Annotated in this window: 52 protein-coding genes (1 of these 52 only partly in view); 18 read left to right on the forward strand and 34 right to left on the reverse strand. The window is 45.6% G+C overall.

The window, feature by feature from the left end; genetic code table 11:
* Positions 1–305: 305 nt before the first annotated feature.
* The 4 genes from B3S93_RS08965 to B3S93_RS08980 all read left to right on the forward strand — a co-directional run bounded on the left by B3S93_RS08965 (position 306) and on the right by B3S93_RS08980 (position 8,024).
* Complete coding sequence (locus B3S93_RS08965; RefSeq protein ID WP_292402698.1) at positions 306–1,763, forward strand: acetamidase/formamidase family protein; 1,458 nt, start codon at positions 306–308, stop codon at positions 1,761–1,763.
* A gap of 90 nt (positions 1,764–1,853) precedes the next feature.
* Entirely contained in the window at positions 1,854–4,298 is a 2,445-nt protein-coding gene (locus tag B3S93_RS08970) for an acetamidase/formamidase family protein (protein WP_292402695.1), read from the forward strand.
* Positions 4,299–4,666: 368 nt separating this feature from the next.
* The gene (locus B3S93_RS08975; RefSeq protein WP_292402692.1) at positions 4,667–6,739 is read left to right on the forward strand and encodes a catalase; all 2,073 of its coding nucleotides are present in this window, start codon (positions 4,667–4,669) and stop codon (positions 6,737–6,739) included.
* Positions 6,740–6,851: 112 nt separating this feature from the next.
* Positions 6,852–8,024 carry a DUF748 domain-containing protein gene (locus B3S93_RS08980; protein WP_292402690.1) on the forward strand — a complete coding sequence of 391 codons (1,173 nt, stop codon included), beginning with the start codon at positions 6,852–6,854 and terminating at the stop codon, positions 8,022–8,024.
* Positions 8,025–8,055: 31 nt separating this feature from the next.
* Here the strand turns inward: B3S93_RS08980 and B3S93_RS08985 are convergent, their stop codons facing one another.
* From B3S93_RS08985 to B3S93_RS09000, 4 genes are all read right to left on the reverse strand, one after another.
* Positions 8,056–8,352, reverse strand: coding sequence for a Rho termination factor N-terminal domain-containing protein (locus B3S93_RS08985; protein WP_292402687.1), 297 nt, complete (start codon positions 8,350–8,352; stop codon positions 8,056–8,058).
* Between the two features lie 309 nt (positions 8,353–8,661).
* Positions 8,662–8,958 carry a DUF4880 domain-containing protein gene (locus B3S93_RS08990; RefSeq protein WP_292402685.1) on the reverse strand — a complete coding sequence of 99 codons (297 nt, stop codon included), beginning with the start codon at positions 8,956–8,958 and terminating at the stop codon, positions 8,662–8,664.
* Positions 8,955–9,494, reverse strand: a complete 540-nt coding sequence (locus B3S93_RS08995; RefSeq protein WP_292402682.1) for a sigma-70 family RNA polymerase sigma factor — start codon at positions 9,492–9,494, stop codon at positions 8,955–8,957. Before B3S93_RS08995 ends, B3S93_RS08990 begins: the two co-directional genes overlap by 4 nt.
* 129 nt (positions 9,495–9,623) lie before the next feature.
* Positions 9,624–10,298 carry a Fe2+-dependent dioxygenase gene (locus B3S93_RS09000; RefSeq protein WP_292402680.1) on the reverse strand — a complete coding sequence of 225 codons (675 nt, stop codon included), beginning with the start codon at positions 10,296–10,298 and terminating at the stop codon, positions 9,624–9,626.
* A gap of 49 nt (positions 10,299–10,347) precedes the next feature.
* Here B3S93_RS09000 and B3S93_RS09005 point away from each other — a divergent pair, with 49 nt between their 5' ends.
* The gene (locus tag B3S93_RS09005) at positions 10,348–11,145 is read left to right on the forward strand and encodes a hypothetical protein (protein ID WP_292402677.1); all 798 of its coding nucleotides are present in this window, start codon (positions 10,348–10,350) and stop codon (positions 11,143–11,145) included.
* A 156-nt stretch (positions 11,146–11,301) separates the two neighbouring features.
* On the opposite strand, the gene B3S93_RS09010 is transcribed toward B3S93_RS09005, so the two are convergent.
* Entirely contained in the window at positions 11,302–11,622 is a 321-nt protein-coding gene (locus B3S93_RS09010; protein ID WP_292402675.1) for a TonB-dependent receptor, read from the reverse strand.
* A gap of 47 nt (positions 11,623–11,669) precedes the next feature.
* Between B3S93_RS09010 and B3S93_RS09015 the strand changes: the two genes are divergently transcribed.
* Positions 11,670–13,892 (forward strand): TonB-dependent siderophore receptor, encoded by a 2,223-nt coding sequence (locus B3S93_RS09015; RefSeq protein WP_292402672.1) that lies wholly within the window; start codon positions 11,670–11,672, stop codon positions 13,890–13,892.
* A gap of 170 nt (positions 13,893–14,062) precedes the next feature.
* On the opposite strand, the gene B3S93_RS09020 is transcribed toward B3S93_RS09015, so the two are convergent.
* The 3 genes from B3S93_RS09020 to B3S93_RS09030 are packed head-to-tail and all read right to left on the reverse strand — an operon-like array spanning position 14,063 to position 16,755.
* Positions 14,063–14,518: a TerB family tellurite resistance protein gene (locus B3S93_RS09020; protein ID WP_292402669.1), complete on the reverse strand. Its 456-nt coding sequence runs from the start codon at positions 14,516–14,518 to the stop codon at positions 14,063–14,065.
* A gap of 52 nt (positions 14,519–14,570) precedes the next feature.
* Positions 14,571–15,701: a GNAT family N-acetyltransferase/peptidase C39 family protein gene (locus B3S93_RS09025; RefSeq protein WP_292402666.1), complete on the reverse strand. Its 1,131-nt coding sequence runs from the start codon at positions 15,699–15,701 to the stop codon at positions 14,571–14,573.
* Positions 15,685–16,755 (reverse strand): DUF2817 domain-containing protein, encoded by a 1,071-nt coding sequence (locus tag B3S93_RS09030; protein WP_292402663.1) that lies wholly within the window; start codon positions 16,753–16,755, stop codon positions 15,685–15,687. The genes B3S93_RS09025 and B3S93_RS09030 overlap by 17 nt, the downstream gene beginning before the upstream one ends.
* 167 nt (positions 16,756–16,922) lie before the next feature.
* On the opposite strand from B3S93_RS09030, the gene B3S93_RS09035 reads away from it, so the two are divergent.
* Positions 16,923–18,410, forward strand: a complete 1,488-nt coding sequence (locus tag B3S93_RS09035; RefSeq protein WP_292358445.1) for a RimK family protein — start codon at positions 16,923–16,925, stop codon at positions 18,408–18,410.
* A 77-nt stretch (positions 18,411–18,487) separates the two neighbouring features.
* Here the strand turns inward: B3S93_RS09035 and B3S93_RS09040 are convergent, their stop codons facing one another.
* Positions 18,488–20,527: a TonB-dependent receptor gene (locus B3S93_RS09040; RefSeq protein ID WP_292402660.1), complete on the reverse strand. Its 2,040-nt coding sequence runs from the start codon at positions 20,525–20,527 to the stop codon at positions 18,488–18,490.
* Positions 20,528–20,679: 152 nt separating this feature from the next.
* On the opposite strand from B3S93_RS09040, the gene B3S93_RS09045 reads away from it, so the two are divergent.
* Positions 20,680–21,573 carry a DnaJ C-terminal domain-containing protein gene (locus tag B3S93_RS09045; protein WP_292358446.1) on the forward strand — a complete coding sequence of 298 codons (894 nt, stop codon included), beginning with the start codon at positions 20,680–20,682 and terminating at the stop codon, positions 21,571–21,573.
* 21 nt (positions 21,574–21,594) lie between these two features.
* The gene (locus tag B3S93_RS09050) at positions 21,595–22,980 is read left to right on the forward strand and encodes a DegQ family serine endoprotease (protein ID WP_292748680.1); all 1,386 of its coding nucleotides are present in this window, start codon (positions 21,595–21,597) and stop codon (positions 22,978–22,980) included.
* A gap of 92 nt (positions 22,981–23,072) precedes the next feature.
* Here the strand turns inward: B3S93_RS09050 and B3S93_RS09055 are convergent, their stop codons facing one another.
* The 3 genes from B3S93_RS09055 to B3S93_RS09065 form a co-directional block, all read right to left on the reverse strand.
* Complete coding sequence (locus tag B3S93_RS09055) at positions 23,073–23,390, reverse strand: diguanylate cyclase domain-containing protein (protein ID WP_292402651.1); 318 nt, start codon at positions 23,388–23,390, stop codon at positions 23,073–23,075.
* 219 nt (positions 23,391–23,609) lie between these two features.
* The gene (locus B3S93_RS09060) at positions 23,610–24,527 is read right to left on the reverse strand and encodes a DUF808 domain-containing protein (protein WP_292402648.1); all 918 of its coding nucleotides are present in this window, start codon (positions 24,525–24,527) and stop codon (positions 23,610–23,612) included.
* A 76-nt stretch (positions 24,528–24,603) separates the two neighbouring features.
* Positions 24,604–25,080: a nuclear transport factor 2 family protein gene (locus B3S93_RS09065; RefSeq protein WP_292402646.1), complete on the reverse strand. Its 477-nt coding sequence runs from the start codon at positions 25,078–25,080 to the stop codon at positions 24,604–24,606.
* Between the two features lie 101 nt (positions 25,081–25,181).
* Between B3S93_RS09065 and B3S93_RS09070 the strand changes: the two genes are divergently transcribed.
* Together B3S93_RS09070 and B3S93_RS09075 are read left to right on the forward strand one after the other, a co-directional pair.
* A complete protein-coding gene (locus B3S93_RS09070; RefSeq protein ID WP_292402644.1) occupies positions 25,182–25,757 on the forward strand; it encodes a TetR/AcrR family transcriptional regulator in 576 nt (191 codons plus the stop codon).
* Between the two features lie 152 nt (positions 25,758–25,909).
* Positions 25,910–26,296: a hypothetical protein gene (locus B3S93_RS09075; RefSeq protein WP_292402642.1), complete on the forward strand. Its 387-nt coding sequence runs from the start codon at positions 25,910–25,912 to the stop codon at positions 26,294–26,296.
* An 85-nt stretch (positions 26,297–26,381) separates the two neighbouring features.
* Here B3S93_RS09075 and B3S93_RS09080 read toward each other — a convergent pair whose 3' ends face one another.
* Positions 26,382–28,436 (reverse strand): TonB-dependent siderophore receptor, encoded by a 2,055-nt coding sequence (locus tag B3S93_RS09080; RefSeq protein WP_292402639.1) that lies wholly within the window; start codon positions 28,434–28,436, stop codon positions 26,382–26,384.
* A gap of 310 nt (positions 28,437–28,746) precedes the next feature.
* Between B3S93_RS09080 and B3S93_RS09085 the strand changes: the two genes are divergently transcribed.
* From B3S93_RS09085 to B3S93_RS09095, 3 genes are all read left to right on the forward strand, one after another.
* A complete protein-coding gene (locus B3S93_RS09085) occupies positions 28,747–29,175 on the forward strand; it encodes a hypothetical protein (RefSeq protein ID WP_292402636.1) in 429 nt (142 codons plus the stop codon).
* 149 nt (positions 29,176–29,324) lie between these two features.
* A complete protein-coding gene (gene bfr, locus B3S93_RS09090; protein ID WP_292402633.1) occupies positions 29,325–29,804 on the forward strand; it encodes a bacterioferritin in 480 nt (159 codons plus the stop codon).
* Between the two features lie 128 nt (positions 29,805–29,932).
* Positions 29,933–30,229: a glycine zipper domain-containing protein gene (locus B3S93_RS09095; RefSeq protein ID WP_292402629.1), complete on the forward strand. Its 297-nt coding sequence runs from the start codon at positions 29,933–29,935 to the stop codon at positions 30,227–30,229.
* Positions 30,230–30,341: 112 nt separating this feature from the next.
* Here the strand turns inward: B3S93_RS09095 and B3S93_RS09100 are convergent, their stop codons facing one another.
* The 17 genes from B3S93_RS09100 to mnmG form a co-directional block, all read right to left on the reverse strand.
* Positions 30,342–30,818, reverse strand: a complete 477-nt coding sequence (locus tag B3S93_RS09100; protein ID WP_292402627.1) for a cupin domain-containing protein — start codon at positions 30,816–30,818, stop codon at positions 30,342–30,344.
* Positions 30,819–31,608: 790 nt separating this feature from the next.
* Positions 31,609–32,268: a hypothetical protein gene (locus B3S93_RS09105; RefSeq protein ID WP_292402624.1), complete on the reverse strand. Its 660-nt coding sequence runs from the start codon at positions 32,266–32,268 to the stop codon at positions 31,609–31,611.
* A gap of 60 nt (positions 32,269–32,328) precedes the next feature.
* A complete protein-coding gene (gene glmU / locus B3S93_RS09110) occupies positions 32,329–33,693 on the reverse strand; it encodes a bifunctional UDP-N-acetylglucosamine diphosphorylase/glucosamine-1-phosphate N-acetyltransferase GlmU (RefSeq protein WP_292402622.1) in 1,365 nt (454 codons plus the stop codon).
* Between the two features lie 97 nt (positions 33,694–33,790).
* Positions 33,791–34,213: a F0F1 ATP synthase subunit epsilon gene (locus B3S93_RS09115; RefSeq protein WP_292358477.1), complete on the reverse strand. Its 423-nt coding sequence runs from the start codon at positions 34,211–34,213 to the stop codon at positions 33,791–33,793.
* An 18-nt stretch (positions 34,214–34,231) separates the two neighbouring features.
* Entirely contained in the window at positions 34,232–35,608 is a 1,377-nt protein-coding gene (gene atpD / locus B3S93_RS09120) for a F0F1 ATP synthase subunit beta (RefSeq protein WP_014705456.1), read from the reverse strand.
* 50 nt (positions 35,609–35,658) lie between these two features.
* Complete coding sequence (atpG, locus tag B3S93_RS09125) at positions 35,659–36,525, reverse strand: F0F1 ATP synthase subunit gamma (RefSeq protein WP_292358481.1); 867 nt, start codon at positions 36,523–36,525, stop codon at positions 35,659–35,661.
* A 14-nt stretch (positions 36,526–36,539) separates the two neighbouring features.
* The gene (atpA, locus tag B3S93_RS09130; RefSeq protein ID WP_292402617.1) at positions 36,540–38,081 is read right to left on the reverse strand and encodes a F0F1 ATP synthase subunit alpha; all 1,542 of its coding nucleotides are present in this window, start codon (positions 38,079–38,081) and stop codon (positions 36,540–36,542) included.
* A gap of 24 nt (positions 38,082–38,105) precedes the next feature.
* Entirely contained in the window at positions 38,106–38,636 is a 531-nt protein-coding gene (locus B3S93_RS09135) for a F0F1 ATP synthase subunit delta (RefSeq protein ID WP_286845423.1), read from the reverse strand.
* Positions 38,637–38,648: 12 nt separating this feature from the next.
* Positions 38,649–39,119: a F0F1 ATP synthase subunit B gene (locus B3S93_RS09140; protein WP_014705460.1), complete on the reverse strand. Its 471-nt coding sequence runs from the start codon at positions 39,117–39,119 to the stop codon at positions 38,649–38,651.
* Positions 39,120–39,164: 45 nt separating this feature from the next.
* Positions 39,165–39,398: a F0F1 ATP synthase subunit C gene (gene atpE, locus B3S93_RS09145; RefSeq protein ID WP_007144166.1), complete on the reverse strand. Its 234-nt coding sequence runs from the start codon at positions 39,396–39,398 to the stop codon at positions 39,165–39,167.
* 57 nt (positions 39,399–39,455) lie between these two features.
* Complete coding sequence (gene atpB / locus B3S93_RS09150; RefSeq protein WP_292402614.1) at positions 39,456–40,355, reverse strand: F0F1 ATP synthase subunit A; 900 nt, start codon at positions 40,353–40,355, stop codon at positions 39,456–39,458.
* Between the two features lie 7 nt (positions 40,356–40,362).
* Positions 40,363–40,737, reverse strand: a complete 375-nt coding sequence (locus tag B3S93_RS09155) for an ATP synthase subunit I (protein ID WP_292358496.1) — start codon at positions 40,735–40,737, stop codon at positions 40,363–40,365.
* Between the two features lie 288 nt (positions 40,738–41,025).
* Positions 41,026–42,855 carry a methyl-accepting chemotaxis protein gene (locus B3S93_RS09160; RefSeq protein WP_292402611.1) on the reverse strand — a complete coding sequence of 610 codons (1,830 nt, stop codon included), beginning with the start codon at positions 42,853–42,855 and terminating at the stop codon, positions 41,026–41,028.
* Positions 42,856–43,094: 239 nt separating this feature from the next.
* Positions 43,095–43,958 (reverse strand): ParB/RepB/Spo0J family partition protein, encoded by an 864-nt coding sequence (locus B3S93_RS09165; RefSeq protein WP_292402608.1) that lies wholly within the window; start codon positions 43,956–43,958, stop codon positions 43,095–43,097.
* An 18-nt stretch (positions 43,959–43,976) separates the two neighbouring features.
* Positions 43,977–44,759, reverse strand: a complete 783-nt coding sequence (locus tag B3S93_RS09170) for a ParA family protein (protein WP_014705464.1) — start codon at positions 44,757–44,759, stop codon at positions 43,977–43,979.
* 5 nt (positions 44,760–44,764) lie between these two features.
* The gene (gene rsmG / locus B3S93_RS09175) at positions 44,765–45,391 is read right to left on the reverse strand and encodes a 16S rRNA (guanine(527)-N(7))-methyltransferase RsmG (protein WP_292402605.1); all 627 of its coding nucleotides are present in this window, start codon (positions 45,389–45,391) and stop codon (positions 44,765–44,767) included.
* Positions 45,391–47,274 carry a tRNA uridine-5-carboxymethylaminomethyl(34) synthesis enzyme MnmG gene (gene mnmG, locus B3S93_RS09180; protein WP_292402602.1) on the reverse strand — a complete coding sequence of 628 codons (1,884 nt, stop codon included), beginning with the start codon at positions 47,272–47,274 and terminating at the stop codon, positions 45,391–45,393. The genes rsmG and mnmG overlap by 1 nt, the downstream gene beginning before the upstream one ends.
* A 152-nt stretch (positions 47,275–47,426) precedes the next feature.
* Here mnmG and B3S93_RS09185 point away from each other — a divergent pair, with 152 nt between their 5' ends.
* A complete protein-coding gene (locus B3S93_RS09185) occupies positions 47,427–47,786 on the forward strand; it encodes a diacylglycerol kinase (protein WP_292358505.1) in 360 nt (119 codons plus the stop codon).
* On the opposite strand, the gene lgt is transcribed toward B3S93_RS09185, so the two are convergent.
* Positions 47,783–48,556, reverse strand: coding sequence for a prolipoprotein diacylglyceryl transferase (gene lgt, locus B3S93_RS09190; protein ID WP_292402599.1), 774 nt, complete (start codon positions 48,554–48,556; stop codon positions 47,783–47,785). The genes B3S93_RS09185 and lgt overlap by 4 nt on opposite strands.
* Positions 48,557–48,843: 287 nt before the next feature.
* On the opposite strand from lgt, the gene B3S93_RS09195 reads away from it, so the two are divergent.
* The 3 genes from B3S93_RS09195 to B3S93_RS09205 are packed head-to-tail and all read left to right on the forward strand — an operon-like array spanning position 48,844 to position 51,264.
* Positions 48,844–49,572: a TorF family putative porin gene (locus tag B3S93_RS09195; protein ID WP_292402596.1), complete on the forward strand. Its 729-nt coding sequence runs from the start codon at positions 48,844–48,846 to the stop codon at positions 49,570–49,572.
* Positions 49,573–49,632: 60 nt separating this feature from the next.
* On the forward strand, positions 49,633–49,971 hold the full coding sequence (locus tag B3S93_RS09200) for a P-II family nitrogen regulator (RefSeq protein WP_226075668.1): 339 nt from the start codon (positions 49,633–49,635) through the stop codon (positions 49,969–49,971).
* Positions 49,972–49,989: 18 nt separating this feature from the next.
* Positions 49,990–51,264 carry an ammonium transporter gene (locus B3S93_RS09205; protein ID WP_292402593.1) on the forward strand — a complete coding sequence of 425 codons (1,275 nt, stop codon included), beginning with the start codon at positions 49,990–49,992 and terminating at the stop codon, positions 51,262–51,264.
* Positions 51,265–51,334: 70 nt separating this feature from the next.
* Here the strand turns inward: B3S93_RS09205 and hemE are convergent, their stop codons facing one another.
* The 3 genes from hemE to gltB form a co-directional block, all read right to left on the reverse strand.
* Positions 51,335–52,399 (reverse strand): uroporphyrinogen decarboxylase, encoded by a 1,065-nt coding sequence (gene hemE / locus B3S93_RS09210; RefSeq protein WP_292402589.1) that lies wholly within the window; start codon positions 52,397–52,399, stop codon positions 51,335–51,337.
* A gap of 134 nt (positions 52,400–52,533) precedes the next feature.
* Positions 52,534–53,940: an FAD-dependent oxidoreductase gene (locus B3S93_RS09215; protein WP_292402586.1), complete on the reverse strand. Its 1,407-nt coding sequence runs from the start codon at positions 53,938–53,940 to the stop codon at positions 52,534–52,536.
* Between the two features lie 23 nt (positions 53,941–53,963).
* Positions 53,964–57,671, reverse strand: the 3' portion of a protein-coding gene (gltB, locus tag B3S93_RS09220; RefSeq protein WP_292748688.1) for a glutamate synthase large subunit. It continues 783 nt past the right edge of the window; only the last 3,708 of its 4,491 coding nucleotides appear in the window; the start codon falls outside the window, past its right edge; the stop codon is at positions 53,964–53,966.

The raw sequence follows: 57,671 nt of genomic DNA on the forward strand, positions 1-57,671 counted from the left end.
CCCGAAGGGCTGGGACTATTTTTACGACCGCCTGAGTTGTCAATCACTTATGTAGGAAGGCTACACGGCGTGCTTTCCGCCTTGTCGGACACAAAAATAGCCGCCAGCAGTGGGGGATATGAAAGATAAACAAGCCCTAGCAATGACATTGAGTAAAACCTCAACGACAACGTAATTAATGCTGCTCGACAAGAATTAGTGCGCCAGCTGACAAGAAGAAACCTCACCCTCAGGAACATAATATCTGCACGTGCCGCACTGCCGGGGCACCTCCGACATCAAGCAGTTATCCGAGGGGATTCATCATGACAGAACATATTTGTACTCCATGTTGCACACACGGCATCACCGAAGAAAATAAAAAAGACGTGGTAGAAGAATTTGATACTGCGCGACGTTCATTTATCCGTAACGCTTTTGTTGGCGGTGGTGCCGCCTCTCTCGGCGCTATGGGCGTGACCATGTCGCCCATGAGCTTTGCCGCTGGCGCTAATACTCCCATCGATGCTGACGCACCCGGCCAGATGCACTATTACATTCCGGCCACACCGGAAACGGTTCTCTGGGGTTATTTCAGCAAGAATGCCAAGCCTACCGTTGAAATAGAGTCCGGTGATTTTGTCACCATGGAAACACTCACCCATCATGCCAACGATGATGCAGAACGGATGGTAAAAGGTGACCCCGGTGCTGAAAGTATTTTTCATTGGGATGCTCAAGGCAAAGGTGTCGACCGACGTGGTGCTGGCCCGATGGATGCCAAGATTGGTGCCGGCGGTGGAGCCGGCGTGCATATTTGTACCGGACCAGTACGAATAAAAGGCGCTCAGCCGGGTGATATTCTTGAAGTTCGGATTGTCGATGTTGCTCCCAGACCCAGTGGAAACCCTGATTACAAAGGCAAGACTTTTGGCAGTAATGCTGCTGCCTGGTGGGGTTTTCATTACGGCGATATGCTTACCGAACCGAAAAAACGGGAAGTCGTTACCATCTACGAAGTCGATGCAACGGGTGAGCGTAACTGGGCCAAAGCCGTCTACAACTATCGTTGGACACCACAAACTGACCCCTTCGGCGTGGTTCATCCGACTATCGATTATCCGGGGGTGCCAGTCGATCACAGCACCATCACCAAGAAGGAAAATATTCTGCGTGATATCCGTATTCCGATCCGTCCTCACTTTGGCACCATTGGCCTCGCTCCTGCAGAAGCCGATATGGTGAACTCGATTCCGCCCAACTACACCGGCGGCAATATCGACAACTGGCGGATTGGCAAAGGTGCGAAGATTTATTTTCCGGTCGCAGTGGATGGCGGCATGTTCTCAGTGGGTGATCCACATGCATCACAGGGTGACTCTGAGTTGTGCGGTACCGCCATTGAGTGCTCTTTAACAGGGACTTTCCAGTTTATCTTGCACAAAAAAGCTGACTTGCCCGGCACCTCGTTGGCTGAACTCAATTACCCCTTGCTGGAAACCCAGGATGACTGGGTGTTACATGGCTTTAGCTATGCCAATTATCTGGCTGAACTGGGTCCCAATGCTCAGGATGATATTTACAGCAAATCTTCGGTTGATAAAGCTTTACGCGATGCCTATCGCAAGATGCGACACTTTTTAATGACCACTCAGCATCTGGATGAAGATGAAGCGATATCACTGATGACGGTGGCGGTCGACTTTGGTATCACTCAAGTGGTGGATGGCAACTGGGGCGTGCATGCGATCCTGAAAAAATCCATGTTCCCTGCGCGTAGCTAGAGTCGGTTTATCTTCTAAATACCCTCGTTAATAGTTATGGCATAACACTTGCGAAAGGATGCTTCAGTATTCAAGGAATAAGACACGACCGTGACTGACCTGAAACGCTTTTCTGCCAGTGCTATACCCGCAGAGCTACGCCAGCCGGCCTGGAATGAAATACTTTCCAGGCTCGGGCTGGCGAGTGATGCTGCAAGCTCCATTCGTAATGACGACAGTGGCCATATGGCACTGTCCGTCTCGGCACGCGACTCAGTATTTGTTCAACTCACAGCAACCCCACAGATTCTTTCACCCATAACTGCCAAAGCAACTCAACCGTTACAAGGCACTGTATTGGTGCTCGCCTTGCTTGATGGCACCGCGCAGGTGCTGGATGCCGAGCAGACGGTCAAATTACGTTCAGGCGACATCATGTTGCTGGATCCAAGCCAACCCTGGCGACTGGCTTTACAAACTCGGTTTCGCATCATGCTAATCAAACTGGAATCATCCAGCTTTCTGCTCCGGTTGGTTCGTAGTGGACGACAGGAAGCGAATCGCATCAGCACCCAACAAGGCATCGGCGCGTTATGTCTGAACATGCTGCAATCGCTGACCGAACAGTTACCACATGTGGATAACAATGAACTTCCCGCCTTGGAAGTTACGCTGGCCGAGTTACTGGTGGCTTGTCTTTCCCATAAACAATCTGCTACCAATGAAGAAGCTACTGATGTGCAATTGGCCCATTTACGTAGAGTGTGCAGAACAGTGGATTCACGGCTGGACGATCCGGATCTGAATATTGAGCAAATCGCTGCACAGGAAGGTTTATCCGCCAGATACTTACAAAAACTGTTCAAAAACAGTGGCACAACATTCAGTGAATATCTGAAGAGCCGCCGAATACAGCATTGCTGTATTGATCTGGCTAACCCTGCCCTTGCCCAGTTCAGTATTGCCCAGCTGTGCTACCGCTGGGGGTTTAATGACGCCGCAAACTTCAGCCGTACCTTTTCACAGTTTATGGGCATGTCACCGAAAAGCTATCGTTCTGCACCGCCACAGGATCTGCATGAACAGCTTCGCCGTGGCTGTCCGCAAACAAAACCGTCAGCTCGTTCAATTACCGCCGATCCGCAATCCTTTTTGCAGGATGATGACATTCAAAAACGACGCAGACCATTTCAGGAAGTATTGGATGATCATGCTAAATATGCGTTGTCGTTGCGACTCGCCCCGAAACGGGTTTCCGACCAAGATAACACTACGTCTTCACAAACCGACACTCACTCTTCTCGACAATATTACCTGCCAGTGTCCGATAAAACCGTTCACTGGGGCTATTTCAGTAATGCGATCAAACCGGTATTAACCGTTCGCTCCGGTGATATTGTAACGATTGAAACCTTATCCCAGCATGCGTCTGATGACTGCGAACGCATGATTGACGGAGATGCCGGAGCACAAAGCGTTTTTCACTGGACTAGTACAACAAAGAACGTTGACCGGCGGGGTGCCGGGCCGATGGATGCCACGATATTCGGCCGCGGTGCCGGAGAGGGCTTTGGGGTACATATTTGTACCGGGCCGGTGTATGTCACCGATGCTGAACCCGGTGATGTGCTGGAAATACGCATTTTGGATATTCAACCACGACTCAGTTGCAGCCCGAAGCATCAAGGTAAACACTTTGGTAGCAATGCCGCCACCTGGTGGGGCTTTCAATATGACGATCTGCTCACCGAACCGAAAAAGCGTGAAGTAGTGACCGTATACGAAGTACACCAACACACCCATCCACCGCATGCCAAGGCGATTTATAACTTTCGCTGGACCCCACAAACCGATCCTTACGGCATTGTGCACCCAACCATTGATTACCCTGGCATACCGGTTGATCACTCTAGTATCGACAAGCAGTTCGGTATTCTCGACAAAGCCGTTATTCCGGTCAGACCGCATTTTGGCGTCATGGCCGTCGCCCCGCGTGAAAGCGGTATGATTGATTCTATTCCACCCAGCTATTTTGGTGGCAATATGGATAACTGGCGGGCGGGCAAAGGCACCAAATTATTTCTGCCCGTCGCCACAACTGGGGCTCTATTTTCGGTCGGTGATCCACATGCTTCACAAGGTGATTCGGAATTATGTGGCACCGCTATCGAGTGTTCTTTAACCGGTGTGTTTCAATTGGTGTTACACAAACAACGTGATTTAAAAGGCAGCTTTATGGATGGCCTAAGTCATCCATTTCTGGAAACACCGGATGAATGGGTATTACAGGGCATGAGTTTCTCCGACTATCAGGCCGAGCTCGGCCCGAATGCCCAAACGCAAGTGTATAAAAACTCCTCTATGGAAGCCGCCATGCGTGACGCTTTCAGAAAAGCCCGTCACTACCTAATGAAAGAACATGAGCTTAGTGAAGATGAAGCAATTTCACTGATTTCGGTAGCGGTGGATTTTGGTATTACCCAGGTTGTGGATGGCAATCTGGGTGTGCATGCGATTATCCGCAAGGCTATTTTTCCAGACTATAACGCTGATTAAAAATACTTATTAATTGCCTTTTCTCAGACAATTCGAACGCGCTCTCCTCATTCACCTTCCCCATTAAAATTCTTTGTAACCTGTAAACACTGTCTGATGCTAATTCTGAATTTTGTGACGCAGTTCACTTTACTTAGGTTAATGCGATTAGTTAGGTCCGGCGCAGAATGGTCAGGGCCTAATGATCTTTCATAGCCGCCTCTGTTGTGACTGAAAATGCACCACACAGGCGCGAGGAATGAAGTTTAGTCATTCTAAATAAATGACGAGCAACGTGAAGTGGTGGCAATGAAAGATCAATAGGCCCTTGCCAATCGCGAAATTTCTCGCGACACACCCCTCTACACCAAAAAAATCAAGGAGAAGTCATGGACAAAACCGATCCGAAAACAAACCGAGGTAATGGTGGCGAACCCCATCAGCAAGCTACCGGAAATACCTCAACACTCACAACACAGCAAGGCGGCCCGATTGCCGACGATCAGAATTCATTAAGAGCTGGCGCTCGTGGTCCAGGTTTAATCGAAGACCACATCATGCGCGAAAAGATTTTCCATTTCGATCATGAACGTATTCCAGAACGAGTGGTGCATGCCCGTGGTTTTGGTGCTCACGGCTATTTCGAAACCACCGAATCGCTCGAAGATGTCACCTCTGCTGATATTTTCCAGCGTAAAGGTGAAAGAACCCCGGCCTTTGTGCGTTTCTCAACCGTTGCCGGCAGTAAGGGTTCAGCCGATCTGGCCCGCGATGTGCGTGGCTTTGCCGTCAAGCTCTATACCAAAGAAGGTAACTGGGACATCGTGGGTAACAATATCCCGGTGTTTTTTATTCAGGATGCAATGAAATTTCCTGATTTGGTTCACGCCGTCAAAGAAGAACCTGATCGCGGATTTCCACAGGCCCAATCGGCCCACGATAATTTCTGGGATTTTGCGACTTTGATGCCGGAAAGCATGCATATGCTGATGTGGCAAATGTCCGATCGTACGATTCCACGCTCATTCCGTTTTATGGAAGGCTTTGGCGTACACAGCTTTAGACTGGTAGATAAAAACGGCAAGTCCCAGTTTGTTAAATTTCACTGGAAGCCAAAGCAAGGCTTGCAGTCTGTTTTATGGGATGAAGCGTTAAAAATCAATGGTGCCGATCCGGATTTCCATCGTCGTGATTTATGGAATGCCATTACTCAGGGAGATTACCCTGAGTGGGAACTGGGACTGCAGATTTTCGATGAGGAATTTGCTGAGAAATTTGAGTTTGATGTGTTGGATGCCACCAAGCTTATCCCCGAAGAACAGGTGCCGATTCGCATTGTCGGTCGACTAGTGCTGGATCGGGTTGTCAGTAACTTTTTTGCTGAAACCGAACAGGTGGCATTCTGCACCCAGAATATCGTCAAAGGTATTGATCATTCAAATGATCCTTTGCTGCAGGGCAGAAACTTTTCCTATCTCGATACGCAGTTAAAGCGTCTGGGTGGACCCAATTTCACCCACATTCCAATCAACGCGCCGAAATGTCCGATGCATCATTTCCAGCAGGATGGTCATATGGCAATGAGCAATCCTACCGGACGGGCCAACTATGAACCGAATAGCTGGGGCGAAGAAGAAGGCGGTCCACGTGAATGTCCGGTAAAAGGTTTTGAAAGTTATCCAGAAGATGTATCTGGTCCAAAAGTCCGTGAACGTTCTGAAACCTTTGCTGATCACTACAGCCAGGCCAGGCAGTTTTATATAAGCCAGACTGAAACGGAACAGCAGCATATTATCAATGCATTTTCATTTGAGCTCAGTAAAGTCAAAACACCGGCAATCCGTAAACGCATGGTTAGTCATCTGCTGAATATTGATCAACAACTAGCCGAAAAAGTTGCTGAAAAATTGGGCATCAATCCGTTGCCGGAACCGGCTGATGCAGCGATGCCAACAAGGGATGATTTGCCAGCTTCTGACAAGTTAAGCATTCTCAAAAATGGCCCGAATAGCTTTAAAGGCCGTAAAGTTGGTGTCTTGATGACCGATGGATTTGATGCTGATATTTTCAAATCGCTGGAGAAATCACTTAAAGCAGAAGGGGCAATGTTTGAAGTTGTTGCGCCACATACCGGTGAAATAACCAGCAGTGCTGGTGACAGCATCAAGGTTGATGAAAAGGTTGATGGCGGACCTTCCGTGTTATTTGATGCCATTGTGATTTTGCCTGGTAGCGACGGTGTGAAAATGCTGGCAGAAATGCCACCAGCATTAACCTTTGTCAGTGATGCCTTTAATCACATGAAATTTATTGGCTACGGTGAAGATGCCATGCCGCTTTTGAAAAAGGCCGGTATCAGTGAGATGTTGGATGAAGGCTGCCTGCAATTGACCAATACTAAAACGACGGACGAATTTACCCAAAACTGTCGTGATATTCGGTTTTGGCAACGTGCTGGTTAGTTGGTTTTTATGATGAAATAACAAGTTGAATCAGGTCACCCGTTTGAATGTTCAGACGGGTGATTTTGCGTTAGCTTGTAGATTATCTAAACCGTCTCAGAAGGAGATCATTATGATCGCCAGACGCTATTCTTATACGCTGATAATCATCATTTTACTGCTTGTCGCGTTAATCATTCTGCGCATGCAATTGCCGTCAATGGTGAAAGACTATTTGAATGGTAAATTGGCCGATATGGGTGATTATCAAGGACAGATAGCCGATGTAGATATTCATTTATGGCGCGGCGCCTACTCTGTCGACCAACTGGAAATCACTCAAAAAGACCAGCCTTCGGTACCATTTTTTAAAGCCGAAATAATAGATACCTCTGTAAGCTGGGCATCTTTATTAAAAGGCAGAGTGGTTGCAGACGTTGATTTGATAGATGCCGAAATTCATCTGGTCGATGACGAAGCAGAAGACCAGCCTGAAGAAGAATCCACCTGGCGTCAGACTGTTCAGGAAATTATTCCATTACAAATTGATCGATTAAATATTGATAATGGTGAAATTCATTTTCATAACTTCAACTCTGATCCCCCCGTACATCTGGTTTTTTACCAATTAGACGGTGAAATAACCAACCTAAGCAATGCTGATCGAAGTGATGGGCTGCAATTCGCTAATTTTGATATTGAGGGGCAAGTGTTAGATAGCGCTTCGGCTAGACTGGATGGACGCCTGGATCCTTTAGGTGATTTTCATAATTTTGAACTCAAGTTAAAAATCACCGGTATCAACCTGACAAAACTCAATGACGTCTCTGAAGCCTATGGTAATTTTAATTTCAAATCAGGCAACGGCGATTTTGTGATGGAATTGCAGGCTGAGGAGGCTCAATTAACCGGCTATGCAAAACCCGTTCTGGATAATGTTGAAATCTTTGATTTGGAAAAAGATCTGCAAGATGGCGTTTTCAGTGCAGCCTGGCAAGCCATAGTCGGTGCATTTGGCCAGATATTCCGCAACGATCCCAAAAACCGTATCGCTACCCAAGTTGAGATACGTGGCAATCTGGATGACCCAGATGTCAGTGCCTGGCAGGCCTTTCTCGCCATTCTGGAAAATGCTTTTGTAGACGCATTCGAAAGTGATTTTGGTCGGGAGACTGGTTCCGAATCATCGCCATCCCAAGACACAATATCTGAACCTGACTCTCGTTCTGAGTCCGAATCCAAATCAGAAGCTGAAACCGATACGGTGAATTGCCAGCTTCGGCCTATGTGGGATAAATGCGACTAAGTGACCAAATGACAGTGACGTTGTTTGAAAATCAGTTGTTACGAATAGCAGCCACTAATTCCGACTTGGTCATCTTGCTACGCCCCTTAATATTAAGCTGACTGGCCCGGTTATACAGCTCCTGTTTTGTCCGTGACTCCAAAGGGCTATTAGGATTGCCAGTCCCCTGACTAGTTTTCCTAGGTGTACGGCCTTCCTCACGACGTTGTTTATTCACAGTGCGAGCCGCAATTTCTTCAGCTTTATCGGTCTTTTTACCGCTTTTTTTCTGCTGATCCTTAATATGCTCATATTGACGTTCATCTTTATCTGTCCACTCGGCAACCATAAATAGTCCTCCTGTTTACAGTATTAAAAAGGTCACGTCCCACATTAGCAATGCTATAGCTACCCTGCCAATATCCTAGGTTAAAGTAACCGACTCCGTGGCAGCGCCAAACCTAATAAGCAAGATGGTGAATCAGTAAATTACAGATAACCCTGCTCGCAGATGTCTTCAAAGGTGTACAAGACTGAGGGGAAATAGTGCTGATAGACATACAAAATATATTCACATTACGTTGGTAACATCATATTTTAAATAACAAAAAGGCCCTGTCTGGCATCTGCCAAGGCCTTTAACATCAACCTTTATGGCTCAGTCAACTCCAGAAAAACTTCTTTGCCGAAGGTGATGGGCATTTGATACCTGCTCGTCGTTAGCTGCTGTGAGTGATTCAAAAGCCAACTCACCTGACAGTTGGTTAAAACGTTGTTGTAATAACTCCAGTTGATGCCAGGCCCATTGATTTTCCGGCTGTTTCAATAACCAGCTTTGCCAGTCCTGCCGGGTGTGATCGGTATTAAATTCAGCAGTGAGTTCTGCATACCACTGAGCAGCTTCTGCCAGTGCTTGCTGTTGTTGAGGCGTCAAACCTACTGAAGAAGTGTTCATACGTCTAACTGTTCATATGACGAAAATAACAGGCAATGCTGCGTGGCTTTGGCCATATATTTTTTGACCGAGCTTTCTGATAGCCCCATTTCTTCAGCAATTTCACGATAAGTCATACCTTTAAGCTGGGACATTAGAAAAGCAGTTTTCACCTTTACACCTAAACCATCCAGCATGGCATCAATGCGATATAGCGTTTCCAGCACAATCATGCTCTGCTCTGCCGAGATGACCTCCTGCTCTGGTTGCTGCATTAATGCTTGCAGATAGGATTGTTCTATCGTGCGTCGACGGAAATGGTCGATCATCACCCTTTTGGCAACTGTCACCAGATAACTTCGTGGCTCACGAATTGCCTCAACCTTGTCATTAGAGCCTGGGGCGGTCAATAATCTAACAAACGTATCCTGTGCTAGATCAGCCGCCTGATGAGAACAATTTAATCGCTCACGTAACCAGCTCTGTAACCAGCTGAAATTGTTTTGATAGAGTTTTTCCAGGCTCTCTGTATGAGGTAGTGACAATGGCGCATTCATAATTATTACTTACAACCGTTAATGATAATGATTATCAGTTGCATTCTAAGATAATTAATTATTAAGAGCAATTCATAGAAACTATCTTATTTTTATTTGCGTGAAATAATAATTAAATATATCTCGGCCTTAACGATCCAGCCATTGTCGTAACAAATTATTACGTACTCGCGAGAGTCGATCATATTGTTCTGTTTTACCGTTTTGATTAAATTCCTCTCGGAGCGACTGCTCCATATCAAACAGAATCTCCCGTCGATTAGGATCACGTATCCGACTAGTCACCCAACCGACGATAACTAGTCGTTCGCCTTCTGTGACCTCATTGACGCGATGCAGGTAAGTAGAGGGATAGATGAGTAAATCACCCGCATCCAGTTTCCAGCTACGTTCACCGCTACTGTCTTCTAACACTAGTTCGCCGCCCTGAAACTGGGTTTGATCAGATAAGAATAAGGTGAATGAAATATCCGTGCGCTGGTTGTTGATCAATGCTTCATCGACATGGGTGCCATATCGCATACCTGACTGATAACGGCTTATTAACAGACGAACGAATTGTTGTGGATAGGTGCTCTGCACGAATAAGTCATTAGCTAAAAGACGTTGTTCCACCAGCTTTAAAATACCGGAAATTTCCGCCATATCTGCCTGCAGATTTTGCTTTACCTGGATGGCGGCCCGGCCCGCTGTGCTCAGTCCGTCATGGAACGAGACATCCTTAAGCGTTGCCTTTATCGCTTCAAGATCAACTTCTGATAAACATTGTGAGAGATGCAGGATCATATTGAGAATGAGACTCATTTATGGCAAAGTAGATAACTTATCATAACGCCACTCAGAGAGACAGACTATGCAAGAAAATCGTAAAAAATGGGTAAGCCTTGGGGTTGCACTGGCCAGTGGAATCAGTTTGAACGCCACCGCAGCAGATATCTCGCATGATATGCACTTTACCAATGAGAACATTACGCTGGCAGCCGCTGGTGAAGGCGAAGGTGGCGGCGTCACTGAGAGCGATCTGAAAACTAATGACGTCGCTTTTTTAACCCGTTTGGGACTGATCCGTGGTCACTTGCTGGTGGGTTATGAATTATATAAACAAGGCCAGGTCGATATGGCTATCACGCATATGAAACATCCACGCGATGAGCTATATGCGGGCTTGGTGCCATCAATCGAATACCGTGGTGGAAAGCGCTTTGATGATGCATTAAGCAATCTGGCCGACAAAGTGACCAGCAAAGCACCTCAAGCTGAAGTGGATGAAGCCTACCAACAACTTGAAGCAGGCATTAAAGCCGCTGAAGCAGTAGCAAAACCGGATTTAAAAAATACCCTGCAAAGTATTAAAGACTTAATTCGTACTGCAGGTGAAGAATATGCATTGGGCGTAGAAAACGGCAAATTGATTAATCTACATGAATATCAAGATGCTTATGGCTTTACCCAAATCGCCAAACGCCGGCTTGAACAACTCCCGAAAGAAACACGCAATGAGTCAGCCGATACGGTTAAACAGGTTGAAGGCTATTTAGATGAACTTGCCGATCTCTGGCCAAGTATCGCACCTAAAGGTGATGTAGATGGTGATGCATCAAAACTGTATGGCGCTGCAGCTCGGATTGAGATTGCAGTCTTGGGAGTTTAAATAAATGGTATCTGAATAAAGTTCAGATAAATGGAGAGGTATCTACACTTTTACTAACCGTGTAGATACCTTTTCAGACTTTTGTTAATCCTGCTGCGCCGTTTTTTTTGCCCACACTATAAATCTAAGTGGGTATTCACCTGCCGAAAATTATGCTTAGAACCTGGAATCTAATGTTAAGGTGATCGTACGTGGATCACCCCAGATATTGCCATCCTGCATTGTATTGATGCACTGGTAGTATTTCTTATCTGTCAGGTTGATCAATAAAAGATTGGCAGAAAACTGGCGTGTGATCTGATAGCAAGCGCCAATATCAAACATAGTGAAACCTCCTTGCTGCAACCTCGCGTCGTTTTGGCAAGCAACCTCTAATGCAAATACGAATGATAACTCTTTGCAATAAATAACACCCTTCTGTATTATCCTCAGCTTTGTATTCAAGGTAGCTTTTTCGTGAACAGGCTCCCACGCCATGGAATTTCACCAAAGGAAAACCTGTGCATATCAAGCATGAGAAGAATATGACACGTCAGCTTCACTTATTCACTAGCGCCGCTACGGAAACATCTGTATCAACCACTACATCAGCCATGCAACATATCAGAACACCGTTGAAAACCGTATTGGCCTCCGCACTGTGGCTGGGGTTGACCGGCAATGCCTTCGCCGCAAGTGATACGGCTGGCGATGATGTCTCACTGCCAACCCTGCAGGTGCAGGGAGCGAGCATCTCGGATCAGTATTACCAACCTGATTCCAGTGCAGCGACGCGCACTGATACTCCGTTACGCGAAGTACCACAAGCAGTCAGGGTATTACCACGGCAGACATTAGACGATATCGGCGCTTTGCGTCTCGACAACAGCCTCGACTTTGTCAGCGGTGTGTCGCGTCAGAACAACTTCGGCGGCACCTGGGACAATATCGCCATTCGAGGTTTCGCCGGCCATGAAAATACCGGCATGAGCCTGTTACGAAACGGCTTTTCCAGTAACCGCGGCTTCAATGCGCCGCGCGATATCGCCAATATCGAAAGCATCGAGTTTCTCAAGGGACCGTCAGCAGCGTTGTACGGTAACAGTGAACCTGGCGGCACCCTTAATATCGTCACCAAAAAGCCACAATTCCGATCTGCACATACGCTGGATGTCAGCGCCGGTAGCTATGACTTTTATCGCACCGCAGTTGATACCACAGGCCCGCTCAACGATAATTTTGCTTATCGCCTGAACATTGCCGCCGAGGACAGTGGGAGCTTCCGTGATCACGTTGACAGTGCTCGTCAATTGGTCGCACCGGCATTTACCTGGGTAATCTCGGACCGCAGCGAGCTATCGTACGACGGCGAATATCTGCGCCATGAGGGCGCATTTGACCGGGGCATTGTCGCGGTCAATGGCGATGTCAATGCGGTACCCCACGAAAATTTCTTCAGCGATCCCGACGACGGCGATACCACGCAGATAAACCACAACCACCAACTTACGTTAACCCATGCGTTATCAGACACCTGGCGTAGCCGCCTGGGCTTTGCCTACAAAAACAGTACCTTGGCAGGCGCGGGTTCCGAGGTGCTACCCTTTGCAATCATCAGTGGAGATAGCGTCACCCTGCGCGACCGTTACCGCGACTTCGCGTCCGAGGACTTTACCGTGCAAGCTGAGTTGCAGGGGAACTTTGATTTGGGCGGCATGGATCACACCGTCCTGATCGGCACCGAAGCTTATCATTTTGAACAAGACTTCCGCATTCTCCAGCTCAGAAATTCAATGCGAATCGATAATATTTTTGGCGACCCGATCTACACGACACTGGCAACAGATACCAGAACATTGATCGCTGATCGGCATGAGAAGCAAGATAATTCCGCCCTGTTCGCCCAGGACGAGATTGGCCTTACCGAACGCTTTAAGCTGCTCGTCGGCCTGCGCTACGACCGCTTTGATGAAAAAATAGAAAACAAGCTCAATGATAATAACGTCGAGCAAACGGAATCAGCAGTTTCACCGCGCATGGGACTTACCTACCTTTTTGATCAGCAATGGTCCTGGTACGCCTCCACCGGCAAATCCTTTCGCCCCAATGGCGGCACCGACGCCGATGGCAATGGCTTCGATCCTGAAGAAGGTCGCGCCCTGGAGAGCGGTCTGAAGTTTGAGTCCGCTGATCAACGTATTGGAGCCACACTGTCTGTGTTCCAGATCGACAAGGAGAACGTGTTGACGGGATCCGATCCCAATGGTGTGTTCTCTATTGCTGCCGGTGAAGTGCGCAGCCGCGGCGTTGAATTCGATCTTGCAGGCAAACTGACCCAACACCTCCGCCTCAGCGCCAGCTATGCCTATCTGGACACCGAAGTCACCAAAGACCAGGGCGGCGCCGTCGACTGGGCGACAGGCGAAGTGGTGAATCTCAAAGGCAAACCGCTTTCCAACATCCCCAAACAAAGTGCCAGCCTGCTTGCCATGTGGGAGGCACCGCTGACCAATGGTGGAAACTGGGGCATCGGTGGCGGCATCAACTATACGGGAAAACGTGCCGGCAACTATATCGACAGCTTCAGTCTACCGTCCTATACTACAGTGCAGCTTAATTCATACTGGCGTATCGATCGGAACCTGCGCCTGAACGCCAATGTGCATAACCTGTTCAATCGCGAATACATTGCCAGCTCCTATGACCGCGCGTGGTTGGTGCCGGGTGCACCGCGCGCTTTGACAGTCAGCGCCCAATACACGTTTTAAAGGAGTTTATCGAATCTACTGCGGTTATTTGTTGCATGCCACGCCCATGCAGACGTCAACATATTACAGTTAAAGTGAAAGAGATCCATTAGCGTCTTAGTGACGAACTGACAAGAGCGATCATTTCTTAAAATTTCTGTTCGGCATGGCGAATCCGAACCTTGTATAAATTAGTTATGGCCAGTGGCTGCCAGTTTGGCGGCAATATAATCACTGTGTTCGACGTGCAACAAGTTACTGATACGGCGAATTACATGTTGCTCTATCTGGTGGATTTCCTGATCAGCGTTGGCCAGTTGCCAGAGGATATGAATTAATTCAACTTTCTTTTTCTGACTATAGCGATGATTGATTTCCGAGGTAAAGGCAAAATAATCTGTAGCAGATTTGTGTGCCTGTTCGGCTTCAGCAAGCAGACTTTCGGCCGCATCTTTATCGAGTGAAAAACGTTTCTGTAAAATAGATAGCAGCATGTCCCGCTCTTCATCTTTAAAATGATAATCAGCAGCAATGACTTCTATCATTAACGCAGCGGCTGCAAGTTTCACCGATAAATGTGCAGCATCACCGGTATCGTGATCGTCGAGCAATTCTCGCTGTAACAATTGTTTAAGTTTATCGAGCATAGATTTCTCCTGTACTGAAGTGACAGATTAATCACGCAGCAGTTCTTAAGGATTATTTTGTCGAGTGTAAAATCACAGCCGCCTGATAGCGGGGTTTACCGTAACCTAGCATGCTATTAAATTCTTTATGGGTCACGGGGACATAAAAACTGTCTGTGAGAGTTTTGTCATCATCCCAATCAATATCCGGATCATGAAAATAGACAAAGGTATCTGAAATCGATACCAACACCACCCAGTGGGGTGATTTGTTCTGATTTAGTCGGTAAGAGCTAATCAACACTACTGCCAGTGCACCCTGGTTCAAATACTCACGCAGTAAATTCACATCAATTTGCCGCATCTGCTGCTCGACTTCCGAGGTTTCCAGCTGTCGCATAAAGTCCTGATGCACACATTCCATCACAGCTTTTTTATCTTCACTACGTACACCGTTCACAAATGGCACATCATCACTATTGGTGATTAAGGTAGTGTTGAAATAACGTCGCCATGCCGCCAGCGCCAGTCCCTGTGCACTACAGCCGCCATGGCCGGAAGTCATAAATATGGTGGTAGCTTCACGCCATAACTGTAATTCCAGCCCCCGATCCAGATGCATGACCGGCTGAAGGGTTTTCATCGCCATCATCAAACTGGCCGGACCACAGGTAAAATCGGTGCTTTGCGAATAGTGAAATACCTGCTGATGCAGTTCTTCAGGTTGTGGCTGCAAAACCTTCATCATGCGCAAAGCATTGGCATGATCTTCGTAGTAGTCAGTGACGATTTCAAACTGGTGATAGCCGAGGCTTTCATAAAGTTTAATTGCACCAGCATTATCGGGCCGCACTTCCAGACGAATAAAACTGCGGCCAGCTGTCAATGCAGCCTGCTCCGCTTCACGCATCAAAGCCCGGGCAATTTTCTGATTCCGGTATTCAGGTAATACCGCCAGCGAATAGATGCGCCCCAGCGAAGTGCCCCGGGCATATAACAACAGCACATAGCCCATCAATTTTTGTTGCTGCTGGGCGACCAATAATAAGGCATTAGCCTTGTTGATCATCCATTTAAAACTACGACGCGAGAGTTGATCGCTATCAAAACAGATATTTTCGATATCCAGCAGTGCATCTACATCAGCTAAAGTGGCCGCACGAAAGATTATCGAATCCGTCTGTTGATTAACTGCCATTTGCATTAGTAGTCAAACCCTCCAGGGCCATTTCGATGACCTGGCGCCCGCGAAACAATACCAGCTCTTGCCATTGAGTCTCATCAGGACAGAAAAAATCCTGCATTGCGTGTTTAATATCCAGCGTTTTCTGGTCAGACCAATCGATTTTACCGGACTGTTGTAATTGTTGATCAGCAAACAGTACTTTAAGCATTTGTTGATTGCTAAAAGTACCAAATTCAAGTGTCAGAAAACACACGTTATCCCCTTGCTGATGCCAGAAATAATCATGCAAACCGTACTTTACACCAGAAGTTGAGGTGCCGAGAGCCGGTTCGGTCACTGTCGGGCCAAATAATTCCCGCGCTTTTTTCTGACCGGCAGTTTCTGGGGGATGGTCACAGATTAATTCGCCATATCCATAAGGCCCTAGTCCACTATGAATATCTATGACAATAACGTTATCGCGTTTTTCCGGTTTAAGTTGTGCGACCAGCTCTTCAATGGTTTGACGTGACCAACTGGCTTTTTCGCCACCGAAATAAAGCGCATCGGCTTTGCTGTATTGGCCTTGGCTGAGCTTATCAAACTGCTCACGTTGCTCCCCAACTAAATCGACTGCGTCCTTTTGCTTACTGAGCTTTTCCCATATCGCTATCACATCAGCAGAGTCTGGAAGTTTGGCATTAAAATCAACAAAGTTACGGTTGATATCGATACCTTCGTGGTCATTTCGGCTGGCACAGGCAAATCCCCAGGGATTTAATGCATGCACCATAACAACACACACATCGGCGGGTAACCGTCGGTGACGTCCCACAAAATCAGATTGAATTGCTGAGCCTACTCCACCCTCAACACCATGAACACCAGAAACCAGTACCAGAATATTTTTTGCTTTAGGACTGCCAGCCCAGGCAATATCACAAAACAAACGTTCGTTTTTTGGCCCGCGAACCGGGTGAATAATATTATTGACCCGTTCGACAATGGAGCTTGTTTCCACTGCTGATATGAACTTGTCACGTGCACCGGCATAGCGCTGAGAAAACACACTCAGAACGGCATCTGCATACATGGCAACAACTCTCCTGTAGATGAAAATTCGGCGAAGAATAGGCGACTTTCATGATTTTGACCAGATAATCAGCATAGTGGCAAAAATATTTATCACAACCATGACACAATCACTTTATGATGCACAAATCGTCTGACTAACTTAATTAGGAGCAACGCTAAAGTCATATGACTAACCATTTGATAATTCTTGAAAATATCGAAGACTGGGCACCTTACTTCCCAAGCGCGCAGGTCATCGCAGTGGATGATTATCTGCAAACCCCCTCCCCAAGTGCGAGTGAGCGTGCGCAAATTATTAACCTCTGTCACGGCCTTGAATATTTGAGTCCCGGTTATTACTGCTCAATGGTCGCTGAAGCACGAGGCCATCGGGTGATGCCGAGTTTGCGCACCATTAATGACTTATCCCGTAAAAGTCTTTATGCCTACGATTTATCAGATTTTGGTACGCATCTGGATAAAGTCATTGCGGCCAGTGATAAACAATCTGAAACCAGTTTTAAGCTGAAAGTATTCTTTGGCCAATGTGAATTTAAAGGCCTGCAGAAGCTGGCAAGACAGATTTTTGAACAGTATCCCTGTCCTATCATCGAAATCGAGTTCAGCCACAAAGGGCACTGGTTAATTTCTGCCATCAAGGCTGCTCCGCTTAATCAGCTCACTGACAGTGAGCAGGATAACTTCGCCAATGCTTTGGATGCATTCAGTCATAAGTTATGGCGCAAACCTTCAAAGCGTCGCCAATACCGATATGACATGGCTATTCTGCACAACCCCGATGAAAAAATGCCGCCCAGTGATGCCACGGCATTAAAACGCTTTATCGCCAGTGGTAAACGCATCGGTATTGATGTCGAGCTGATCACGCCGCGTGACTATATCCGTATTGCTGAATATGACGCTTTATTTATTCGTGAAACCACGGCGATTCATAATCACACCTATAAATTTGCCCGCCGTGCTGAAAGTGAAGGGTTGGTCGTTATTGATGATCCAACCTCCATCATTCGCTGCACCAACAAGATCTATCTGAAAGAACTGCTGGAAAAGCATAACTTGCCGATGCCGGAATCACATTTGCTCTATCGAAACGATAAAACCGGTCTGGAAAAAATTTGTGCTGAAGCGACTTTTCCTTTGGTAATGAAGATTCCTGATGGCGCTTTTTCCAAAGGTGTTATCAAGGTGAATAATGCCGATGAACTGCGAAGCAATGCCGCAGAGTTTTTCCAACAATCGGCAATAATCCTGTTGCAGGAATTTATGTTTACCGATTACGACTGGCGTATTGGAGTGTTTAATAACAAACCGATTTATGCCTGCCAGTATTTTATGAGTAAAGGCCATTGGCAGATTTATAACCACAATACCAAAAAAGGCACGGATTCCGGTAAATCAGCCGCGGTGCCTATTTCTGAAGTTCCGGAAAAAGTACTGAAAATCGCGGCAAAATCGGCGAAATTGGTGGGAGATGGTCTTTACGGTATCGATATCAAACAAAGCGGAAGTCGAGTCGTATTAATTGAAATTAACGACAACCCCAGTATCGATAGCGGCGTAGAAGATGCCTATCTGGGACCGGCTTTATATGACGATATCATGCGGGAATTTTTACGTCGGCTCGAAGCTCGTAAAGCGCATCGCCAGTCTTAAGCATTCCTTAGATATAAAAAAGCGGTGGCTGAAAATAATATTCAACCACCGCTTTTTTAATTTTGCTTATTGTTATCTTAGAAAGAGTAACTCGCTCCAACATGTAAATAACGTTTCTCACCTACGAAGTAGCGATATTCATCTGAAAAACCATTATAGTCAGCACGCTCTGCGTATTCTGTATTAAACAGGTTGTGTACTTTTCCATATAACGTCAGATTATCTGTCACATCATGTGAAGCACGTAGATTGACTACATCATGCCCCTCGTACTTTTTGTCGTTTCCATCTGTGATGTAATATTCACTCATATGAATCCATTCTAATTCTGCACGAGTAACAGGTGTTACATTCCAACCTAAACGAATATTACCCATACGTTTTGGCGCCGTTACCAGATAATCACCTTTTTCAATATTGCTGCTTTCCCGATTAAAGTCGTATTCGTGTTTTGCAAAAGTAACATTTGCCGCAATATCAAATTGTTCGTTAAATGGGTAGAAAGCCCCTAATTCCAAACCAGTATGCTGGGTTTTACCATCTGGAACATTAATCTGATTGCTGTCTGTAAAGAAATAATCCTTTTTCTTCATGTGATAGGCAGCAATTTCATATTGCAAGCCGTCGCCTATTTTCCGCATACCGATTTCAATACTATCAATAGTCTCAGAGTCTGCAGCACCACCGGTCGCTCCTCGTTGTTGGATTCGATATAAATCGGTGGTTTGTGGTGCTCGATTGCCTCGTGCATAGTTGATGAAAGCAGCTGTGTCTTCAGTTAACTCCTGAACTAATCCTAATTTAGGACTAAGATTACTAAAGTTTTCTTTATCACTGTCCGGCCTTAAATAACGAGTTCCTAAAGTCAGAGAGTCCGTATTATTAGTGTAGTCATATTTTGTATATTCATATCTTACACCGGCAGTTAAACGTGTTTTTTCTAATAGCTGCCACTCACTGTGAACATAGGGTGCTACCACTGAAGCATCGACTTCATAGTCATAATGTACCCCTTGAACGAATGGTCCAACTGAAGGGCTGTTCTGAACTTCTGATAATTCACCTTCTGTATATTCAAAGTCGGTGCCAAAAATAATCTTATGGCCGCCACTTAAATCTTTTGTATAGGCAGCTAAAAGCCCTACGCTACTATGTTTATTTTTCTCTACTGGCTGTCCATTTAGGAAATGCATCAGAAATTCCATTTCGGTATGGCGCAAATAAGGGGTTAACCTTAATGTCGAGTTGTCGGTCAACTGACGTTCCCACTCAGTAGACAACCTTGTGGATTTAGCATCGCGGTAAGCCTCTGGATCCGGATTAGTGCGAGAAAGACTTTCATCTTCATATGCTTTAAAACCTTCAATGTAGCTTGCTGTTTCCTGATTGAGATTGGTATGGCTGAATAAGGTTTTAAAACTGTCAATTTCGCCATAATAATCATGACGGAAGCTGACTTTTTGCTGATCGTACCCGGAGTCACTGACATAGCCGCCGTCAGTTGTACCATTAACGCTTAAGCGGTAACCATGCTGCCCAATGGTATCGCTCACTGTACCTTTCATTTGATATAAATCATGCGGCCCAACGGAAATATCAATTTCGCGTTGTAAATCCAGTGAAGGAGCTCGGCTTAATACGTTGATCAAGCCATGGACCGCATTGGAACCGTACAAAGCACTACCAGGACCACGCACCACTTCTATCCCACCAGCCTGTTCATAATTAACTTCAAACAGACCATTTACATTAGCAAAGCCCGCTGCGCGTAATGGAATACCATCTTCCAGAAACAGAAATGACCCGGCACCGGCACCACCGGTTAACACTGGTGAACGAATTGAAGTCAGATGCTCCTGGCCATTACCTCGTTGGATATTAACGCCACTGACACGGTTGACGATCTCGGTAATGTGATCCGGGCGAACAAAATCGATTTCTTCTTCTGAAATTCTGCCGGTATTCCCCGCTAAATCGAGGATTGGCGTTCCCGAGCGGGTGCCGGTAACAACCAACTCGTCCAGAGATAAATCCTCTTCTTCCTGAGCATAAGCAGGTAAGGCGATATTCATGCTGGCCAGGGCCATCAGTATGGGTAATTTGCGTAAGGTTGGCATGAGCTATGGTTCCTAGATTATATGTTGTAAAAAGTTAACGAATTTTCTCATGTTGTCTTTTTACAACACATCAGAAAAATCCTTAATTGACGTTGAAAAACGTCCTATCATCCCCATCTAATGACCCAGATCAATTTTTTTCGAATGAGCCCATGGAATACAAAGACTATTACAAAATCCTTGGCGTAAGCCGGACAGCAACACCAGAGGAGATAAAAAAAGCCTATCGCACACTGGCCAGAAAATATCACCCTGATGTCAGCAAAGAGGTGAATGCCGAAGAAAAGTTCAAAGAAGTCGGTGAGGCTTATGAGGTGCTGCGCGATAAAGAAAAGCGTGCACAATATGACCAGTTTGGTGGACAGTTCCGTCACGGTCAATCGTTTTCTCCACCTCCAGGCTGGGAGGAAAATGTCGGTGGCTTCGGTCAGGGTAATTTCAGCAGCTTTTTTGAAAACATGTTTGGCGGCATGGGCGGAATGGGCGGTGGTCAACAGGATAACTTTTTTGCCCGTGGCGAGGATGTAAGCGCCAAAATTACTATTTCACTGGAAGATGCATTTAACGGCGCGAATAAATCGATTCGCCGTCCTGCCGGTGCCACGCAAACTGGTACCGTTAACGTCAAGATCCCTGCCGGCATCGAACCGGGTAAAAAAATTCGTTTAAGCGGACAAGGTAAAGCTGGAATGAGTGGTAAAGCGGGTGATTTATATCTGGAAATCCAGATTGCCCCACATTCGCTTTATCGGTTGGAAGGCAAGGATGTCTACCTGGATTTGCCAATTACGCCATGGGAAGCAGCATTAGGTGCCAAAATTACCGCCCCAACTTTAGCTGGAAAAATTAGTCTGAATATCCCGGCGGGCACTCGAAGTGGGCAAAAAATGCGTTTGAAAGGCCGCGGGCTTCCCGCTAAAACGCCCGGTGATCAATTTGTGGTTTTACAGATAATGACTCCTCCGGCGACGACTGCCGAAGCGAAAAAGTTTTATCAGCAAATGGCTGAAAAACTTCCTTTTAATCCAAGAGAGAACATTGAATAAGCATTTTGAGGTAGAGACAAAATGATGAATAAACTGAAATCTGCTGTTATCTGGTTGGCCGGTGTAACTCTGTTGACGCAGGTTGCCGTGGCTGCCCTACCTTTGCCATGGCTGGATGATGATAATCAAATGCCCACGCTGGCCCCGATGCTGGATCAGTCCAAACCTGCCGTGGTGAATATTGCCACACGTAGTGAAGTCAGAATTCAGGATAATCCATTATTAAATGATCCGTTTTTCCGACGTTTTTTTAATTTACCTCAACAACAGCAACCCCGTACTCGTCAGGCCCAAAGCCTGGGGAGTGGCGTTATTGTTAATGCTAAAGAAGGTCTGGTATTAACCAATAATCATGTGATTCAGCGTGCCGATGAAATTACCGTTTCCCTGCACGATGGCCGTACCTTTCAGGCTGAAGTGGTAGGCAGCGATCCAGCAACTGACGTGGCCGTGATTCGCATTCCACCCGAAAAACTTACCGCTCTGCCACTGGCGGATTCCGACAGACTGCGGGTTGGCGATTTTGTGGTCGCTATTGGTAATCCGTTCGGTCTTGGCCAAACAGTGACATCCGGTATTGTCAGTGCTTTAGGACGGAGCGGTCTGGGACTTGAAGGTTACGAAAACTTTATTCAAACCGATGCTTCCATCAATCCCGGTAATTCGGGCGGTGCATTAGTTAATCTGCGAGGAGAATTAGTGGGTATTAACACCGCTATTTTTTCACCGAATCAATCCGGTAATGTAGGGATTGGCTTTGCTATTCCGAGTAATCTTGTCAAACAGATTACTGATCAGTTACTGGAATATGGAGAAGTTCGTCGTGCTTATCTGGGTGTACAGATGCAAGACATTACCCCAGAACTCGCTCAGGCATTTGGTATTGAAGACAACCGTGGCGGCGCCGTAGTAACCAATGTAATTAAAGATTCTGCTGCTGAAAAAGCGGGTTTAAAAGTGGGTGATGTGGTGACCGCTGTCGATGGCGTTTCGCTGTTAAACGCTGATAACCTGCGTAATACCATCGGTTTATTGATGGTGGGCCAGACTATCAAGCTGGACATCATTCGTGATGGTAAGGAAAAGACACTGAAGGCAAAAGTTACTGAAGTCCAATCCAGTAAAACCCAAACTGGCGATGTGCATCCGAAACTGCGAGGCGCCACCTTTGGTGATATCGAACAGAGCTCACCTGCTTACGGCAGAATTCAAGGCATTATGCTGTACTCGGTTGAACGTGGCAGCCCGGCCTGGGTCGCGGGTTTACGTAGTTATGACATTGTCACCTCGGTCAATCGTCAACCGGTTGCCAATCTTGAACAGTTCAAACAACTGGTCTCTAATCAACCGGAGTTATTACTGAATATTGTCCGGGATAATCAGGCTATGTTCTTGCTATTACGATAAGGACTCTGGCGCGGAGCCCAGCTCCGCGCCATCAATAAGACTCTCGAACAGTTTCGAGAGAAAGCCTTGTTTTTTACCGTAACTTATAGATCCTATTGGGATTCTACAGTTCGATTCCTACCGGCAGCTTTTGTCTGATAAAGTGCCTCATCAGCCTGTTTAATTAAATCTGCGGCCGATTTCTCACCGGTAGGTACCATGCTGGCCACCCTACAACTTATTGTTACGTAATCTGCCACACTGCTGGTTTTATGCTCTAACGCTATGTCATAAATGTTTTGACGCATCCGTTCAGAAATATCTATTGCGTCTTTAGGCCTGGTATTCGGCAACAAAACGCTGAAATCCTTACCTCCAAAACGGATGGCAACATCAGTTGCATTAGGTAAACTCTGGTGATTAAATGCCATTGATTTTAAGCATCAAGCACAAAGGTTACTGTGTCTAAATCCCCATCAGATTCACAGCAAACAGCTGTTGCTGAAGTCCATCCAAGATCGTCCCTCCAGAATATAAGTTATTTCATCAATACCGATGTATTTTTCCTATACAAGCTTGGAGGATATTGCTGCAAAATAAATTGCAAAGGTGTACCCGCTTCAAATACTTTCTGTTGGGATTAAAACTCTTTATCTTGCAACCCGTTTAATGCCTTGAATCATTAGTAGCACTATAGCGCCTGCAACTACACCCACTCCTGCGTTAAAAAGTTGTGGAACGATAAAAGCACCTACCGCATTTCCTACATTCAGGCTTTCCAGCCAATGATGCAGAAAAGCTAAACCATGCACTAAAATTCCGCCGCCAACCAGAAACATAGCCAACATTCCAACGACTGATAAAAATTTCATAAATTTGGGGGCAAGCCATAAAATGCTCTGTCCCACTGCACGTTTAATTTTTGCAAACCAGTCTTTTCCTGCGCTGGTAATAAGTGCCAATCCGGCATCATCAAACTTCACAATTCCGGCGACTAAGCCGTAAACACCAATGGTCATTACTAAGGCAATTAATGAAACCACGATAGTTTGTGTCATTATCGGAGCCCCTTGAGCAACTCCTAATGAAATAACAATTATTTCTGCAGATAAAATAAAGTCTGTGCGTATCGCCCCTTTAATTTTGCTCCTTTCGAATTCAGCAATATCAATTTCAGGTGTCGTCACCGCATGGACTAATTCATTATGATGCGCGTCGTCTTCTGCCTCATCATGAATGTACTTGTGCGCCAACTTCTCAACGCCTTCAAAACAAAGATATAAGCCTCCCATCATCATTAACGGAGTGACTAGCCATGGCAAAAAAGCACTAATTGCCAAGGCAGCCGGAACCAGAATCAATTTATTTATTAAAGATCCCTTAGCGACAGCCCAGACAACGGGTAATTCTCTGCTGGCATCTATGCCGCTTACCTGCTGAGCATTTAGGGCAAGATCATCGCCCAACACACCGGCTGTTTTTTTAGCAGCGACTTTTGTCATCAGCGTTACATCGTCAAGTAACGTGGCAATATCATCAATTAATGCAAGTAAACCAACGCTGGCCATAACTTTCTCTCTAGGTATTGAATTACGTGTGGATTATAGAGATGTTTGCTAATTAATTAGCAGATAATATTATTATTTATAGTCCCATCTCACTGAGGCCAGGATAATCATCCGGACGTCGGCCCTGTGGCCAAACCAGTTTACGTTCAGCTTCATTTATAGGCAGATCGTTAATGCTGGCATAGCGGGTTTTCATCAACCCATTTTCATCAAATTCCCAATTTTCATTACCATACGAGCGATACCACTGCCCTTGTTCATCATGCCACTCATAGGCAAAGCGAACCGCAATCCGATTTTCGGTAAAAGCCCAAAGCTCTTTTACCAATCGATACTCCATTTCGCGTTGCCATTTTTTCTGTAAAAAAGCTTTGATCTGTTCACGTCCAACAGGAAATTCCGCACGATTTCGCCACTGACTGTCAACGGTGTAAGCTAAAGCAACTTTTTCCGGATCACGACTATTCCAACCATCTTCAGCCATTCGAACTTTTTGTTTCGCTGTCTCGATTGTAAATGGTGGAAATGGGGGCTTCTGTTCATTTTGCTGCATTGTTTGTCTCCCAATTTAAGGTATACCGATTTGTCTACATCAAGAATAGACAGATCGGTATACCTCTGTCAAACTTGGTGAAGTTTTTATAGGTGTTCACTATGGATAAACGTCAGCAATTAATTCACACCGCATTTAATCTGTTCTATCAAAATGGTATTCATGCAGTAGGGATTAATCAGATTCTGCAAACAGCCGGGATTGCGAAAAAAACCCTTTATCATCACTTTGCCAGTAAAGAAGAATTGGTACAGGCAGTAGTCGAATATCGTGATGATAAATTTTACAACTGGCTAGCGTCGCGGCTTGAACAGGTAAAACCAGGCTATGATGGACTGAATGAATTATTTGATGCAGTTGATGACTGGATGCATAATCGTGTTGATGTGCTAACAGATTTCCATGGCTGTTTTTTTATAAACACTTGTGCGGAATATAACGATCCAAATCACCCCGTATATCTTCAATGCCAGCAGCATAAAACCAGAATTAACAGCTTAATTGAAAGACAGATTCGTGCCCTGGGAATCAGCGAGTCAACCATTCAATATATCACCGAGTCCATTAGCCTGTTAAAAGAAGGGGCTATTGTTATGGCCCATGTCCAGGATGATTTAACGGCAGCACAAAAAGCTAAAGCGATGACCTGGATTGTGTTGGCCGCCTACCTGAGCTGAATAGTGGCGCTTGATAGAAAAAAGCCTTTAATCACCATAATCTCTGCATTTATCTTAATATTTACCTACATTTACATAGCTTGAACCAAACTTACAAACAAAAGACCTAAGCTGCTTATTAGTTACAAGGCTCTTAAAGTGAGGTAAGCATAATGTCTAATTCAAAAATTACCAAAACATCCATATTGCTGATGTTTTCATTATTTATCATCGGTTTTTCAGTAAATCAGGCCAGAGCCGATGTCAGAATAAATATCGGGCTTGGGTATCCAACCGGCTATGTGGATCACCGCCATCATGGTTATGTCGTACAACACCATGCTCCTCGTTACAGCTATAACAAGCATCATTACCATCAACCAAAAAAGTATTATTCAAAACATAAACACCATTACCACCAGCCAAAAAAATATTATTCAAAGCATAAACAACATCCTAAATCCTATCGTGACTATGGTAATAACCGTGACCAGTATCGCTACGAATCCAGAGGAAATCATCGGAATTACGAACATCGGGATCATCGCTATTACCGATAATTCACTGTTCACAGATAACCGGCATAAGTTTTAGTTATAAAAGAAAAGCCCCTTTCGGGGCTTATCTTGTGTGGTTTAATTTTAATTAGAAGCTGTAACGCACATTAGCCGCTACGCTACGACGTTCGCCGTAACCACAATCGAAACCTTCTCCACGACACCATGAAATAAACTCTTCATCAGTCAGGTTTTTCGCATCAACAGTGAAGTCCCAATCACCTACGGCATAACCAATCATGGCGTCATATAGCGTTTCAGAAGGAATCTCCGGAGCACCACCGCCTCCTACAACATCACCAATATAGCGAATGCCTGCACCAACACGCCAATTATTTCCCAGGTAGAGTTTATTCCACCATGAACCAGTTTTTTCAGCCAAGGCAGACAGTCGGTCTCCGGTATTATCATTTTTTGCGTTTAAGTCCGTATAAGCAAATTGAGTTTCGAAGTTCTGCCAGCGTTTGTTAATTTGCAGTTCCCAACCATCAATGACTGAACCAACCTGCTCAACACCACCAGGAGTCTGTCCCTGAACGATACGATTGGTTTCCGTAATATCGAAATAAGCCATTGTGACAGCCAATGTTTTATCTGGAGAGAGATATTTAATACCAATTTCTTCTTGCTCACCGGTGGTGGGTTTTAAGGTATTGGCTGCAGAAGTGCCATCAGTACCGAGGTTCATGCTAAATGCTTCGGAGTAACTGATGTATGGCGATAAACCATTATCAAACCTGTACATTAATCCAATTCTTCCAGTTGTTTCCTGCTCATCACTCGTGACATTGGGTCCGTTTACAGCAAGTTTCCGGTTTTTGGCGAAATCACGCCGTAAACCAGCCGATAAAACCACTTTCCCAATTTCGATATGATCAGCCAGGTAGATACCAACTTGTTGTATTTCATTATCATCACGATCTACCGGATTCGCTAGGGCGGCAGTATTTAAGTTTCCGTATTGCGGATCATAAAGATTAATAATTCCACCACCGGTTGAATTAGAAATATAATTTTCTTCCTCCCATAATGCATCCTGTCTATCCCAGCCAATAATAAGGTTATGACGGGTTATACCCAAATCAAAGACACCTGAAAGACGCGTATCTAGATTAAAAATTCTAGTTTGACGATCAGCTGTATGAATACTTCGTGCAATATTGCCTTCAGGAGAAACAACTCCTCCCACCCTGGCCCAATGCTCGCGAGTTTTGGTACTAGATTCTGTGTAACGAGCGGTAGTAGAAAATGACCAGATATCATTAAATTTGTGATCAAAAAAGAAAGTTAATTCCGTTTTCTCTCTATCATATCGATCCCAGTCAGGCTCACCAACAAAGGTTTCTGAGCCGACATAACCTAAAGGTCCTCGATCAAGTGTGCCGGTTTGTGGCAAAAACTGAGCAGAAACCTGGCCTCTATTTTCCTGGCGATTTAATAAGAAAGAAAATGTTGTGTCATCTGTGGGACGCCACGTTATAGATGGAGCAATTACATAACCATCATCTTCAACATGATCGACCTGAGTATCAGCATCTCGTTGTAAACCAACAACTCTATACAGTAGTTTGCCGTCATCTGTCGCAGGGCCAGTCACATCAAATGCAATCTGCTTACGATTATGAGAACCATATTGTCCCCATATCTCACCTTGCTGCTCAGATTTGGGTAATTTTGAAACCGAATTGATAACCCCACCCAGATCCCCCTGTCCGTATAACATGGATGAAGGTCCTTTCAGTACCTCAATACTTTCCAATGCATAAACGTTGGTTCGAACACTGTTATACGAACCATAGAGTTGTCTTAAACCATCAAGGTAAAGGCCAGGGGAAATACCGCGGACTTTAGCACTATCGATTCGGGTATCAGCACCAAATGCGCCAGAGTAAACACCGGAGGTATACTGTAGAGCATCCTGAATATTTTTTGCCCCAGTATCTTTCATGAAATCATCATCGATAATAGACATCGAAAATGGCTGATCCATTATTGGCACATTTAATTTACCAACAACTGGCTCTTCTTCCAGCTCGATATAACCTAACGCATCAGCACCAGTAGAAGTTACTTCTACTATCGGCAAATCCAGAGACTTTTCTTCGGTTTCTTCAGCGATAGCATTAGCTGTAAATACGAACATAGCCAAGACGGCCGGGGCACAAAACAACCGGTTTTTTTGAACAGATGGATACATTACAGATTCCCAAACGATTTAGTAAAGCTAAATGATAGTGATTTAGATTTGCGTAATGTAAAGAAATGTAACAATTCTGTCAATTTTTACTGACTTTGGGGGAACTTATTGAAAGTTGCGTTATTTTTATCGTAGATATCAGGTCAAAAATGGCACTAACTTGCTTTTATGCTGCTATTATTCTGCTGGCATGGACGCGCTGATAAACATATTTAGCTGTTCATACATCTATGGATAATTTTAATAGGACATAACTTTGAACACTAAATTAATTATCGCTTTATCTTCGGCTATGCTTTTTTCCGGCTGCGCCACTATCGTAAATGATCCCACCGTTCCTTTAACTGCCTCATTTTCTGATGGAAGTGAGGGTGAATGTAAATTCCATAATAAGCGTGGTGTCTGGGAACTAGATATGCCTGGTACTGCCATGATCCGACGCTCGGATGACTCTCTGATTTACGCCTGCAGTACAGAGGATGGCAGGGAAACTGATGGTTCGATTGTGAGCGAGTTTGAATCAGGTAAATTCGCTGCCAGCGTCATTTTCTGGGATTTTGGTATTACCGATGCCATTACTGACAAACATCGTACCTATCAAGGTAATATCGTCATTCCAGTCAAACAAACAAAAGAGATCGCCCAAGCTAACGATACTGACAACGAATCAACAGAAAAAAATTAATTAGCTTTATGTGATGCTCTCATTACAGAGCATCACATAAAATTTCCTTTCGTGAAAATCTCTAGGGCGTGACAAGTGCCTGCAGATAATGCAAGCTTAACGGCATTAATACACGCTCAGAGCTCAAACGAGCAACAAAAGGAAAGCTTATGAAAGGCAGTCAAAAAGTCATCGATTTGCTCAACACACTGCTCGCCGGTGAACTGACCGCGATGGACCAATATTTCATTCATTCCAGAATGTACGAAGACTGGGGGCTGACACGATTATATAACCGTATTTCTCATGAAATGCAGGATGAAACCGACCATGCCGATCAGATGATCAAGCGTATTTTGTTTCTGGAAGGCATGCCCGACCTGACACACCGCGAACCGCTACGTGTAGGTCACACCGTACCGGAAATGCTGCAAAATGATCTGGATCTGGAATATGCTGTGGTCAAAAACCTGCGGGAAGGTATCGCGCTGTGTGAAAAAGAAGATGATTACGAAACTCGCCAGATGTTACTTAAACAACTGGAAGATACCGAACTGGATCACACCCATTGGCTTGAACAACAACTTGGCCTGATTGATAAAATGGGTTTAAGAAATTACCAGCAGGCTATGACATTAGCTGAAGCGTAAAACAGACGGTTGCTTTACGACCGCTCCTTTCTTTGCATAGCTGAAATTGTAAATCCCATTTGTTCACATCTAAATCACAACATTACTCTATGCTAGCTACTAGCTAAGTATAATTAAGGAAAAAACAGATGAAATTAACTTATCTAATTTTGGGTCTTTTAGTGTCATCTTCAATTGCTATTGCAGATGACTCCTCTACCCTTGATGCAGCCATAGGTGGAGCCGTTGGCGGTGCGATTGGGGCAGCAGTGGGAAATGAAGTTGGTGGCAGAGATGGTGCAATCATAGGTGGAGGGATTGGAGGTGCAACGGGAGCTGCCGTTAATACTACTGAGGATGGTAACTCCACACATAGAACATATATAGAACCTCGATCTTCACAGCGCTTTTGCCCACCTGGCCAGGCAAAAAAAGGTAATTGCTAACTACTTCATTGCACTCTATGCCCCCTCCCCACTAACACAACGATGCTAGTGGGGATTTTTATGAATTGTCTGCATAGGCCCCATTTTTAACGCACAAAGACAATGTGTAGTCTTAGTTTCGAGGATCATCTGCGGGATCGATGTAGGTGATATCCCACGGTCCAGTTGCAATCAACTCCACAACTGTTTCCTCTTCCGAAGTCCATACATAATGGGCATGACCAGCTGGCAGTACAAAGCTATCACCTACGTTCAACACCTCACCATTTTCCTTATCAAATGTCTCCCCCATGCCATTGCCTAATTGGCCTTTCAACACGGTAATAACTTCGGTGTATGGATGCGTATGCGCTGGGATTGGATAATTTGGTGGGAATTTCAGCCAGGCGATAAACACGCCCGCTTTAGTCGGATCGCCAAGCAAAATAACACTTTCAGCTCCTTTAGGCAGAATCGCCTCCGGTTGCCAATTCACCTCATCAGCACGAAATGACTGCATTTTCTCCGCCGTCATCCGTTCAATTTGGTCTTCTGCAAATGCTGTTGCAGTAAAACTTAATAACATCGAAATGATTAATAGAACTCTCACAATAATGTCCTTTTAAATGTTGGATTGATGGTAAATCCGATATTCTGGAAATCGTCTAATATTAGGCTTTGTGATAAAGACAGTCGTTCAGTATTAATCCGATTTTATATAGGATTTTTTCTGTAATGATAATTGTGAGTTCTGGTTAAAAATTTGTAGGTTGGGTTGAACGCAATGAAACCCAACAATCCATAATTAAAACATTAGGAAAAAAATGTTTCAGCCTTTGGGCCGAGTTCATTTTCTTTGTTTGCCCAAAGAAAACGAACCAAAAGAAAAGGCACCCCTTGTGCTGGCCTGCGGCTCCCCGATAAAAATGGCTATCTCAGGGAAATCGAAAAAACTCGCTGCGCTCAGACATTCCGATTTCTGATCCTGAGATAACCATTTTTACCGGCAGCACAAAAGGGGAATTTGGGATTGGCTGTAGGTTGGGCTGAATCAAATGAAGCCCAACAATCTTTTGCGTGAAATTCCAAACGTTGGGCTTCGCAATCTCAGTACTAACCTACGGGAAAGATCTCAATAATGCCCTTATGCGAAGCCGAGCATCGCAGAGCTGGTCGGATCAGCATGACGGCTGTTTGAGCGCAGCGAGTTTCCGTCATGCCCGACCAGATCGAGAAGCGCAGGGAACCCGCAGGGCGAGCATGGGCTGTCTTTTTGTTTGGTTCGTTTATTTTGGACAAGCAAAATAAATGAACGCCCCGCGGCAGCTATAGGATTATGGTTATGGTCCCGCTAGTTGGGTTCCGTTCATCAACCCAATCAACCGTGCTTTAGTCCGAAATTAATATCGTATTTTGAATGTCTTCAAGTCAGAACTATAGTAAATGGTTGCATCATCCTCGTAGCGCCAACGGCCAGGTTCACCATTATTCAAGCCTGCCCAAGTAATCGTATCACCAGAGATATGGCAAACATTGTCCCACATAGAGTTATCTGATGACCTTCTATAACTAGCTTTTATAAAAAAACCACCATCTTTTTTTAGTAACTCAGTCGAGATAATCGATGGCGAATGACCAAAAATTTTACCTATGTAGTTGGCGCAAAGCGTTTTAGCATCCTCATCAGATAACTTTTTTTGGTTATTGTTATTCAGATTGCTAACAAGAATAATTATTCCGATTACAATTGCACCACCAATCAATAACTTATCTTTTTCCTCAACTGGAAGTGCAACATTTTTTGGTTTGTTCCCATGCTTCAAATAGTTTTCGTAAAATACTTTATAAGCATTGTCAGTCATTGAAGCTTTGAATTCGTTATCCTTACTTGTCTTGACAGTTACATAGTGTTTGTTTTTTATTTTTTCTTGGGTTGTTACGTCTACAATTTCAGAATAAGGAATCTTTTGTTTTGAGAAGAATCCTTTAGAAATCTCATATGAATCTATATCCCAGTCCGTCGCTTCAAAATCACCCTCCAAGATTGTTAACTTTTTCAACTGAATCTCCTTTTCCAAGTAATTTTTTAACGTTACTATCCTTCGCAAATTAATCCGAGTCTAATTTTTCTTAACCGGCCTCTGCCAACCCTTAACCGTCTTCTGCTCCGACTTAGTCAACGTTAACGCATCTCCAGGCACTGTTTTCCGAATAGTAGACCCAGCCCCAATCGTAGCCCCATCCTCAACAGTGACAGGCGCAACCAACTGCGTATCCGATCCCACAAACACCCGATCCCCAATCACCGTACGATGCTTATTCGCCCCATCATAATTACAAGTGATGGTGCCTGCCCCGATATTTACATCTGCCCCCATATCCGTATCACCAATATAACTGAGATGATTGATCTTCGAGCCCAGACCAATATTGGCATTTTTGACTTCTACGAAGTTACCCACTTTGGCTTTGGCGGCAAGCTTGGTGCCGGGACGTAGTCTGGCAAAGGGACCTACTGAGCAGTTAGTACCCACTTCAGCATTTTCAATAATACTGTTGGGCAGAATTTCAGCACCTTCGTGGATGATGCTATTGATAATAATACAATGGGCACCGATGCTGACATTATCAGCGATGGTGTTATTGCCTTCGAAGATGACATTGATATCAATAGTGATGTCTTGCCCTGCCTTGATATCACCACGGATATCCACCCGTGCTGGATCACGGAAAGTAACACCTGACATCATCAGGTCGGTTGCTTTGAGTTGCTGATAGTAACTTTCAACCTCAGCAAGCTGGACACGGTTATTGATACCGGCCACTTCCATTTCATCTTCACAGGTGACTGAGTTAATTTCGATGCCCTGGTTAACCGCTTTGGCAATCAGATCGGTCAGATAATATTCGCCCTGGGCATTATTGTTATCTAGCTGTGATAAGGCTTCGGTGAGCCATTTAGCCGGAATACACATAATGCCGGTGTTGATTTCGTTGATCAGTTTGGTTTCTTCGTCGGCATCTTTTTCTTCGGTGATGCACAGCATATTGTCATCATAGTCACGCACAATACGGCCATAGCCGGTGGGATCGTCCAATATTGCTGTCAGTACTTTCAGGCTGTTGTTATCACCTGATTCAATCAAATCCTGCAGCGTATCCGCTGTAATTAACGGTACATCGCCATACAACACCAACACCTGTTCGCTGTTAGCGAAACTGGCTTTGGCCTGCTCTACTGCGTGACCAGTGCCTTTCTGTTCATGCTGCATCACAACATCAATTTGCTGATTTTGCAGAAACGGCACGACTTCGTCAGCACCATTACCACACACTACGGCTAACTGGCTTGGAGAAAGCTGTTTAGCGGTATCAATGACGTGTTGTAACATGGGTTTTCCCGCCAGGGTGTGCATCACCTTGGGTTTGGCGGATTTCATGCGGGTGCCTTTACCGGCAGCGAGAATAATAATAGCCAGAGACATAATGAAGATTCCTTGTAACAGCTTTGTAGTTTAGCAAAGACCTGCAAACAAAAAAGGCCGTCCGAAGACAGCCTTTTCTGGGTCATCACTTTCGTGATTAATGCTTACGTGTTTTACGTGCTCTTTCAATGGCGCGTAACTGTGCCATTGCTTCTGCCAATTGAACTTGTGCTTCAGCAAAGTCCAGTTTCGCAGATTTATCATTAAGCGCTTTTTCAGCTGCTGCTTTGGCTTCCAAAGCAGCGGCTTCATTAACGTCATCAGCGCGTAATGCGGTATCGGCCAGAATAGTGACGATGTGTGGCTGAACTTCTAAAATGCCACCGGAAATATAAAACTGCTCTTCCTTACCATCTTTCAGTAAACGCACTTCGCCGGCTTTTAAACGTGTCAGCAATGGAGCGTGACGTGGGTAAATACCCACCTCACCCTCTTGTGCCGAGGCAATTACCGCTTCTACCAATCCAGAATAAATGGATTCTTCAGCACTTACGATGTCAACATGAATTGTCATAGCCATCAGCTACCTCCCAAGAGATTAGTACTTTTTGGCTTTCTCAATCGCTTCATCAATGGTGCCAACCATGTAGAACGCTTGTTCTGGCAGTGAATCATATTCACCATCCAGAATGCCACGGAAACCAGCCAAGGTATCTTTCAGTGAAACATATTTACCAGGTGCACCGGTGAATACTTCAGCAACGAAGAATGGCTGTGACATGAAACGCTGAATTTTACGAGCACGTGATACAGACAGTTTGTCTTCTTCAGACAATTCATCCATACCCAGGATCGCGATAATATCTTTCAGTTCTTTATAACGTTGCAGAGTGTTTTGAACACCACGGGCAATATCATAATGCTCGTTACCAACAACCAACGGATCCAGCTGGCGTGAAGTTGAATCCAACGGGTCAATCGCAGGGTAGATACCCAATTCAGCAATTGAACGTGACAATACAACCGTCGCATCCAAGTGAGCGAAGGTGGTTGCTGGAGATGGGTCAGTCAAGTCATCCGCAGGTACATATACCGCTTGGATAGAGGTGATAGAACCAGTCTTAGTAGATGTAATACGTTCTTGTAATACACCCATTTCTTCAGCCAATGTTGGTTGGTAACCTACCGCAGAAGGCATACGACCCAACAATGCAGATACTTCGGTACCGGCCAATGTGTAACGGTAGATGTTATCAACGAAGAACAATACGTCACGACCTTCATCACGGAAGAATTCCGCCATGGTCAGACCAGTCAACGCAACACGCAGACGGTTACCAGGTGGCTCATTCATCTGACCGTAAACCAGTGATACTTTATCGATAACGTTTGAGTCAGTCATTTCGTGGTAGAAGTCGTTACCTTCACGAGTACGCTCACCAACACCAGCGAATACCGAGAAACCACTATGCTCGATAGCGATGTTACGGATAAGCTCCATCATGTTGACGGTTTTACCTACACCGGCACCACCAAACAGACCGACTTTACCACCCTTAGCAAAAGGGCAAACCAGGTCGATTACTTTGATACCGGTTTCCAGCAATTCGTTACTGGCAGACAGCTCATCAAACGCAGGTGCTTTGCGGTGAATACCCCAACGCTCTTCTTCACCGATGTCGCCTTTCTCATCGATTGGGTTACCCAATACGTCCATGATACGGCCCAGTGTTTTTTGACCGACTGGAACGCTGATAGCTTTACCGGTATTTGATACGGCTAAGCTGCGCTTCAGGCCGTCTGTAGTACCCATTGCAATGGTGCGGACTACGCCGTCGCCAAGCTGTTGCTGTACTTCAAGGGTTAAACCAGCCTCTTCAACCATCAAGGCATCATAGATATTTGGCAGACTGTCGCGGGGAAATTCCACGTCAACGACCGCACCGATAATTTGTACAATCTTTCCAGAGCTCATCTTGCTTCCTCTTTCAAATAAGTTCGGGCTGCTCAGCCCTTTTAATTCAGTTAGACCGCAGCGGCACCCGCAACAATCTCAGAGATTTCCTGTGTAATCGCAGCCTGGCGAGCTTTGTTGTAAACCAGTTGCAGGTCATCAATAAGATCGCCGGCATTGTCAGACGCATTTTTCATCGCAATCATGCGCGATGCTTGTTCAGAAGCAATGTTTTCAACAACGCCTTGATAAACCACTGACTCGATGTAACGGACCAGCAAATCATCCAAAACTTCTTTCGCATCCGGCTCGTAAATGTAATCCCAGTGATGGGACATTTCCTCGCTTGGCGCACCTGGTGTCGCAGGTAGCAGACGAATAAACGTGTCTTCCTGCGTCATGGTGTTCACAAACTGGTTATAAACAAGGTACAGACTATCAATATGTCCTGATTCGTAAGCATCCAACATAACCTTGATGCTACCAATCAATTCATGAACGCGTGGTGCATCACCCAATTGGGTAACCTGTGCAACCATGTTCACTGGCAAGCGGCTGAAGAATGTTGAGGCTTTTTGACCAATTGCACAGATATCAACCTGCAAGCCTTTATCTGACTTGGATTTGATTTCGTGCAGCACTTCCTTGAACAGATTATTGTTCAAACCACCGCACAAACCACGATCCGAAGAAACCACGATATAACCTACACGTTGTTTCTCTTCACGATCCTGCAAATAAGGATGTCTGTATTCCGGATTGGCAAACGCCAAATGCTGAATAACATTTAAGATCTTGTCAGCATAAGGACGTGTTGCCGCCATGCGTTCCTGAGCCTTACGCATTTTACTGGCAGCCACCATTTCCATCGCAGAGGTGATCTTCTGCGTGCTCTTGATGCTTGCTATCTGCGTACGTATCTCTTTACCGCTAGCCATGAATTATGCCTCGCTTACCAGCTACCGTTGGCTTTGAATTTTTCAATCGCGCTGCGCATTTGGCCAGCGATATTGTCATCAAAATTACCAGTAGTGTTGATTGTGTCCATCAGCTCAGCATGCTGTGAACGCATGGTTGACAGCAGTGACGCTTCAAATGAACCGACTTTGCTGACGTCAACATCATCCAGGAAGCCTTCGTTGGCTGAGAACAATGAAAACGCCATTTCAGCAATCGATAATGGTTGATATTGTTTCTGCTTCATCAACTCGGTAACACGCTGACCACGGCTGATTTGTGCGCGGGTTGCTTCATCAAGGTCAGAAGCAAACTGAGCAAACGCTGCCAGTTCACGATACTGAGCCAAATCAAGACGAACACCACCACCCAGTTTCTTGATGATCTTGGTTTGAGCTGCACCACCAACACGAGATACCGACAGACCCGCGTTAATTGCAGGACGGATACCGGCGTTGAACAAGTCAGTTTCCAGGAAGATCTGACCGTCTGTAATCGAAATTACGTTGGTCGGTACGAAAGCAGAAACGTCACCAGCCTGAGTTTCAATGATAGGTAACGCAGTCAAAGAACCGGTTTTACCTTTCACTTCACCATTAGTGAGTTTTTCTACATAATCTTCGTTTACACGTGCTGCACGTTCCAGCAAGCGTGAGTGAAGGTAGAAAACGTCACCAGGATAAGCTTCACGACCTGGTGGACGACGTAACAACAAGGATACCTGACGGTAAGCCCAGGCTTGTTTGGTTAAGTCATCATAGATGATCAGTGCATCTTCGCCTTTATCACGGAAGTATTCGCCCATTGAGCAACCCGCGTAAGGAGCAATAAATTGCAAAGCAGCTGAATCAGAAGCAGAAGCCGCAACGATAATGGTGTGACCCAGTGCATCGTGTTCTTCCAGTTTACGAACCACGTTCGCAATAGAAGACGCTTTTTGACCAATCGCTACATAGATACATTTAACGCCTGTACCTTTCTGGTTGATGATGGCATCAACTGCGATAGCTGTTTTACCAGTTTGGCGGTCACCGATAATCAACTCACGTTGACCACGACCGACTGGAATCATCGCATCGATTGATTTCAGACCAGTTTGTAATGGTTGGTCAACTGACTTACGAGCAATAACGCCTGGCGCTACTTTCTCAATTGGAGAAGAGCCGCTGGCTTGAATATCGCCTTTACCATCAATTGGTTTACCCAGTGAGTCAACAACACGACCTAACAGGCCTTCACCTACTGGAACTTCCAGAATACGACCAGTACATTTGACTTTGTCGCCTTCAGAAATATGTTGGTAAGCGCCCAGAATAACGGCACCGACTGAGTCACGCTCCAGGTTAAGAGCCATACCGAAAGTGTTGCCTGGAAACTCAAGCATTTCCCCGGACATGACATCGGCAAGACCATGAATACGCACAATACCATCGGTTACACCGACTACGGTGCCTTCTGTTCGTGCTTCAGTAGCCCCGTCAAAGCTTTCAATTCGCTTTTTAATCAGGTCACTGATTTCTGCTGAATTCAGTTGCATCTCTGTTTCCTCTTTACGGGCCGCTTAGCTTATCGCGCTGGCCAGTCTGTTCAATTTACCTACGGCAGATCCATCAATTACCAGATCACCTGCCCGAATGATTGCGCCACCCAGCAGACTCTCGTCTACACTTTCGCTGAGCGTTATTTCTTTGCCCAGGCGTTTTTTCAGTGCGGCTGCAATCTTGCTTTTTTGTTCATCTGTCAACGGCCGTGCAGTTATTACATCGGCTGTCAGCATTTGTTCCGCATCGGCGCGTAACTCTTCATATAGCTCTGCGATTTCCGGTAACAATAGCAGTCGATTGTTTTCTGCCAGAAGCAGCAGAAAACTACGAGCATCTGTACTAAGTTCACCAGTAATATCACCAAGCAGATTGACTGCCTGTTCATCACTGACCGCAGGACTCACCAAAATGGATTCGACCTCGGGAGTAGCAGCGCATTGCGCCAGTACTGTGAGCAGTTCAGACCATGCCTGCATGTCGCCTTTTTCTTGTGCAATCGCAAATACGGCTGATGCGTAGGGGCGAGCGATGGTTATTGATTCTGCCATCCTATGATTCCTCTAGATTTGGCTGACCAACTCATCGAGCAGGTCGGTATGGGCTTTGTCATCAATCTCACGACTAAGGATTTTGCCAGCACCTGCCAGTGCAACTGATGCAACTTGTGCTCTCAGTTCATCACGGGCGCGGTTTGCTTCCTGCTCAATTTCTGCACGGGCAGATGTGAGAATACGCTCACCTTCAGTACGTGCAGTGCCTTTGGCTTCGTCGACAATTTCGTTTCCGCGGCGTTGAGCCTGAGAAACAATTTCGCTTGCCTGATCTTTTGCTTCATGAATTACCTGTTGGGCACGTTTTTCTGCCAACTCTTGTTCATGACGACCACGTTCTGCCGCAGCCAGACCATCAGCGATTTTCTTTTTGCGTTCTTCCAACGCCTGCATGATAGGCGGCCAGACGTACTTCATGCAGAATGCGACGAAAATCGCAAAGGCAATTAGCTGGCCTATCAAGGTTGCATTGATATTCATGCCTGTACCTCTTGTTTATCGCTATTGGGAGTTGAGTTAATAATCTTAACCAGCTACCGCGAACAGTACATACATTGCCAAACCAACAGCGATCATTGGTACCGCGTCAACCAGACCCGCGACCAGGAAGAACTGTGTACGCAACATTGGTACTAATTCAGGTTGGCGAGCTGCAGCTTCCAGGAAGCGACCACCCAACAGACCTACACCAATCGCGGCACCCAGAGCACCCAAACCAATCATCAGTGCACCAGCAATATAAACTAAACCCATATCCATTTTTCTCTCCTACAAACGTCTAAAGACTAAAAAAATAAAGTTACAACTCAATCAAACTCAATGATGTTCCTGATGCGCCATATCCATATATACCGTGGTCAGCACCATAAAGATAAATGCCTGCAAGGTAATAATAAGAATGTGGAAAATCGCCCAGCCAACCTGTAACAGGCCAGCAAAAGAACCTAGAACCAGACCGGCACCGTACATGGTGGCGATCAGAATGAACACCATCTCACCCGCATACATGTTGCCGAACAACCGTAATGCCAATGAAAATGGTTTTGCAATCAAAGTGACAGTTTCGAGCACAAAGTTGATAGGCAGCGCCCATTTACCAAACGGCTGCAAGGTCAACTCGCCAATGAAACCACCGACGCCTTTGACTTTGAAGCTGTAATACAGCATGAGTAAGAAAACAAACAATGCCATGCCGAGTGTGGCATTTGGATCGGTAGTTGGGACGATTTTGAAGAAGACATCGTGAGGATCAACACCGAATATTGCTGATGCGCCGTGTGCTACAGCTAAAGGAATAAGATCGACTGGAATTAAGTCCATCAGGTTCATCAGGAAAATCCAGACAAAGATGGTTAATGCCATCGGAGCAACCAGGGTATTTTTACCACCGCTGAAAGAGCCACGTACTGAATCATCAATAAATTCAATGATCCATTCTGCGAAATTCTGTGTATTGGTTGGGACACCTGCGGAGATTTTCTTGGCAACGCTGCGGAAGAACCACATCATCAAACCGCCAAGTAGAATCGACATAAACATGGTGTCGACATTGATGGACCAAAAACCCATTTGCGCTGCTTCACCAGAAGACATTGCAAAACCATAATCACCTGTTGGAGCCCAAACGCCTGGCTCTATCTCTTCATGTTTCGGACCAAAGGTCAGATTTTGCAGGTGATGCTTGATGTATCCTGAAGTTGTTAATTCTTCCGCCATGTTTGTCTCAAGCCTGTTTCATATTTCCAAACAATAAAACCACTTGTATCGCGACGAAGCCGAGCAGGAGCGGTAACGCGGAAAATTCAAACACCGCGAAGCCAACCACAAACATGGCCAGGGTAAAAACCCATCGTTCTGCAATACACCTGTATACGCCACCGAGATTCTTTGCCGGATTGGCACCAGCCTTAACGACTGTTCTCAGTAAATGCCATTTCAGCAATAGTGTGTTGACCACACTGATCATGCCCCCAAAGCATACGGCTATGGCGACATCCTTGCCATGTAACCATAAGACACAAGCCACAATAACAACCAACGCTATAACCTGTGTTATTAGCAGCTGATTTACGGGCCTGACTCTGGCTAGTTGCTCCATCTCTATCCGCTGGATCTTTTAGTTTTGCCTTAAGCAAATCAGGGAATTATATAGACCTACCCTTTGCACGGTCAACGACTATATCGCTTAATTTATTTTTGATTGAGGATGTCACACTGATTTAGTGTTTTGTTTGAAGAGTCTTCACCATTATGAAAGATTCCACTAAGGCATCTGATTTTTGGAGATTACAACTGGGATATTTTCCCGTAAAAGGTTAAATAACGAGACATTTAACTTTGTAGAAAACGACTATTTTCTTTTCCCCTCAGACTGCATTGCCTTCGATTACAGACTTTTGGGCGCCAGCTTAAATTTGCTGCAATGTGCTTCGTATAAATTTTTTAATTCGGCCTCCCCCATCAGATCCCCCCGCTCATCGCGGTAACTGATATCGCCATTTACTGCGGCTCCCTGCCATTTACGTTCTATCTGCTGGCGTTCATCCTGTTGTTTAAACCAATGAATAAACGCATTGGCTTTGGCCAGCAGACGGTAACTTGATGCCCAGGCATTAACTGCCATGGTGTAATAATACGGTTGGGGCGCAATATTTCCTGGCAGAATTTCAATCTTGCCGAACCACGGACTGGCAGGGTTTTCACAGGCCCAGTAATAAATTGGCAAATCGACCCCAAAAGCATCTACTACTCCATCCGCCAGACAGTTATGGATGCGCGTTTGATCGGAATAAGCAATCAGATTATCCAGTCTGACCCTTTCACCGGGTTTGCTTTCATTACTGCTCCAGCGAATACCACAATCTTCAAGCACTTGGAACGCTGCCGGATCATTGATAATTCCAACGACTTTGCCATTTAGATCGTCAAGCCGATTAATATGATTATCACCTTTCCTGCGAGCCAATACCCAATGCAGATATGTGTAGGCTTCGGAATACGCCACGTTATCGTATTCTGCCGACGGAGGAAGTGCACTGATAACAATATCCGCCGGCGGTTCGCCATATTTTTTACCCACCGTGAGCAATTCCGTGCACATATCCCAAGGCGCTTCGATAAATTCACATTCGACACCCAGGTAACGTGCAAAAGCTCTGGCGTAATCCACATCGAGTCCTTTCAGCGGCTCACCGAGTTTTTCACGAAACGACAAACCGACAAAATTGGGTTCTATCGCTACCCTCAGTTTTCCACGTTGTAGAATATCGTCAAGTTGATCATGTGATGCATCGGGTACCAGATAGAGTTTTTTCAGAGTGTTGTCCATTGACCTGACTGCCGAATCGATCTCCGCTGTTTGTATATCAATTTGCTCCAGGCCCGTGGACATATCTTCAACCACATCATTGATGATTTTATTCTTGCTTTGTATACGCTGCATAACACCATTACTGAGATCCAGCGTTTCAAAAATCACTCCGGTGTTTTCCATCACCGCGTTCAACTGTTCACTAATCGATTGAAATAATTCGGTGAGCTGTGCTGTAGCCGATTGGATAACCTCTACAAAACTGTTCAGTCTTTCAGAATTGGTCTGACGGATCTGATTCAGCTCGGCATTAACCTGAGTGAAGTCCAGTTGCCTGGCTGCCTGCTGTGCCTGTTCCATGGTAACCGCAGCAAGACGTCTGACCTCATCAGCCACCACGGCGAATCCTCGCCCATGTTCTCCGGCACGTGCAGCTTCAATAGCAGCATTAAGTGCCAACATATTTACCCCTTTACCAATTTCCAGAATACCGTCCAGCACATCGGTGACACTATGGGATTTTTCGTCAAGGGTAAGGGATATATGCTGCATCGCTTCGCCGACGGCGGCGTTTACCTCGTTCGCTTCAACATCTATCTGGGCCTGTAAAGCCCCGACCGTTGAATTTGAGCTATTCAGATAATCACTGGCCCGCTGCAGTTCATTATCCAGCTTGTCAGTACGCTGGCCGATTTCTGTTAAAAAGTTTTCCTGAACCTCAAGCGCACGGAAAATCTGTCGTGAAAGCTGGGCGGTTTGGCTGCTCACCAATTGCAGGGAACGGTAAAAGCGTTTTTCTGCTTCGGTAAAATGCGGAGTTGATGCCACATCTTCCTGCACCGTGGTACTTGCAATTTGAGTTTCAATGAATTCAGATGAATTAAATAGTCTGCTCAACAATTTCACTGCGGATTCCCTAGTTTAGAGTCAGCAGGAATATGCAATTGTCAGTCCAGCGGATGGATTTACAATATTGAATAGATTGAAATGCTTTAAAACCCTGAGCTTATGTTGCAGCTGAGTTTAAGTTTATGCTGCTAAAGCGTTTGGAATTATCGGTAATGAAATAAAGTTGCACCACAGTGAAACAGACTTTTCACTCATTATGTGCACATTACATAGTCGGACTTGAAATGACGCTGGCTTTATACGCCTATTTGTTTGATAAGGCGTTTTAGCTCATCCACATTGGAATAATCAAAAACCAGCTTACCCTTTCCATTAGGACGGTGTTTGATACTGAAACCTTTACCTAACTTGTCGGCGATACGCTGTTCGATTCGCTCGATTTCTTCCAGCGAAGGTTGTGGGACTTCCTGTTTATCAGCCGTGGATGGCTTTAATAATCGACGAATAAGCTGCTCTGTTTCACGAACCGACAAGCCTTTTTCAACAATTTGTAAAGCTGCCTCGGACTGGCTTTCGCCCTCTAAAGCCAACAGGGTTCGTGCATGACCCATTTCCAGATCACAGTTTTCCAGTAATTTCTTCACGTCATCATTAAGATTTCGCAGACGCAGTAAGTTACTGATGGTCGCGCGTGACTTACCCACCGCCTCAGCGGTTTGCTGGTGAGTTAATTCAAATTCTTCTCGTAGCCGATGCAAAGCATTGGCCTCTTCCATCGGGTTCAGATTTTCGCGTTGGATATTTTCAATCAAGGCCATCGCAATCGCATTGCGATCCGAAACATCCTTGATTAATACCGGAACACTTTCCAGCCCAGCCAGCTTGGAAGCCCTCCAGCGGCGCTCACCGGCAATGATTTCGTAATGCCCACCGTCAATCGGTCTGACCACAATTGGCTGAACCAGACCTTGAGAGCGAATGGAATCGGCAAGTTCTTCAAGGGATTCCTGAGACATATCCATGCGCGGCTGGTATTTACCAGGTTGAATCATGTCCAGCGGAAAATGTTGCAAGCTGTCGTTCAGGTTATTTTCATCCTGACTGACGTCACCTAGCAGTGCATCAAGTCCTCTGCCTAATCCTCTTTTTTTACTTACCATGCTGGGAATACCTGTGTGTTAGCTTGCCGCTGTTGCTTTTTTATCACGTCGCATCAATTCACTTGCCAGCGCCATATAGGCAATTGATCCACGCGAAGCCCGGTCATAATTTAACACAGGCAGACCATGACTGGGTGCTTCAGCCAAACGAACATTCCGCGGGATGATTGAATGAAAGACTTTGCCCTGAAAATGACTTATCAACTGGCGTGATACCTGATTGGCAAGATTATTACGTGCATCAAACATGGTACGTACCATGCCAGTCACTTCTAAAGCGGGATTGGCTCGCTGTTTAACCCGTTCAATGGTACGCAGCAGAGAAGTCAGTCCTTCAAGGGCATAATATTCACACTGAATCGGGATCAATACACCTTTGGAAGCCACCAGAGCATTTACCGTAAGCATGCTCAGGGAGGGAGGACAGTCGATCAGGATAAAGTCGTATTTTTCCTTGCTGGATTCCAACGCCAGTCGCAGGCGATGTTCACGTAATTTGATTTCCAACAGCTGGACTTCGGCGGCAGTCAGATCGGTATTGGTTGGCATTACATCAAAGCCCAAGCCTTCCGGACGAATGATGGCATCACTGGCTTTGGCTTCCGCCATAATGACGTCATAACTGCTGGTTTCGATGGCGTCTTTATCAATACCGCACCCGGTGGTAGCATTACCCTGCGGATCCAAATCAATCATCAACACTTTCTTGCCTGAATCGGCAAGTGACGCTGCCAGATTTACCGTGGTAGTCGTTTTACCGACACCGCCTTTCTGGTTAGTAACCGCAAATATATTTCCCACTGACATTAATCCTTAATCAGTCTTACCAGATGCCTTTCAGCCTGATCTCCCGGGACATTCAGAGCAATCACATCTTTCAATGTAAAACCGCCGCCAACACTAGCCAGTTCCTGTTCCGGGTATACGCCTTTCATTAAAACCAGGCTGCCCGCATCATCGCAGTGTCTCGCGGCTAAATCAATAATCTCAGCAATTGTAGCGAAAGCGCGGGCGGTTATTACCTCAAATTTTGGCAGGGTAAGTTGCTCAACTCGGCCATGTATTACCGTGACATTATTCAATTTAAGCTCGGCCTTCACTTGCTGTAAAAAACGTGTTTTTTTGATATTGCTATCAAGCAGAGTCACCGCCATTTGCGGAAAACAGATCGCCACAGGAATACCTGGAAGGCCAGCCCCACTTCCAACGTCCAGCAAACTGTTGCACTGTAAATAAGGAATAAGCGACAGACTATCAAGGATATGTCGCGTCAACATGCCTTGTGGATCACGCACTGAGGTCAGGTTATAAACCTTATTCCATTTTTGCAGTAGCGCAAGATAATCCAGTAGTTGGTTTTTTTGCTGGTCGGAAAGTTGTAATTGCAGTTCAGCACAGCCCTTTTCGAGCTGTGCCTTTAAATCAACCGCCATCAGCTGGCTTCGCTCCAGCCTGAACGTTTCAAATGAACCAGCAATAATGAAACAGCAGCCGGTGTCACGCCGGAAATCCGCGCAGCCTGCCCTAAACTCTGTGGTTTGGCATTTTGTAATTTTTCACGTACTTCATTAGATAAGCCACGCACATTTTTATAATCCAAATCATCCGGCAGAGATGTATTTTCATTGCGCTGTAAACGGTTGACTTCATTTTGCTGGCGATTGATATAGCCAGCGTATTTCACCTGAATCATTACCTGCTCAGCCACATCATCAGCAACGATTTGCTCTTCGTCCAGTAATGTCATTAAGCCTTGATAATCCACACTTGGACGACGTAATAACTCGATTGCCGTACTGCTTTTGGCCAGAGGCTCACCCAGCACAGACGTCGCACGTTGTTGATCTATTTTTTCCGGTGAAACGCGCATGGTATTCAAGCGGGTGTTTTCTTTATCAATGGCTTCCAGTTTTTCACTGAATACGCTCCAGCGCTCATCATCGACAATGCCTAACTGACGGCCAATGGGTGTCAGTCGAGAATCAGCATTATCTTCGCGTAACATCAAACGATATTCCGCACGACTGGTGAACATGCGATAAGGCTCTTTGGTGCCGGAGGTGATCAAGTCATCAATTAATACACCAATATAGGCTTCATCACGACGTGGGTACCATGGCTCTAGCTCTCGAGACTGCAAGCCGGCATTAAGGCCAGCGATTAACCCCTGTGCGGCGGCTTCTTCATACCCCGTTGTACCATTGATCTGTCCGGCAAAGAACAGACCCGGCATATGTTTGGTTTCCAGCCACGGCGTTAAATCCCGCGGATCAAAAAAGTCATATTCAATGGCATAGCCAGGCCTCGTGATATGAGCATTTTCAAGACCTTTCATTGAACGCACAATCTCATATTGCACATCAAACGGCAGGCTGGTGGAAATACCATTGGGATAGACTTCGTTGCAGTTCAGACCTTCCGGTTCAAGGAATATCTGATGTGAATTCCGATCAGCAAAACGCACGACTTTATCTTCAATTGAAGGACAGTAACGTGGGCCAATGCCTTCAATTTCACCACTGTACATCGGAGATCGATCAAGATTGTTACGTATTACCTGATGAGTTTTGTCGTTGGTATGCGTGATATAACAGGATATCTGGGTTGGATGATGTTCCCGCTTGCCGAGAAAAGAAAAGACCGGTGTTGGGTTGTCACCCGGTTGTTCGGCTAACTGGGAAAAATCAATACTGCTGGTCGCGATACGCGGTGGTGTGCCGGTTTTTAATCGATCAACCCGGAACGGTAAAGCACGTAAACGTTCTGCTAGCGCCACAGAGGCAGGGTCTCCTGCCCGACCACCTTGATGACGTTGCAAACCGATATGGATGACACCACCAAGGAAAGTGCCCACTGTGAGCACCACGGTTTTAGCACCAAAGCGTAAACCTGACTGGGTGACTACACCGGCAACACGATCATTTTCGACAATCAGATCATCAACGGCTTGCTGAAATAAATACAGATTGGGCTGGGATTCAAGTACTTCACGAATAGCCGCTTTATAACGAATCCGATCAGCCTGGGCACGGGTTGCCCTGACCGCGGGTCCTTTGCTGGCATTAAGGATTCTGAACTGAATACCTGCACGGTCAGCAGCTTTTGCCATGATGCCACCCAGCGCATCAATTTCCTTAACCAGATGGCCTTTACCGATACCACCAATGGCCGGGTTACAGCTCATCTGACCTAACGTTTCAATATTCTGTGTAAGCAACAGTGTTTTTACGCCCTGGCGAGCAGCCGCTAACGCGGCTTCGGTGCCGGCATGGCCGCCGCCAACGACAATCACGTCATATTGATCTTGAAACTGCATAACTCACCCGCGATAAAAACTTGTAAAAGATTGCGAATTTTAACATGCCAGTCACAATCTTTGCCTAATATTTCAATCATTTATAATCAGTTTGGACAAATAGAGCTGATGATATGTAAATAAACCTCAATACAACAATTGGACGGAGTGACATGATTGAGAAAAATACTGGTATTAAGCGATTGCTGTTTGCTTTAGTTTATTCGTTACAAGGCCTGTATGCTGGAATCCGTTATGAATCTGCTTTTCGGCAGGAGTTTATCTTGTTGTTATTACTGGGATTTGTAAGCTTTTTTCTGGATGTCACTCCAGCCGAAAGGCTTTTGATGATCGCCTCTCTAGTCGCTGTTTTAATTGTTGAAGCGCTTAACTCGGCCATCGAGTGTGTGGTGGATCGCGTCAGCACTGATGTACATAAGCTCTCTGGCCGAGCCAAAGATTACGGCTCTCTGGCGGTATTAATGACCTTACTGCTCAGTGCAGCAACCTGGCTGATGATTTTGCTGGATTAAGTTTTTCTTTGATAAGCCCAAATTATGATAATCAAACCTGCAATGATCATCGGAACACATAACAACTGCCCCATAGTGAACCAATTGAATGCCAGATAACCATATTGCGGATCAGGAACCCTGAAAAATTCGGCGATAAAGCGGAAACACCCATAGCCCAGTAAAAACAGTCCTGAAACTGCTGCCCGTGGGCGGGTTTTTGCCGAGAACCACCAGAGAATAATAAATAGTAACAAGCCTTCCATCATTGCCTGGTAAAGCTGGGATGGATGACGCGCTAACGGACCACCTGTTGGAAACACCATAGCCCAAGGCACATCAGAAACTCTTCCCCATAACTCGCCATTGATAAAATTGCCAATTCGTCCAAAAAATAAACCTAAAGGTACTAGGGGAGCAACGAAGTCACTGATTTCAAAAAAGGAGCGGTTTGTCTTGCGACCAAATAACCAGATTGCCAGCAACACACCAAGCAAACCGCCATGGAATGACATGCCTCCCTGCCAGACCTTAAACAGGTTCAATGGGTTGTTTATCACATTTGGCAAATCATAAAAAAGTGCATAACCAATTCTGCCACCGATGATCACACCAATCGCACCATAGAAAAGCAGATCTTCTACCTGAGATTTTTCCCAACCGTGCTCATTCGCTCTCCATCTTGCCAGCATCCAGGCGGCCACAAAACCGAACAGATACATTAATCCATACCAATGAATGGCTAAAGGGCCAAGCTCAAGGGCAACTGGATCAATCTGTGGATAATTCATGTTTGGTTCTCATCTTTATTGGTGCAGGCATCATAGCAAGTCATCCATTAATCTTCATTAACAGTTTTTTGCACCATTTTTGGGCGCGACAATTTCTAAGACGCACCAAATTAAACCTTTTATTCGCAAAAAAATAAGCTCAAATTATCATAACATACTGTTATAAAACAGATTTTCAAATGTGGCATGTAATCTGCGTTAGTTGTGGCAGTCTGAATACACGGTGTTGTAAAAAATCAACGCACCGGATTCACCAAGACTAAAATAATTTAAACGAGGAGATATAAATGAAATTCAAAACGCTCTCAGCAATGTGTCTTGCTGCTACATCAGTTTTCGCTGCTTCATCAGCAATGGCATGGGAAAGCGAAGATGGTGCACATTCAACCAGTGCAAACGTCGGTCTGTTCAGCGACTACCTATTCCGTGGTATTTCTTTTACCGATGATAAACCTGCCATCCAAGGGGGGTTTGACTACGCACACTCATCTGGCCTGTACGCCGGCACATGGGCATCAAACCTTTCTATCGACGATGAAACTAATATTGAAATCGATATCTATGCCGGCTTTGCCAATGAGTTTGGTGAAAGCGGTATCGGCTATGATGTTGGTGCAGTTCGTTATATTTATCCAGGTACTGAAAATGATGAAGAGCTGGATTACAACGAATACTATGGCGGCCTTTCTTACAGCTATTTTAGTGCGACAGTTTTCTATACAAATGACTGGGGCAACACTGGGGAAGATGAACTTTATTACAAGCTTGGCTTTGATTATGACCTTCCGTACGGTTTAGCCTTATCAGCGCATTATGGATACACTGATTCCGATCGTAATGATGGTACTGACTTAAGTGATAGTTATAGTGATTACGGCATTGGTTTAACGAAAGGCTTTGCTGGTCTCGATTGGTCAGTTGGCTATTATGGAACAGACAGCGATGGTGAAGACTTTGCTGTAACTGAAGATAATGCAGATGACCGTTTTTTAATCAGTGTTAGCTCATCATTCTAAACAGCTCAAGCAGATGGCCCTGATAATCGGGGCCATCTTTTCTAAAGAAGGAATAAGCTTATGAAACAAGTTGTAGCTATTATCAAGCCCTTCAAGCTTGATGATGTCCGCGAATCACTCTCTGAAATCGGCGTACAAGGTTTAACGGTTTCTGAAGTAAAGGGTTTTGGACGTCAAAAGGGTCACACGGAGTTATACCGTGGGGCGGAGTACGTTGTGGATTTCCTGCCTAAACTGAAACTGGAAATCGCAATTGATGACGGCATTGTAGAACAAGTTATCGAAGCTATCATCAAGGGTGCTAACACCGGAAAAATCGGTGATGGCAAAATCTTCGTTTACCCACTTGAGCAAGTGGTTCGGATTCGCACTGGCGAAACCGGCCCTGATGCTCTGTAAGCTTGAGGAGACATTAACATGGAATTAGGAAATCAAATCTTCCAACTCCAGTACGCCATGGACACCTTTTACTTTTTAGTATGTGGTGCTCTGGTTATGTGGATGGCGGCTGGCTTCTCGATGCTTGAAGCAGGTCTGGTTCGTGCTAAAAATACTACTGAAATTCTGACCAAAAACGTAATGTTGTTTGCTATTGCCTGTACCTCTTATCTGGTAGTGGGTTATGACATCATGTACGGCGGCGGTTTATTCCTTGCTGGAATTGACGGCGGTGAAACATTGGTTGCTGATGCATTGGCATCATCTGCTGAAGAGGGCTTTGAAGGTGGTGCAGTTTATTCTGCTGCATCTGACTTCTTCTTCCAGGTAGTGTTTGTTGCCACGGCAATGTCTATCGTTTCAGGTGCTGTTGCTGAACGTATGAAATTATGGGCATTCGCTGCATTTGCTGTTGTGATGACTGCATTTATCTATCCTTTAGAAGGTTCCTGGACTTGGGGTGGTGCTGATGTATTTGGCATGTACAACCTGGGTGACCTTGGCTTCCTTGACTTTGCTGGTTCCGGTATCGTTCACATGGCCGGTGCTGCTGCTGCATTAGCCGGTGTTATCTTACTGGGTGCTCGTAAAGGCAAATATGGTCCTAACGGTGAAGTTCGTCCGATTCCGGGTGCAAATCTGCCATTAGCGACTTTAGGTACCTTCATCCTGTGGATGGGTTGGTTCGGCTTTAACGGCGGTTCAGTATTGAAATTAGGCGATATGGCTAGCGCTAACGCTGTTGCTATGGTGTTCCTGAACACAAATGGAGCGGCTGCAGGTGGTGTTATCGCTGCTTTGGTTGTCGCCAAATTACTATTTGGTAAAGCTGATTTAACCATGATTCTGAACGGCGCTTTGGCTGGTCTGGTAGCGATTACTGCTGGTCCAGACACACCGACTCCACTAATGGCAACCATTATCGGTGCTGTCGGTGGTGTGATTGTTGTGTTCTCAATCGTCTTTATGGACAAAGTGAAAATTGATGATCCTGTCGGTGCTATCTCTGTGCATGGTGTGGTTGGTCTTTGGGGTCTGCTTGCAGTGCCTTTGACAAACCCAGATGCCAGCTTCTCAGCACAAATCATCGGTGCAGCTACTATCTTCGTTTGGGTATTTGTTTCCAGCTTCATTGTCTGGGCAGTACTGAAAATGATTATGGGTCTGCGTGTGACCGAAGAAGAAGAATACGAAGGTGTGGATTTGGTGGAATGTGGTATGGAAGCATACCCAGAGTTCACTAACTCTAACTAAGTTTTTCTTTAACTGAAACAGAAAGGGCAGGTAAAACCTGCCCTTTTTTATGCCTGAAATTTACAACGTTTTATTGATGATACTGAACACTCTCAGCATGCACAGCATCAACCAGTGCTGCGACATGTTCAGGGTTGATAGTCGGATGGATGCCATGCCCCAGATTAAACACATGTCCACTACCGTGACCATAGGCTTTGAGGATTTCTTTTACTTCTGTTTTTATTCGCTCGGGCTGAGCATACAAGACACAAGGATCCATATTGCCTTGTAAGGCCACTTTATCACCCACCTGATAACGCGCCAGTGACAGATCGGTGGTCCAGTCCAGTCCTAACGCATCGGCTCCGACTTCAGCCATATGACTTAACCACTGCCCCCCGCCTTTGGTAAACATCGTTACCGGCACGCGTCTGCCATCATTTTCTTTGGTTAAACCGCTGATAATTTGCTGCATGTAAGCTAATGAAAATTCTTTATAGTTGGGTCCGCTTAATGCTCCGCCCCAGGTATCAAATAACATTAAGGCCTGAGCACCAGCAGCAATTTGTGCATTCAGGTAAGCAGTGACTGACTTGGCAAGCACTGATAACAAATCATGCATAACAGCAGGCGTATCAAACATCATTGCTTTGATTTTGGCGAAATCCTTGCTGGAGCTGCCTTCAACCATATAGCACGCCAATGTCCAGGGACTACCACTAAAGCCGATTAATGGAACTTTGCCATCAATTTCTCTGCGAGTCAGGCGGATAGCATCCATCACATAGCCCAGACTATCTTCCATATCCGGTACACTGAGATTGGCTACATCGGCTACACTACGGACTGTTTTGTGAAATTTTGGTCCTTCTCCGCTAACAAAATGTAAACCAAGTCCCATTGCATCAGGAATCGTCAAAATATCGGAAAAAATAATAGAAGCATCCAGATCATAACGTCGAAGAGGCTGCAGAGTGACTTCACAGGCCAGCTCCGGTGTGGTGCACAACGTCATAAAATTACCGGCTTTTTCGCGCACCTGACGATACTCTGGTAAATAACGTCCTGCCTGACGCATAATCCATATGGGAGTTTTGTCGACAGGCTGTTTTAATAAAGCACGCAGATAACGATCATTTTTTAATTCGGACACCGGAGCACCTTTTTATTGTTGATGGCAAAATTTCCTAGCTCAGAAACAAAATCGCACTGAGAGGTCTACTCAAGCGCGTAGGACCAACCCAGTGCGATAAAATTGCCACTATTTTTTCAGATATGTACTGAAGTTTAAACTTCCAGATAATCTAGAATGCCTTCAGCTGCCTGACGACCTTCCCAAACCGCGGTAACAACCAAATCAGAACCGCGAACCATATCACCGCCGGCAAAGATTTTCGGATTAGTGGTTTGATAGGCACAATTACCTTCAGCCGGGGCAACCACCCGGCCACCATCATCAATGCTGACATTGAACTTTTCAAACCATGGAGCCGGACTTGGACGGAAACCAAATGCAATAACAACCGCATCTGCTGAAATGATTTCTTCACTGCCAGCGACTGGCTCGGGACGACGACGTCCACGCTCATCGGGTTCGCCCATTGCAGTGGTCACCACTTTGACACCAGTGACTTTATTGCCATCGCCAACGATTTCAATCGGCTGACGATTCCACATAAATTCAACGCCTTCTTCACGCGCATTATTCACTTCACGACGTGAGCCAGGCATATTTTCTTCATCACGGCGATAGGCACAGATAACGTTTTTCGCACCTTGACGGATAGCAGTACGATTGCAGTCCATAGCAGTATCACCACCACCTAGAACGACTACACGCTTACCTTCCAGTGAAACATAATTTTCTGAGGGCAGATCCAGTAGTTTTTTGTTGTTGGCCACCAGATAAGGCAATGCTTCATATACGCCAGGCAATTCTTCACCCGGGAAGCCGCCTTTCATATATGTGTATGTACCCATACCCAGGAAAACAGCATCGTACTCTTCAAGCAAAGCATCAAATTCAACGTCTTTACCCACTTCAGTATTTAAACGGAATTCAATTCCCATGCCTTCCATGACTTCACGACGGCGCTTAACAACTTCTTTTTCCAGTTTGAATTCTGGAATACCAAATGTCAGCAACCCACCGATTTCCGGATAGCGGTCAAACACAACAGGCTTAACACCATTGCGTACCAATACGTCAGCAGCACCTAAGCCTGCAGGACCAGCACCAATTACAGCAACCCGTTTACCTGTATCGACAACATTGGATAAATCTGGACGCCAGCCCTGAGTCAACGCTGTATCAGTAATATATTTTTCCACTGAACCAATGGTTACTGCACCAAAACCATCATTTAAGGTACAGGCACCCTCACATAAACGATCCTGAGGACATACCCGCCCACAGATTTCAGGCAAAGTATTGGTTTGATGTGCCAGTTCAGCAGCCTGTTCCAGATTGCCTTCACTAATCAGTTTCAGCCAATTCGGAATATAGTTATGTACTGGACACTTCCACTCACAATAGGGGTTACCACATTCCAAGCAGCGGTCAGACTGCTCAGCAGCCTGAGATGCATCAAATTCCCCATAGATTTCACCAAATTGCTGTTTACGAACGTTTGCATCCAGCTTTTTTGGGTCGACACGACCTACATCTAAAAATTGAAACGTATTTTTTTTCATCGTTATTAGTTTTACCAGTTGTATCAGGCCGCTTTGGTGGCGATTTTTAATAAACCATCCAATGACGCTGCTTTGGGTTTGACCAGCCAGAATTCTTTAATCGCATGTTCGAAGCGATCCAGAATCTGGTGCGCCCAGACACTACCGGTTTCACGCACATGGTCTTCAATAAGGCCTTTTAGATGCAGAGCAGCTTCGGACATTTCGTCGCTGTCGATCCGCACCAATTCAACCAGCTCTTCGTTATAACGCTCTGCAAAGGTGTTATCCAAATCCAGCACATAAGCCAGACCGCCGGTCATACCGGCACCGAAATTGAGTCCGGTTTCGCCCAGCACAGTAACTACACCGCCGGTCATATACTCACAACCGTGATCACCAACGCCTTCAACAACCGCAACAGCGCCGGAATTACGAACAGCAAAGCGTTCACCCGCTTTACCTGCAGCATACAGTTCACCACCAGTAGCACCATATAAACAGGTGTTACCGATAATGCTGGCATTTTGGGTTTCAAAATCACTTTCCGGTGATGGGTAGATAGTCAGCTTACCTGCTGCCATGCCTTTACCAACATAGTCATTGGCATCGCCTTCAAGACGCATCTCCAGACCACCCGCATTGAATACACCAAAACTTTGTCCGCCAGAACCTTTGAGGTTCAGACGAATAGGCTTATCAATCATGCCGTAATTGCCATGAACCTTGGCGATCTCACCAGACAAACGGGCACCGATTGACCGGTTGATGTTGCGAATTTCATAACTGAATTCACCGCCGGTTTTATTGACGATGGTTTCTTTAATATCCATCACCATTTGCTCAGCCAACTCACCCTTGTCATAGGGTTCATTTTTCGGCTCAAGACAGAACTGTGGTTTGTCGGCAGGAACACCGGCATTCGACAACAATGGTTGCAGATTCAGCCCGCGCTGTTTATCGGTCGTCCCAGGAAGGATTTCAAGCAAATCAGTACGACCGATCAAATCCTGCAAACTACGCACACCCAGTTTTGCCAACCACTCACGCGTTTCACGTGCAACAAACTGGAAGTAGTTCATTACCATCTGTGGCAAGCCAATAAAGTGCTGCGTCCGCAGTTTTTCATTCTGAGTTGCAACACCAGTCGCACAGTTATTCAAATGACAAATTCGCAGATATTTACAACCCAATGCAACCATCGGACCGGTACCAAAACCAAAGCTTTCTGCACCCAGAATAGCGGCCTTGATAACATCAAGTCCGGTTTTCAAACCACCGTCAGTCTGCAGGCGCACTTTGTCACGCAAGTCATTGGCACGCAGCGTCTGATGCGCTTCACTTAAACCAAGCTCCCATGGTCCACCGGCATATTTGACCGAAGTCAGTGGGCTTGCACCTGTGCCACCGTCATAACCGGAAATGGTTATCAAATCGGCATAGGCTTTTGCAACACCTGCGGCAACGGTTCCGACGCCTGCTTGTGAGACCAGTTTTACCGATACCAATGCATCAGGGTTAACCTGTTTAAGATCAAATATCAGCTGTGCCAAATCTTCAATAGAATAGATATCATGATGTGGTGGCGGTGAAATCAATGTTACACCTGGCACAGAGTGACGCAGAGTCGCAATCATCTGATTAACTTTACCGCCAGGTAACTGACCACCTTCACCCGGTTTCGCACCTTGGGCAATTTTAATCTGCAAAACTTCAGCATTGACCAGGTAGTGTGGAGTTACACCAAAACGACCTGAGGCAATCTGTTTGATTTTGGAGACACGCTCGTTACCAAAACGATCCGGATCTTCACCACCTTCACCCGAGTTTGAACGACCACCTAAGCGGTTCATCGCAATTGCCAGCGCTTCATGCGCTTCGGGCGATAACGCTCCTAAGGACATACCTGCGCTGTCAAAGCGTTGCAGAATAGCGCCAGTGTCTTCTACTTCTTCGATATCCAACGGCGTTTCGGCCAGTTTGACATCCAGCAAGTCACGCAACACCATTGCAGGACGCTCGTTCACCAAAGCGGCATAGGCCTTATAGTCATCATAACTACCGCCTTGAACCGCTTTCTGTAAGGTGCCAATTACATCCGGGTTATAAGCATGGTACTCACCGCCATGGATGAATTTCAGCAAACCACCTTGATCGCGTTTTTTACGTTGATTCCAAGCCAGTTTATTCAGCTGTAACTGATCGTTATGTAACGCATCAAAATCAGCACCATTCACGCGACTGGTTGTCGCAGTAAAACACTTGTCGACAACAGCATCATTCAGGCCAACGATTTCAAACAATTGTGCCCCACGATAGCTGGCAATTGTCGAGATGCCCATTTTCGAGGTGATTTTGAATAAACCTTTATTTATGCCCTTACGATAATGACGACATAACTCGGCATGTTCGACATCTCTGATTTCATTGGTGGCACGCAGATCCTGCAGGCAGGCATAGGCAAGATAAGGATAAATTGCCGTCGCACCATAGCCCAGCAATACACCGAAGTGATGTGGATCACGAGCTGTCGCGGTTTCAACGATGATATTTGCATCACAGCGTAAACCAGCTTTAATCAGATGCTGATGCACCGCACCGGTTGCCAGTAAAGCATGCACCGGCAATGTGTCTTTGGAAATATCACGGTCACTTAGTACTAATACGACATTGCCATCACGCACGGCATTTTCTGCATCAGCACAAATGTTATCAATCGCTTTTTCCAAACCTATTTCAGGCTGATAATTCAGAGAGATACGGTAAGATTTGTATTCAGGATCGTTATCGCCGAGCTTGAGGATCTGATTAAACAGTTTTTCGGTTAATACAGGCGAATCAAGTACCACACGCTGGGCATGGTCTTCACCTTCTTCAAACAGGTTACGCTCTTCACCAATACACGTCTCCAGAGACATGACGATGTTTTCACGTAATGGATCGATAGGTGGATTGGTGACCTGGGCAAACTGTTGACGGAAATAGTCATACAGTGAACGGACTTTCTCAGACATCACCGCAAACGGGCTATCATCACCCATTGATCCGGTTGCTTCCTGACCAAGCTCACCTAATACACGAATGACCTGATCACGTTCTTCAAAACTGACGCCGAACATTTTTTCATAGATATCCAGCTCATCGCCCTGAATTGCAGGCAATGTATGCTCGTCATCTTTCTCTGTGTCGTGAAGACGCTGCAGATTATTATCCAGCCACTCGCGGTATGGCTGTGCTTTTTTGAGCATATTGTTGATATCTTCAGGCATCAACAATTCACCGGTCTGGGTATCTACCGCCAGCATCTGACCAGGTTTCAGTCGTCCCTTTTCAACCACATCTTCCGGCTGATAGTTGTACACGCCTACTTCAGAAGCCAACGTAATATGACGGTCTTTGGTAATTACATAACGGGCTGGACGCAAACCATTACGGTCCAAGGTACATGCTGCATAACGACCATCAGTGATAACTACACCCGCTGGACCATCCCATGGTTCCATATGCATGGAATTAAAATCATAGAATGCCTTGAGGTCAGCATCCATAGTGGGATCATTCTGCCAAGCAGGTGGGATCAGTAAACGCATTGCACGGAACATGCTTACGCCACCAGCTAACAAGGCTTCCAGCATATTATCCATACTGGATGAGTCAGAACCGCTGGTGCCAACTAATGGGCGGATATCTTCCATATTCTCGATTAACGAGGTGGCAAATTTTGCACCACGCGCCAAGGCCCAGTTCCGGTT

This window comes from Methylophaga sp. UBA3613 (assembly GCF_002375415.1).
Classification (GTDB): Bacteria; Pseudomonadota; Gammaproteobacteria; order Nitrosococcales; family Methylophagaceae; genus Methylophaga.

What these genes read in the sequence shown, in the direction of transcription:
- B3S93_RS08965 (WP_292402698.1), top strand. Translation starts at nt 306, where the DNA reads ATGACAGAACATATTTGTACTCCATGTTGCACACACGGCATCACCGAA.
- B3S93_RS08975 (WP_292402692.1), top strand. Translation starts at nt 4,667, where the DNA reads ATGGACAAAACCGATCCGAAAACAAACCGAGGTAATGGTGGCGAACCC.
- B3S93_RS08980 (WP_292402690.1), top strand. Translation starts at nt 6,852, where the DNA reads ATGATCGCCAGACGCTATTCTTATACGCTGATAATCATCATTTTACTG.
- B3S93_RS08985 (WP_292402687.1), bottom strand. Translation starts at nt 8,352, where the DNA reads ATGGTTGCCGAGTGGACAGATAAAGATGAACGTCAATATGAGCATATT.
- B3S93_RS08990 (WP_292402685.1), bottom strand. Translation starts at nt 8,958, where the DNA reads ATGAACACTTCTTCAGTAGGTTTGACGCCTCAACAACAGCAAGCACTG.
- B3S93_RS08995 (WP_292402682.1), bottom strand. Translation starts at nt 9,494, where the DNA reads ATGAATGCGCCATTGTCACTACCTCATACAGAGAGCCTGGAAAAACTC.
- B3S93_RS09000 (WP_292402680.1), bottom strand. Translation starts at nt 10,298, where the DNA reads ATGAGTCTCATTCTCAATATGATCCTGCATCTCTCACAATGTTTATCA.
- B3S93_RS09005 (WP_292402677.1), top strand. Translation starts at nt 10,348, where the DNA reads ATGCAAGAAAATCGTAAAAAATGGGTAAGCCTTGGGGTTGCACTGGCC.
- B3S93_RS09010 (WP_292402675.1), bottom strand. Translation starts at nt 11,622, where the DNA reads ATGGCGTGGGAGCCTGTTCACGAAAAAGCTACCTTGAATACAAAGCTG.
- B3S93_RS09015 (WP_292402672.1), top strand. Translation starts at nt 11,670, where the DNA reads ATGACACGTCAGCTTCACTTATTCACTAGCGCCGCTACGGAAACATCT.
- B3S93_RS09020 (WP_292402669.1), bottom strand. Translation starts at nt 14,518, where the DNA reads ATGCTCGATAAACTTAAACAATTGTTACAGCGAGAATTGCTCGACGAT.
- B3S93_RS09025 (WP_292402666.1), bottom strand. Translation starts at nt 15,701, where the DNA reads ATGCAAATGGCAGTTAATCAACAGACGGATTCGATAATCTTTCGTGCG.
- B3S93_RS09030 (WP_292402663.1), bottom strand. Translation starts at nt 16,755, where the DNA reads ATGTATGCAGATGCCGTTCTGAGTGTGTTTTCTCAGCGCTATGCCGGT.
- B3S93_RS09035 (WP_292358445.1), top strand. Translation starts at nt 16,923, where the DNA reads ATGACTAACCATTTGATAATTCTTGAAAATATCGAAGACTGGGCACCT.
- B3S93_RS09040 (WP_292402660.1), bottom strand. Translation starts at nt 20,527, where the DNA reads ATGCCAACCTTACGCAAATTACCCATACTGATGGCCCTGGCCAGCATG.
- B3S93_RS09045 (WP_292358446.1), top strand. Translation starts at nt 20,680, where the DNA reads ATGGAATACAAAGACTATTACAAAATCCTTGGCGTAAGCCGGACAGCA.
- B3S93_RS09050 (WP_292748680.1), top strand. Translation starts at nt 21,595, where the DNA reads ATGATGAATAAACTGAAATCTGCTGTTATCTGGTTGGCCGGTGTAACT.
- B3S93_RS09055 (WP_292402651.1), bottom strand. Translation starts at nt 23,390, where the DNA reads ATGGCATTTAATCACCAGAGTTTACCTAATGCAACTGATGTTGCCATC.
- B3S93_RS09060 (WP_292402648.1), bottom strand. Translation starts at nt 24,527, where the DNA reads ATGGCCAGCGTTGGTTTACTTGCATTAATTGATGATATTGCCACGTTA.
- B3S93_RS09065 (WP_292402646.1), bottom strand. Translation starts at nt 25,080, where the DNA reads ATGCAGCAAAATGAACAGAAGCCCCCATTTCCACCATTTACAATCGAG.
- B3S93_RS09070 (WP_292402644.1), top strand. Translation starts at nt 25,182, where the DNA reads ATGGATAAACGTCAGCAATTAATTCACACCGCATTTAATCTGTTCTAT.
- B3S93_RS09075 (WP_292402642.1), top strand. Translation starts at nt 25,910, where the DNA reads ATGTCTAATTCAAAAATTACCAAAACATCCATATTGCTGATGTTTTCA.
- B3S93_RS09080 (WP_292402639.1), bottom strand. Translation starts at nt 28,436, where the DNA reads ATGTTCGTATTTACAGCTAATGCTATCGCTGAAGAAACCGAAGAAAAG.
- bfr (WP_292402633.1), top strand. Translation starts at nt 29,325, where the DNA reads ATGAAAGGCAGTCAAAAAGTCATCGATTTGCTCAACACACTGCTCGCC.
- B3S93_RS09095 (WP_292402629.1), top strand. Translation starts at nt 29,933, where the DNA reads ATGAAATTAACTTATCTAATTTTGGGTCTTTTAGTGTCATCTTCAATT.
- glmU (WP_292402622.1), bottom strand. Translation starts at nt 33,693, where the DNA reads ATGTCTCTGGCTATTATTATTCTCGCTGCCGGTAAAGGCACCCGCATG.
- B3S93_RS09115 (WP_292358477.1), bottom strand. Translation starts at nt 34,213, where the DNA reads ATGGCTATGACAATTCATGTTGACATCGTAAGTGCTGAAGAATCCATT.
- atpD (WP_014705456.1), bottom strand. Translation starts at nt 35,608, where the DNA reads ATGAGCTCTGGAAAGATTGTACAAATTATCGGTGCGGTCGTTGACGTG.
- atpG (WP_292358481.1), bottom strand. Translation starts at nt 36,525, where the DNA reads ATGGCTAGCGGTAAAGAGATACGTACGCAGATAGCAAGCATCAAGAGC.
- atpA (WP_292402617.1), bottom strand. Translation starts at nt 38,081, where the DNA reads ATGCAACTGAATTCAGCAGAAATCAGTGACCTGATTAAAAAGCGAATT.
- B3S93_RS09135 (WP_286845423.1), bottom strand. Translation starts at nt 38,636, where the DNA reads ATGGCAGAATCAATAACCATCGCTCGCCCCTACGCATCAGCCGTATTT.
- B3S93_RS09140 (WP_014705460.1), bottom strand. Translation starts at nt 39,119, where the DNA reads ATGAATATCAATGCAACCTTGATAGGCCAGCTAATTGCCTTTGCGATT.
- atpE (WP_007144166.1), bottom strand. Translation starts at nt 39,398, where the DNA reads ATGGATATGGGTTTAGTTTATATTGCTGGTGCACTGATGATTGGTTTG.
- atpB (WP_292402614.1), bottom strand. Translation starts at nt 40,355, where the DNA reads ATGGCGGAAGAATTAACAACTTCAGGATACATCAAGCATCACCTGCAA.
- B3S93_RS09155 (WP_292358496.1), bottom strand. Translation starts at nt 40,737, where the DNA reads ATGGAGCAACTAGCCAGAGTCAGGCCCGTAAATCAGCTGCTAATAACA.
- B3S93_RS09165 (WP_292402608.1), bottom strand. Translation starts at nt 43,958, where the DNA reads ATGGTAAGTAAAAAAAGAGGATTAGGCAGAGGACTTGATGCACTGCTA.
- rsmG (WP_292402605.1), bottom strand. Translation starts at nt 45,391, where the DNA reads ATGGCGGTTGATTTAAAGGCACAGCTCGAAAAGGGCTGTGCTGAACTG.
- mnmG (WP_292402602.1), bottom strand. Translation starts at nt 47,274, where the DNA reads ATGCAGTTTCAAGATCAATATGACGTGATTGTCGTTGGCGGCGGCCAT.
- B3S93_RS09185 (WP_292358505.1), top strand. Translation starts at nt 47,427, where the DNA reads ATGATTGAGAAAAATACTGGTATTAAGCGATTGCTGTTTGCTTTAGTT.
- lgt (WP_292402599.1), bottom strand. Translation starts at nt 48,556, where the DNA reads ATGAATTATCCACAGATTGATCCAGTTGCCCTTGAGCTTGGCCCTTTA.
- B3S93_RS09195 (WP_292402596.1), top strand. Translation starts at nt 48,844, where the DNA reads ATGAAATTCAAAACGCTCTCAGCAATGTGTCTTGCTGCTACATCAGTT.
- B3S93_RS09200 (WP_226075668.1), top strand. Translation starts at nt 49,633, where the DNA reads ATGAAACAAGTTGTAGCTATTATCAAGCCCTTCAAGCTTGATGATGTC.
- B3S93_RS09205 (WP_292402593.1), top strand. Translation starts at nt 49,990, where the DNA reads ATGGAATTAGGAAATCAAATCTTCCAACTCCAGTACGCCATGGACACC.
- B3S93_RS09215 (WP_292402586.1), bottom strand. Translation starts at nt 53,940, where the DNA reads ATGAAAAAAAATACGTTTCAATTTTTAGATGTAGGTCGTGTCGACCCA.